Raw genomic sequence first — 55,844 nt, 5'->3', positions numbered from 1 at the left:
GAAGCTCGGCAGCTTGCAGGAAGTGCTGATCGTCGCCAGTGCGATGTCGATCCAGGACCCGCGCGAGCGTCCGCCGGAGCGTCAGCAAGCCGCCGATCAGGCCCACGCACAATGGAAAGACGTGGACTCGGATTTCGCCGGGCTGGTCAACCTGTGGCGTGGTTTTGAAGAGCAGCGCCAGGCCCTGACCGCCAGCCCGCTGCGCAATTGGTGCCGCAAGAATTTCCTGAATTACCTGCGCCTGCGCGAGTGGCGCGACTCCCATCGTCAGTTGAGCCTGATCTGCCGCGACATGCAGCTGAGCCTGAACAAAGAGCCGGCGGACTACCCGAAACTGCACAAAGCGGTGTTGTCTGGTTTGCTCAGCCAGATCGGCCAGAAAACCGAAGACGGCGATTACCTCGGCGCACGTCAGCGGCGCTTCTGGATTCACCCGTCGTCGGGGCTGGGTAAGAAACGTCCGCAATGGCTGATGACTGCCGAACTGGTGGAAACCACCAAGCTCTATGCACGCATGGTGGCGAAGATCGAGCCGGACTGGATCGAGCCGCTGGCCGGGCACCTGATCAAGAAGAACCACTTCGAACCGCATTGGGAGAAGAAGCGCGGACAGGTCGTGGCCTACGAGCAAATCACCCTGTTCGGGTTGATCGTGGTCGGTCGCCGGCCCGTGCATTACGGGCCGATCGATCCTGTCACCTCGCGTGAGCTGTTTATCCGCGAAGCGCTGGTACGCGGTGAGATTCAGTCGAAAGCCAAGTGTCTGTCTGCCAATGAGCAATTGTTGGAACAGCTCGACGAACTGGAGGCCAAGGCCCGTCGTCGCGACATTCTGGCAGACGAGGAAACCCTGTTTGCCTTCTACGACGCGCGCTTGCCGGCAGAGATCCATCAGACCGCGACCTTCGACAGCTGGTATCGGATCAACAGCCAGAAAGACCCGCAATTGCTGATCATGCGCGAAGAAGACGTGCTGGCTCGCGAAGCCAGCGAAGTCACCGCCGCGCATTACCCGGACACCCTGCGCCTGGGTGATCTGACGTTGCCGTTGAGTTACCACTTCGAGCCTAACCATCCCCGCGACGGTGTGACCTTGCGCGTACCTGCACCACTGTTGCCGGCATTGCCGCCGGAACGCCTGGAATGGCTGGTGCCGGGGGTGATCGAAGCCAAGTGCATCGCCCTGGTGCGTAACTTGCCCAAGGCCCTGCGCAAGAACTTTGTGCCGGTGCCGGACTTTGTCAAAGCGGCGTTGCAGCGAGTCACTTTCGCCGAGGGCTCGTTGCCGCATGCGCTGGGTCGTGAACTGCTGCGCATGACCGGTGCGCGGGTCAGCGATGAGGCCTGGACGGAAGCGGCGCAGCAGGTTGAAAGTCATCTGCGGATGAACCTGGAAATCGTCGATGGCCAAGGCAAGTTCCTCGGCGAAGGCCGTGATCTGGCCGAGCTGACCGCACGTTTCGCCGAGGCCAGCCAGGCGGCTTTGGCGGTACCGCAGACAGCGAAAAGCCAACAGCCGGTGGAGGCCAAGGTCTTCGCCGCGGTGGCCGAGAAAACCCAACAGAAGATCGCCGGGCTGTCGATGACGGTCTACCCGGCGCTGGTGGAAGAGGCGGGCACCGTTAAGGAAGGGCGTTTTTCGACCCCGGCCGAGGCCGAGTTCCAGCATCGTCGGGCGTTGCAGCGGTTGCTCATGCAGCAACTGGCCGAGCCGGCGAAGTTCTTGCGCGGGAAGCTGCCGGGGCTCACCGAGCTGGGCCTGATGTACCGCGAGCTGGGGCGTATTGACAGTCTGGTGGAAGACATTCTGCTGGCGAGCCTCGACAGCTGCATTCTCGACGGCGAAGCGAGTTTACCGCGTGACGGCGCGGGTCTGGCCTCGCTGGCCGAGCGCAAGCGCGGTGCGTGGACCGAGCACGCCGAGCGTCTGGCGAAACTGACGCTGGAATCGCTCAAGCTCTGGCACGCTTTGCAGAAGCGCTTCAAAGGCAAGATCGACCTGGCACAAGCGGTGGCCCTGAACGACATCAAGCAGCAGCTCAGTCACCTGGTGTATCCAGGCTTTGTCCGTGAAACCCCGATGCAGTGGCTCAAGGAACTGCCGCGTTACTTGAAAGCCGTCGAGCAGCGTTTCGAGAAACTTGGGGCTCAGGTGCAAAAGGATCGGGTTTGGAGCGGCGAGTTGTCCGGCCTCTGGACCCAATACCAGACCCGCGCCAACAAGCACGCGCAGGAAGGCAAGCGCGATCCGCAGCTTGAGCTCTACCGCTGGTGGCTGGAGGAATACCGGGTTTCGCTGTTCGCCCAGCAATTGGGGACCAAGGTGCCGATCTCCGACAAGCGTTTGAGCAAACAATGGACTCAAGTCGAACCGTAAACCCTGTGTACAAGCTTCAACAGGTATGCCTGCCGTTAGGTATGCCTGCCGTTGCTCTCGCAAAAGGGGCCAAACGCCAATGTTTATGGCAAACTTCGCCGTTATAAACACCGTCCCCGCATATTTGAGTCTCGCAACCCGGGCGGATCGGAAACAAGAGATGCCAGGTTGATGCCCTTCGACGGGATAAACCCTTTATGTGTTGGTACGTCGGTGCCAATACTTTCTGCCTGAACAGATTAGAGAAACGACCATGCATAATGTCGTCATCAGCGGCACCGGCCTGTACACACCGGCCAACAGCATCTCCAACGAAGAGCTGGTGCAGTCTTTCAATACTTACGTCGCTCAGTTCAATGCTGACAATGCTGACGCCATCGAACGTGGCGAAGTGCAGGCACTGACCGAATCCAGCGTCGCGTTTATCGAAAAAGCCTCGGGGATCAAAAGCCGCTTTGTCATGGACAAGGAAGGCATTCTTGATCCTAAGCGCATGGCACCTCGTTTGCCTGAGCGTTCCAATGACGAATGGTCGGTGCTTTGCCAGATGGCCATTGGCGCTGCCGAGCAGGCCCTGCAACGCGCCGGCAAGACGGCGGCGGACATCGACGGGGTGATCGTTGCCTGCTCCAACCTGCAACGCGCCTATCCGGCCATTGCCATCGAAGTCCAGGAAGCGCTGGGTATCGAAGGTTTCGGTTTTGACATGAACGTGGCCTGTTCCTCGGCAACGTTCGGCATTCAGGCTGCCGCCAACAGCGTACAGCTGGGCCAGGCCCGGGCGATCCTGATGGTCAACCCGGAAGTCTGCACCGGTCACCTGAACTTCCGCGACCGCGACAGCCACTTCATCTTCGGCGATGCGGCCACTGCGGTAATCATCGAACGTGCCGACCTGGCCACGTCCAAGTATCAGTTCGACATCGTCAGCACCAAACTGCTGACCAAGTTCTCCAACAACATTCGCAACAACTTCGGCTTCCTCAACCGCGCGGCGGAAGAGGGCATCGGTGCCCGTGACAAACTGTTCGTCCAGGAAGGTCGCAAGGTGTTCCGCGATGTCTGCCCGATGGTCGCGGAGCTGATCGCCACCCACCTGGACGAGAACAAGCTGAACATCAGCGACGTGAAACGCTTCTGGCTGCACCAGGCCAACCTCAGCATGAACCACCTGATCGTCAAGAAGCTGCTCGGCCGCGAAGCCACCGAAGAAGAAGCCCCGGTGATTCTCGACACGTATGCCAACACCAGCTCTGCAGGTTCAGTGATTGCCTTTCACAAGAACCAGGACGATTTGCCAGCCGGTTCGCTGGCGGTACTCAGCTCGTTTGGTGCCGGTTATTCGATTGGCAGCGTGATTCTGCGCAAGCGCTGAGTTGTGAAGGGTAGTGACAAGCTTGAGTCATGCACCCACAGGGAATCAGCACTGATGACTGACGACACGCAACTGCTCGAACGTCTGTTGGCGGGCGAGCAGCAGGCTTTCAAGGAGTTGGTCAGCACCTACCAGAGCGCCATGCGGGCGGTGGCTTATGCCATCGTCGGTAACCGGCATGCCGACGAAGTGGTGCAAGATGCCTGGCTGTCGGTGGTGCGCAACCTGAACCGGTTCGAGGGGCGTTCCAGCCTCAAGACCTGGCTGTTGACCATCACCGCCAACGCGGCAAAAGGCCGATACAAACAAAACCGCCGGGAAGTCTTGCTCGATGACCTGCCGTCACCCCACGGCACCATCGATGATGATCGTTTCTCCGCCGCTGATGGCCACTGGCTGGTGGCGCCGTTCAGCTGGCATCAGGACACCCCGGAAGCGCTGCTCACCGAAAACGAACTGCGTGAATGCCTGGAACATACCTTGCTCAGCCTGTCGGACCTGCAAAGCAGCGTGCTGCTGTTGCGGGAGCGCCAGGGCCTGGAGCTGGAGGAGATTTGTAATCTTCTGGAGATCTCGCTCTCCAATGTTCGTGTGCTGCTGCACCGCGCACGGTTGAAGGTGTTTGCAACTGTGGAGCATTTTGAGGAGACCGGCGAATGTTGACCTGTAAGGAACAAGTAGCGCGGTCCAGCGATTATCTCGATGGCCAGTTGAGCTTTCGTGAGCGGCTGATGGTGCGCCATCATTTGATGTTTTGCCCCAATTGCCGACGGTTCATCCGACAGATGCGCCTGATGCAGGCGACCTTGCGCGCCATGCCCGAAAAACCGGTTCCCGGTGTCGACGAACTCGCCGCGCGGTTGGCCGCCGAACGGCAAAAGGGTAGCAAGTAGTTTTAAGCCACACTTCCTCATATGTCGCTCGCTTTTAGCTTAACGGTGTTTCGTGCAGGTAAAGCCACTGGGCCGAGTGCTCGTCGATGCGAATCACCACCACCGAGAGACGCGATGTTTCCTGCTGGTTCAACCGGTGAGTTTCCTTGTAACGGATAGCCACGCTTTGGCCTTCCTGCCAGACGGTCAACATGTCGCTGATAGCGATCTCCAGGCCTGAGCGCGCGCCGACGGCGCCACGGAACATCTGCTCGACCTGAGCGCGATTGACGATGGCGCCCGAGGTGGTGACCATGCTGAAGTTATCGTCGAAGGCGGGCATCAGCTCGTCGATCCTCGCGGCACCGTCACCCTGGTGATGGGTAAAAATGGCGTGGATCAGGTCGTGGATCGCGTGGATGCTGTGCTGTGCCTGTTCAACTATTTTGTTGTGCATGACGTTCCTTTCGAGTGTTGAGGTTGCTCATCTGCAACAGGGGAAACAATCCGATCAAGGCGGCAATGGCGAAGGTCAGATGGTAGGCCTGGGTCGACTCAAGGTGCTTGAGTAGCAGGTTGTAGATCATCAGAAACAACGCGGCACCGATGCTGAAAGACATCTGCCGGTTGATATTCCAGATCACGCTGCCCTTGTGGGTGGCGTCGCCTTCGAAGTCCATGAGCGAGGTGGTCTGCGCAGTGTTTGCGCCAATGCCGCCGCCGATGCCCATCAGGCAGTAAGCGATGATGATGACCGGAAGGTCCGACGGGCTGTTCACCAGGTACAGCGTGGCGATGCCGGCACTGTGCAGCAACATGCCCAGGGTGAACAGATACCTTGCGCCCAGCCGGTTGTAGACCCGGCCACAGATCAGCATGGCGATGAAGGCGCCGATGGCGTAGAGAAGCATGAACATGCCTGTCAGCTGTGCGCTGAACTCCAGGCTGTTTTGCAGGTAGAAAATGTTGAGCAGGTTGACCCCGGTGAATACCCCGGGAATGGCGTAATAAATGAAAATCGAGGTGCTGAGCTTTTTGCTCTTGAGCAGACTCAGTTCAACGATGGCGTTCTTGCAACGGCGATAATGCAGCAGGTATAGCAGGATAAAGGTCACGCCTGCCGCGAGACAGATCAGCGCCGCCATGGCCGGGTAATCGCCGCCGTACAGTGACATACCCATCAATACACAGCCCAGCGCCGCGCTCACCAGCAACAGCCCCTTGATGTCGGGCCTCGCGAGGTCGGCCGGGCGCTCTTCCCTGATCCACAGCCAGGACAAGCCGGCGGCGATCAACGAAAACGGGATGTTGCAATAGAACACCCAGCGCCAGGAACTGGTGTCGACGATGACACCGCCGATGGTCGGGGAAATGGCCGGTGCGATGAGGGCGACAGCCATCACCAGCGTGGAGATTTTCGCCCGCTGGTCTCCCTTGAACAGGTTGAAGGTCAAGGCCTGGCCCACGGGAATCAGCAAGCCGCCTCCGATGCCCTGGACGAAACGCCAACCGACCAGTTCGTGAAAGCTGCCTGCCATGCCGCACAACCCGGCGGCGATACTGAATACGAGCATTGAGGCGGTGAGAATTTCCCGGCTGCCAAATCGTCCCGCCAGCCAGGTGCTGATCGGAATGATCAACGTCAGACCGAGAATATAGGCATTGGCCACCCAGGCCACGGAGGACGTCGAGACATGCATGTCATCAGCAATACTCGGCAATGCCACTGCCGACATGAATATATTGACGCAGTCGATAAAGAAGCCGATGAGGAATATAAGAGCCACTGTGTAGCGATAAGTCATATGATCTCCCTTTTGCCGGGGATCATAGGAGCGATAGACCGAAAGTGTCGATGCACCTATACTTGAAACATTGTTTGATGGAATTTAACAATGGGTTATAACATGCACACCCATCTTAACCGCGTCCAGACATTCCTCGCGGTTGTCGACTTCGGCTCCTACACCAAGGCTGCCAACTACCTGTGCATCAGCAAAGCCATGGCCAGCCTTCATGTCAAGGCACTGGAGGACGTTCTTTCAGTAACCCTGCTGATCCGTAATACTCGAAATATTGCCCTGACAGAAGTAGGGCAGAACTTTTATGATGAGTTCAAGGGTATTGTCGCTACTATCGATAACGCTTTTGAAAATGTGTTGCAGGGGCATAATCGTATTTCCGGTAAGTTGCGCTTCAGCTCCACGAGTGAGTACGGTGAAAAGTACATTCTTCCGATCCTCTCCAGGTTTGCCGAGTGCTATCCGGAACTACACTTGAGTTACAGTTTTAACGCTTCGCTCAATGATCTTGTTGCCGAAAAACTTGATCTGGTTATTCGTCTGGGCAATCTGGCGGATTCAGCGTTCAAGAGCCGCAAACTGGCGGACTATGAAATCGTGCTGGTGGCGACCGAAACGTTTCTCAAGCGTTGGCCGGTGCTCAACCCCCAGGACCTGAATACAGTGCCCTGGATCGCCAACAGCAATTTGCAAGGTCCGACCCACTGGGTTTTGCGTCATCGGTTCCAGGGTGAGGTTGAGGTCACGGGGCCGAATCACTTCGAGTCCAACTCATCCACCGTCATTCGTGCCATGACCTTGTCGTCTCTCGGCGTTTCGGTGCTTCCCGTTTGGATGGTGGACGACGATATTGCCAACGGCAGTCTGGTCCATCTGCTGCCCGAATACACCCTGCCGTCGCAGTCGGTCAATGTGGTATTCCCCAACAGCCCACACCTGCCGCACAAGTCGCGGGCGTTCATCGATTTCCTGCTATTGCACCTGGGGCAGTGATCGCAACGTGCGGCAGGGCTATTCCGGCTCGTCGAGGGATGGGGGATACTCGGCGGGTCTGTAGGCAATAACCGCTGGGGAACAGGATGCCGTTACATGTTTTGCACAGTCTGTCCGCCATCGCGCCTCAAGAGTGGGACGCGCTGGTGCCCGAGACTCAGCCGTTTCTGCGGCACGCTTTTCTCGGGGCGCTGGAAGACAGTGGCAGCCTGGGGCCGCAGTCCGGCTGGCAGCCGGAGCATCTGCTGCACATCGAAGACGGTCGGCTGCTCGCGGCAATGCCGAGTTACCGCAAATGGCATTCCTACGGCGAATACGTGTTCGACCATGCCTGGGCCGATGCCTGCGAGCGCGCCGGGATCGATTACTACCCCAAACTGTTGACGGCTGTGCCGTTCAGCCCGGTCAGCGGGCCACGGTTGTTGGCGGCGAATGTGCAGGATGGTTTCGAACTGCTCAACAGCGTGCCGGGTTATCTGGAAATTGAAGGGCTCTCCAGCTCCCATATCAACTTTACCGACGCCTTTACCGATGCGGCATTGGCCGAGCAACCGGGCTGGTTGCAACGCATCGGTTGCCAGTACCACTGGCAGAATCGCGGTTATCGGGATTTTCAGGACTTCCTTGATGCGCTGAGTTCTCGCAAGCGCAAACAGATGCGCAAGGAACGTGAACAAGTGGCGGGGCAGGGCATCGAGTTTGAATGGCTTGAGGGGCATCAACTTGACCAGGCACAGTGGGATTTCGTCTATGCCTGCTACGCCAACACCTATGCAGTGCGTCGGCAGTCGCCGTACCTGACGCGGGAGTTTTTCAGCCTGTTGGCCGAACGCATGCCCGAAGCCATCCGGGTGGTGCTGGCCAAACAAGGATCACGGCCGGTGGCCATGGCCTTCAGCCTGGTCGGTGGCGATAGCTTTTATGGACGTTATTGGGGCTGCCTGGCGGAGTTCGATCGCCTGCATTTCGAGACCTGTTTCTATCAAGGCATGGACTACGCCATCGCCAACGGTTTTCAGCGTTTCGATGCCGGTGCACAAGGCGAGCACAAATTGATTCGTGGTTTTGAACCGGTGATCACCCATTCCTGGCACTACTTGCGTCACCCGGGATTGAAGTCGGCGGTGAAGGATTTTCTTGAGCGCGAACGTTTGGGTGTCATGGGCTATGCAGAAGAAGCGAAGAGCGCGTTGCCCTACCGCCAGGGCTGATGTCAGAGCGCTGTGGCGGATTTTTTGAGCTGACGGAGGCACTTTTTTTTTGAGCTGATGGAGGCACTTGTGGCGAGGGAGCTTGCTCCCGCTGGACAGCGAAGCTGTCCCAATGCACGAGACGGCGTTGTGCCAGGTAAACCCGACAACCTGAATCTGCGGCCGCTTCGCGCCCGAGCGGGAGCAAGCTCCCTCGCCACAGACGCAATCCTCAATCGATGCCGACAAACCCACCGGTCTGGTGCTGCCACAGCCGCGCATACAACCCGCCATGGGCCAACAGTTCGGCATGGCTGCCGGTTTCGGCGATGTGGCCTTTTTCCAGCACCACCAGGCGATCCATCCGCGCGATGGTCGAGAGTCGGTGAGCGATGGCAATCACGGTCTTGCCCTGCATCAGGGTTTCCAGGCTTTCCTGAATCGCCGCTTCGACTTCCGAGTCCAGCGCCGAGGTCGCTTCGTCCATGATCAGGATCGGCGCGTCCTTGAGCAGCACTCGGGCGATAGCGATCCGTTGGCGTTGGCCGCCAGAGAGTTTCACCCCACGTTCACCGACATGAGCATCGAAACCGGTGCGGCCTTCGGCATCCGATAGCAACGGGATGAACTCGTCGGCGCGGGCCTTGCGGACTGCTTCCCAGAGTTCTTCGTCGGTGGCGTCGGGTTTGCCGTAAAGCAAATTGTCACGGATCGAACGGTGCAGCAGCGAGGTGTCCTGAGTGATCATGCCGATCCGCTCGCGCAGGCTTTCCTGGGCCACGCTGGCGATGTTCTGCCCATCGACCAGGATCTGCCCGCTCTGCAGGTCGTAGAGGCGCAGCAGGAGATTGACCAGGGTCGATTTGCCAGCACCTGAAGGGCCGATCAAACCGATTTTTTCACCGGGTTTGATGATCAGGTTGAGGTCGTCGATGATTCCGCTTTTTTTGCCATAGTGAAACGTCACGTGTTCGAAACGCACTTCGCCACGGGCCACTTCCAGGCGCGGTGCCGGTACGCGGTCGGTGACGCTGATCGGTTGGGCGATGGTTTGCAGGCCGTCCTGGACCATCCCGATGTTTTCGAAGATGCCGTTGACCACCCACATGATCCAGCCCGACATGTTGACGATGCGGATCACCAGGCCGGTGGCCAGGGCAATGGCACCCACCGAAATCAGCGACTGGGTCCACAGCCACAGCGCAAGGCTTGTGGTGCCGACGATCAGCAGGCCGTTCATGCTGGTGATGACCACGTCCATGCTGGTGACGACGCGGCCGGCCAGTTGGGATTTTTCAGTTTGTTCTGCGATGGCTTCGCGGGCGTATTGCTGTTCGAAGTTGGTGTGGGCGAAGAGCTTCAGCGTGGTGATGTTGGTGTAGCCGTCGACGATCCGGCCCATGAGTTTGGAGCGCGCATCGGAGGACACCACCGAACGTTCCTTGACCCGTGGCACGAAGTAGCACAGTGCGCCGATGTAGCAGGCGATCCAGGTCAGCAGCGGGATCATCAGGCGCCAGTCGGCTTCGGCGAACAGCACCAGCGAGCTGATCGCGTAGATCAGCACATGCCATAACGCGTCGACGGCTTGCACCGCCGAGTCGCGCAGGGAGTTGCCGGTCTGCATGATCCGTTGAGCGATGCGTCCGGCGAAATCGTTCTGGAAAAAATTTAGGCTCTGTTTGAGCACGTAACTGTGGTTTTGCCAGCGAATCATGCTGGTCATGCCGGGGCTCAGGGTTTGATGCACCAGCAGGTCATGCAAGCCGACGAATATCGGCCGCAGAAAAAGTGCGACCACCGCCATCCAGGCCAGCTCGACGCCGTGGATTTTGAAGAAGTCTACGTTTGGCGTGCCTTGGGCCAAATCGATGATTCGACTCAGGTAACTGAACAGCGCCACTTCGATCAGCGCGCCGATCAAACCGACGACCAACAGCGCGGCAAAACTCGGCCAGACCTGACGCAAATAATAGGTATAGAAGGGGAGAACCCGGCTCGGCGGAGCCGCCGTCGGGGCGTCACGGAAAATATCGATCAGTTTTTCGAAACGACGATAGAGCATCAGATAAACGCCCGCGTACGGGCTCTCCTTTTTTCGATGCGAGCGGCGCGGTGATACACCGCTGCCGCTCAGGACGCCTTATGCAGTTTAGTCGATGCGCTTGGCCGACTTGATCAGCACCGGGTCGATGGGCACATTCTGCATGCCTTGTTTGGTGGTGGTTGGCGAGTTGACGATGATGTCGACGACGTCCATGCCTTTCACGACTTTGGCGAACACTGCGTAACCAGCATCGCGGCCCGGGTCGAGGAAGTCGTTGTCCTTGACGTTGATGAAGAACTGGCTGGTGGCCGAATCCGGATCGGAAGTGCGCGCCATCGACAGGGTGCCACGCACGTTATGCAGGCCGTTGCTGGCTTCGTTCTTGATCGGTGCATCGGTAGGCTTCTGTTGCATCGACGTCGTGAAGCCGCCGCCCTGAGCCATGAAACCCGGAATCACGCGGTGGAAAATGGTGTTGTTGTAGAAACCCTTGTCGACGTAAGCGAGAAAGTTTTTGGTACTGATCGGCGCCTTGACCGGGTCCAGTTCGATTTCAATCTGGCCGTTGGTCGTTTCCAGCAGCACGTGCGGTGCCGGGGCGGCCATCAGGTTGGCGGCGAACAATACTACGCCTGTGGCTAGGGCGATTTTTTTCAGCATGGGTCAGTGATCCTGAGTAGTGGTGTCGACTGCGGTTAGAAATTCAAGCAGGGTTTGGTTGAAACGGTGTGGCTGGTCCAATGGCGTTGCGTGGCGTGAATCTTCGATCACCACCAACTGCGCATCGGGCAGCAGTTTTACATAGGCTTCTTTCAGTGCCACCGGCGTGTAGTCGCGGTCGGCGCTGACGATCAGGGTTGGACAGGTGACTTTCGCCAGTCGTTCCTGAACTCCCCAACCAACAATGGCATTGAAGCTGGCGAGATAAGCACGTTTGTCGTTTTTTGCCCAGCGCTCGGCCATTTTATGCCGCAGCTCGGCCTGTTCGGGTTTGGGAAACAGCTTGCCGCCCAGAGCCGTGCCGATGGTGCGCATACTGAGGAGGTGCATCAGGCTCCAGCGCTTGAACCACTGCCAGTAATCATTCGTCGTGCGGACTTTGACCTCGGGGGCGCTGTTGACGATGCACAGGCTTTTAAGCAGCGAGGGTTGGTCCACCGCCAGCTGAAAGCCGATCATCCCGCCCATGGACAACCCGACCAGATGCGCCGGGCCGAGCTTCAGGTGTTCGATCAACGCGACCAGGTCGGCGCTGAAACCGGCAATGCTGTAGCGCTCGTGGGGTTTGTCGGAGCGACCGTGGCCGCGTACATCCGTGACGATCACCCGGTAACGGGTCGAGAGTTCCGGGATCTGTTTTTCCCAGTCCAGCGTGCTCGAGCCCAGCCCGTGAACCAGCAGCAGCGGCGTGCCGTGGCCATATTCCTCGTAGTGCAAGGTGCAACCTTCATGTTCGAAATAGGCCATCGCGCAACTCCTTGTCAGGCTTGTTCCGGGGCCGCGAACGGCGCATCCAGCGGTGCGGTGTCGAAGGTGCGCAGCAACTCGATGAGAATCTGCGTCGCCGGGCCCAAGGGTTTGTCCTTGTTCGAATACAGATAGAAGCTCGGGTTTCGACTGCCGCCCTGATCCAACGGTAGCAGTTTGAGCGTACCTTCCTTCAGTTCCCGCTCAATCATGTGCCGGGGCAACCAGGCGAAGCCCAGGCCGCTGCTGACAAAGGTTGCGGCGGTGGCGAGGCTGCCGACGGTCCAGCGCTGTTCAGCGCCGAGCCAGCCGACATCGCGCGGTTGCTGCCGACCGGAGTCGCGGATCACCACTTGCATCTGGGTTTCCAGATCCTGGAAATTCAGTTCGCGGTTCAGACGATGCAGCGGGTGTTCGGGGTGGGCCACGGCCACAAACTCTACGTCGCTCAATTCCGCGCCCAGGTAACCGGGAATGCTGAGACCGGTGATGGCCAGGTCGGCTACGCCTTCGAGCAAGACTTCCTCGACTCCGGACAATACTTCTTCACGCAGACGCACCCGGCAGCCGCGGCTTTGCGGCATGAACGCGGTCAAGGCGCGGACGAGGCGGGCGCTCGGGTAAGCGGCGTCGACCACCAGCCGCACTTCCGCCTCCCAGCCTTGCTCCATATGGTGCGCCAGATCTTCTAGCTGACTGGCCTGTTTGACCAGTTGTCGCGAGCGGCGCAGCAGCACGCCGCCGGCTTCGGTCAGCACTGCCTTACGGCCGTCGATGCGCAACAGCGGCACACCGAGCTGGTCCTGCATGCGTGCGACGGTATAGCTGACGGAGGACTGCGAACGGTGCAGCACTTCGGCGGCCTGGGCGAAACCACCGTGGTCGACCACGGCCTGTAGTGTTCGCCATTGATCAAGGGTCACGCGGGGCGCTTTCATGATGAGCTCCTCTTGTCCTAAGCTGGCAGCTTCCATTGGAGGCTGCCGAATGAAAAAAATCTGTTGTGTGGTGCTGGCGATGTTGCCGCTGACCGCGTTTGCCTACCCCATTGATGTACAAAAACAACTCAACGGCCTGAAAATCGACTACACCACCCATGACACCGCTCGCGACATGGGCGCCATTACGCTGAACAACTCCAGCGGTAAAGCCGTCGAATGCACGGTGGCATTTCGCAATGGCCCGGAATTACCGCGTACTCGCCGCGTGAGCCTGGAGGCAGGCAAAAGCGCCGACCTCTCGGCCAGGTTCAACCGTGAAATCATCAAGCTGTACATCACCCTGACCTGCAAACCCAAATAGGGTCGTTGCACCAGCGGGGCAGATACGCTCCGCTTATAAACGAATTTATTGATGGTTTATAGCAGTTATTTGTGCTTTTTCATCGATACAACACTGTTTAATCTCCACTCCATCGACTTACAGCATTCACCGATGGAGGCTACATCCCATGTCCCGCGTTCTGATCATCGAAAGCAGTGCCCGCCAGCAAGACTCGGTATCGCGTCAGCTGACCCAAACCTTCATCAGTCAATGGAAAGCCGCACACCCGGCCGACCAGATCACCGTTCGTGACCTGGCGACCCATCCGGTTCCACACCTGGATGCCAACCTGCTGGGCGGCTGGATGAAACCTGCCGAGCAACGCAACGAAACCGAACAGTCGTCGCTGGAGCGCTCCAACCAGTTGACCGACGAATTGCTGGCTGCCGACGTCTTGGTCATGGCCGCACCGATGTACAACTTCGCAATCCCCAGCACCCTCAAAGCCTGGCTCGACCACGTGCTGCGTGCCGGTGTGACCTTCAAGTACACCGAAACCGGCCCGCAAGGTCTGCTCAGCGGCAAGCGTGCTTATGTGTTGACCGCTCGCGGTGGCATCTACGCCGGTAGCACCTCCGATCACCAGGAACCGTACCTGCGTCAGGTCATGGCGTTCATCGGCATCCACGACGTCACCTTTATTCACGCCGAAGGCATGAACCTGGGCGGTGACTTCCACGAAAAAGGTCTGAACCAGGCCAACGCCAAGCTTGCCCAGGTCGCCTGAGCCGTTAATCGCCAGATAATCACCTGATGGTTAAGTAGCTCCCGCACCTCCTTCAAGCCGGTTCGCGCATCGAACCTCCCTTTGCACTTGTTGCTCATGAGTGCTCTAGCCCGATTGAACGCTTTAGCGAGATCGGGCTTTTTTTTGCCTGCGATTTTGTGTAGTGGCTGACTGTTCGCGATAACCGGCAAAACCCGCTATCGTCGCCGCCATTCGAAACGAGGCGAGCATGGGCTATCTACTTTTTGTCACGCTGATCCAGGCGTTTTCCTTCAGTCTGATCGGCGAATACCTGGCCGGTCATGTCGACAGCTATTTCGCGGTGCTGGTGCGGGTGTTGCTGGCCGGGCTGGTGTTCATCCCGCTGACCCGCTGGCGCTCGGTGGAACCGGCGTTCATGCGCGGCATGCTGTTGATCGGCGCGCTGCAGTTCGGCGTGACCTACGTCTGTCTGTACCTGAGCTTCCGCGTACTGACCGTGCCGGAAGTCCTGCTGTTCACCATTCTCACGCCATTGCATGTGACGCTGATTGAAGACGCGCTGAACCGACGCTTCAACCCGTGGGCGCTGATTGCCGCACTGGTGGCGGTCGCAGGCGCGGCGGTGATTCGCTACGACCGGATCAACCCGGACTTCTTCATGGGGTTCCTGCTGCTGCAACTGGCCAACTTCACCTACGCCGCAGGCCAGGTGCTGTACAAACATCTGGTGGCGCGCCATCCGAGCGACCTGCCGCATTATCGGCGCTTCGGTTACTTTTACCTCGGCGCGCTGGCCGTGGCCCTGCCGGCGTTTCTGCTGTTCGGCAAACAGAACTTCCTGCCGGAAGCACCCTTGCAGTGGGGCGTGCTGGTGTTCCTCGGACTGGTGTCCACCGCGTTGGGCCTGTACTGGTGGAACAAAGGGGCGTGTCTGGTCAATGGCGGGACACTGGCAGTGATGAACAACCTGCACGTGCCGGTGGGGCTGCTGATCAACTTGCTGATCTGGAATCAGCATGAAGCGCTGGGGCGGTTGTTCCTGGGCGGCTCGGTGATACTGGCGGCGGTGTGGATTAGTCGGTTGGGTATAAGATCCATTGAGGTCCGCTCTTCGTAGGCGCAAGGCTTGCCCGCGATGCAGGCACCGCGGTCTGTCAAATACACCGCGTTATCGTTCATCGCGAGCAAGCTTTGCTCCTACAACGGCATAGGCAATTACATCGAGCGTTTTTCTGGCTCGGGGATGTGGCTGGCGCCGAGTACTGCCGGGAGTAATCCGGCCCTGAGATCCCCGCCGCTCGGTTGCTGATACAGGCTCAAGCCAAACTCCGGCAGCACCGCCAGCAGATAATCGAAGATATCGCCCTGGATCCGCTCGTAGTCGGCCCACGCCGTGGTGCGGGTGAAGCAATAGATTTCCAGTGGCACGCCCTGAGCAGTGGTTTGCATCTGGCGGACCATGCAGGTCATGTTCGGTTGAATTTCCGGATGGCTCTTCAAATACGCCAACGCATAAGCGCGAAAGGTTCCAATGTTGGTCATCCGTCGACGGTTGGCCGACATCGCCGCGACGTTGCCTTGGGCCTCGTTCCAGCTCTTGAGCTCGGCCTGCTTGCGGCTGATGTAATCGGTGAGCAAGCGCACCTGGGTCAACTTCTGTTCTTCATCGTCATGGATGAAGCGCACGCCACTGGCGTCGATGAACAGGCTGCGCTTGATCCGTCGGCCGCCTGACTGCTGCATGCCGCGCCAGTTCTTGAACGACTCGGACATCAAGCGCCAGGTCGGGATCGAGACGATGGTCTTGTCGAAAGAGGGTAGTAGTGACTTAGATGGACAAATGGACACCTGAAACCCCGTAAACACTGGCCTCCAGCGGTGAATCTCAATGTCCATTTTTTTTACCCCGAATGGACTTCATGCAGTCTCCAGACCCGCGCCGCCGTTCGTACAATCCAGGCTACGCGATCCCGGACGACACGCTGCCCTGACATACTGGCTGCTTGCCAGTCTTTCCGGATATGCTCCGACCACAGCATCACGCCCAATCTCACGTTTACGAGGATGGCACCGGCCTCAGCAAGGCTGCAATTGATGCGTCATTGTCGCCTAGGTTCCTGCCGAGGCGAGTGGTTCCTCTTGCCGTGCAGGAGGGTGCTACTTACATGGAGATCGCATGAGTTTTTTTTCGGACGAAGAGATAGATTCACTCAAGATCACTCGGATGATCCTGCACGTGGTGGGTACCAAGAACTTCGAGGCACTGCCGGAGCGGGCCTTGGAGGAGGAAGCATTCTTTATCGGTAAAATTGTGGACATGGCTACTGCGCCGGTCTTCATGTTCAAGGCTGTCTCTACGACCCGGAATGAAATTGAATCCATTGCCGCCGGGGACACTTCGTTCGTCGATGGTGCACAAAGTCTCGCAGGCAGCTTCAACCGGCAACACGTGGGCGGCAGTGCTGATGGGGTTCTGCTGATGTTCGAATTGGCTGTCAACGACCCCGATGTGAAGATCTATAGCCTGATCAAATACGACTACAAGCTGGCCCTGGAGCAGAACGACGGCGCCCCTGGGAAGAAGCTGCGCCGTATCGTGAATGCCTTGGTTGACGAAAAGAAGGCCATTCAGAAAACGGCCCTCATCCGAGTGATCAGTGGTGTTGCCGACCAGAATATTTCGGCCACTGACCGTACCAAGCAGGGTGTAGATCTTGCAGACTATTTCGCCGACTTCCTGTCGGTGAGCAGGACGGTCTCGGACACGGAACTGAGCGAAATCACCCGCAAAGTGCTCAAGGCCGCGCTCCAGACCTGCATAGAACATCTGCCTGGTCAGGATGTGGCCAAGGCCCTGAAGAAAGCCCAGGCCAACCTCGGCACCCGCAGACGGATCGATGAAGAGGCGATCGTCGAAGCTGTGATGCTCGCTGCTGGTCATCCTGAAGATGAAAAAGTAGCCAATCGCCTAGAGCGTGAGACGCGCAGCCGGGTCAGAAAGAGCAAATTGCACGAGCTCAGCTTCAAGCCTGATCGCCGGATCCTCCGCCAGCCCTACATGCGCAAGATCGTTACGACCGAAGGCGTCACCATCCTGTTCCCCGACAGGACGGAGAACCCCAATGTGAAGGTGGTAGATCTGAAAGGGGACAAGAAGCAAATCATCGTGGATACAGACAGGGTCACGGAGGACAGCGTTGTCACACCAAAGCCTAGCCAGCCTTCTTAACGACCTTGCACGTAAGCGTCAGGCGCTGATCACTGAGGGGAATACCACTCTCATTGTGTCTGACCTACAAGCTGATGCTGCTCGGTCAATCGCTCAGGCTGCCTCCGCTGCTGCCTGGTCGATCACGATGTTTGACAGCGCAGGTGGCGAAACCGAGGTCGAAGAGGGTGACGAGGCTTTCGGGCCGTTTCGCGCTGAGCTCGTGAAGCCACTTCCGGAGGGGCATGATCAGACTGATGCCTTGTATGTGGCTACAGAGGCGGGCTTTAAGGCCTTCCTCGACAACGGCCATGCCGCGCCACGCTGGTATGTGCTAGGTCTGATCAAACCCTTCAATACTCGGGCTAGGGCGTATACCGATTGGGGTCAAGAAGAGCCCTACATCGAGTCGCAGGCGACGAAATCACCCCGCCTTTTAGTGAAAGAGGCAGCTAACGTCCGGACTGTGCCCGAAGACGTTCGCCATTGGTTGCTCGCAGAGGGCCATGGCCTCGATGAGGCTGACCCTTTGCACATGGCCTGGGCAACGCATGCCTTTGACGCCTTGAGTCGTTGTTTTGCGAACGAAATTGACACTACTGGAAGCAAGCTCAGTTTCAAAGGGCCGCCCAAGCTCAATCTGACGCTTACGGAAGCAGTCGACGGTGGCGGCCAGCTAGCGATGAAGGACTTCGAGGTCGTTCAGGACGCCGCAGCTTGGGTGTTCGACAACGCACGGGAAGCCGAGGTGAAGCATATTCTGCTGTCCGCTGAGATTGCTCGATCAGGTAGAGCTGATGGAGAGGCACTGCAGTACTTCAAGGAGAACCTTGCCGCAGCATTGGATTGCGCGAAAATCGCCTATCAAATGGCGGTCTCGGAGATCACCAAGGACACCCTCAAATCCTTAGGAGACCTTCGCAAGGCCGTCACTGAGGAAACCTCGAAGGCGACAGATGCGACCCGCCAGGCGATCGCGGCGATCTCGACTGCACTGACTGTGGGCTTGGGCTTGATCGTTGCGCGGCTCACTCTGCAGATCAACCCGTACCTCATTTCACTCGTGATGGCAGTTGCATTTGGCTACACGACGCTGAACGTCATGTCCGGTCGTAAATTCATAAACATTCAGCGAAAGCTGCGTCAGGACTGGCAGTCGAAGCTTTATCGCTTCCTCTCCGAAGCTGAATTCAAAAAAATGGTAGGTGATCCTATTGAGCAAGCCGAGGGCTTCTTCTATAGGGTCAGTTGCCAAGGTCTGATAATGCTCGGCGCCGCAGCGCTGGGGATTGCAATTTTCGCCTTCGTTTACACCACTTCGACTGCGGCTACACCACCAGTTCCTTCTGCACCTCCAGCTCGATCCCCTGCAAGCCCGCAATCACCCACCAGCGAACCGGCACCACAGCCGAAGCCGCTACCAAAAACTGAGAACATCTAGAAGAGCCGGGGGGCTTGAGTACAAGTCGAGTACCCGTCAGGCATGATAAAGCGGTGGATCTTTGAGCGTTTGCAGGCTGGCATAGTCGGAAGGGCCGCGCAAGCGAAGGGGCGTGCGCGGGAGTGAGCTTCGCTTGATAGGGCAGTACTAGTCACTGATTTTCGTGCAGTTGTAGAACGGGTGATCCAGGTCGTCAAAGTTCGCGTAGTAGGGTACCCCGTCGAAGCTTAGGCTGTTCCGAACGGTGAAGTAAGTGGCATTGACCTCAAATTCAGTGGCTAAACCCAGGGCAACCCTCTCGCAGTAGTGTTCCTCGAAACCTAACGGTAACGAATCAAAGGTGGCGATATCAAGCAGGTAGCGGCCTTCGGTGCTGACGATCAGGCGGCCTGCAGCAAGCAGAGCTCTCACCAGCTCCGAACCGTTATCCGGAATCCAGACCCAGGATTTTCCGTAGCCGTCATCGCGGTCTTTTGGTTCATGACCTCCCGACGCGGTGATCAATCTGATGATGCTATCTACCTCATTATTGATCTCTTCTACTCTCTCCTCAGAGATAGAGAAATAGTCTGCCAAGTCGATAGAGTGCGCATTGATCAGGTCGGATACTCGGGTCGGATCCTGAATGCTTCCATGCTGTTCCACGTCACACAGCGGTATCACAAAGCTGATCATCGACCGATGAATGATCCTGGCGTCCACCAAGGTCAGGATGTCATGAACGATTTTCGGCACATCCTCACGATCCTGAACCAGTACCCCCATTCCACTGATAGCCGAGTTCCCAAGGTTTAATCCCGGCATCTCCGCTAGGGTCTCGACCAAGTCGCCGTCCCCATCTGGTTCGAAATGAGATTCGTCACCTTGGTAGCGCCACCGCCACTCGCGCTCATGCGTCCAGTCAATCGTTCTGACATCGCCGATGCTGTAGGCGACGTAACGATACTGCTCACCGATGGGCAGCACGTCTGTCTCAAGAACCCTGAAGGGATGGGCGTCTCTGCGTTCCCAGGCCTCTTGGCTTAAGCCATAGATCACCGGGCGGGCACCCATGCTGAACATCGCGGTCTTTGGAATCATAAAGGCGTAACGGCCAACATTTTCGCCCCTTTCCAAGCGTTCGCTGCTGGACTGTACGAAGGCCGCCAGTGGCATATCCGTGAAGCAGACTGCTGGCGACCTACCGTAGATGGTTGGCCTGTCGTTTCGGAATGACCAGGTTGCAAAAATTTTGTTGTGCCGCAGCGCACAGCGCATCAAGAACAACGAATCCAGCACGCTGGACTCTGCAACGTTGTTGAAGCGGACATGCTCCGGGAAGAGGATGCCTTCAGTGCTGCTCTGATCGACGTCCCGGAAAAAATGGATGAGGTAGTCGGAGAGATCAAATCGGATGTTGTTCAGCATGGTACTTCCCTGTCTGATGCTATGGTCGAAGCCAGCGTAGCAGAGTGCCATTATTGATGGTATGACAGTTACTTCGATGCTCATCCATCAAGATCAAAATCCGTGCGCCCTAAGGGGAATCCCAAGGGCATGGCAGTGGTTTACATATCAAAAAGCTATTGTGCGCTGGCAAACCAGCTACGCTTTAGCGTGATATTGAATCTCATAGACAGGGATTGTCCTCACGGTGAAGCGACTACTTCTTTTGAGTGGCCCGATGGCCAGCGGCAAGACCTCCGTTTCTGAACTCTTGAAAGAACGCCATGGGTTCGAGGCAATAAGCAGCGGTAGCTTTCTTCGCGAGCAACTGGTTGTCCGAAACGAGCCGATTGACCGCCTTCACCTTCAAGAGCTCGGGGACGCGCTGGATAGGGCTACCGATTTTTCCTGGCTGATCGAATCGGTAGCCAAGCCAACGATCGATGCTCGGCCACACACTCATAGTTGGTTATTGGATGCGGTGCGTAAGCCCCGTCAGGTAGAGCTGTTCAGGCTCCATTTCGCAGATTCTGTCAGGCACGTGCACATAGTCGCCCCTGAGTCCGTACTTCAGTGCAGATACGCTGAACGCGGGGCCGATCACCTTGCGCAGTACCAAGCCAGCGTTTCGCACCCCAACGAGCAGAGCGCGCGTTCGCTCGCAAGTCTTGCTGACAAGGTTGTGAACACTGAGGAACTCACTCTTTTCGATATCGCAAATCAGATAGTGAAGCTCTGGGAGAATTAGCGCATGGAAAGTCGGCAGATCGTAGTGATCAGTGGCAAGGCGTGTAGCGGCAAAAGTGGGTTAGCCCGCTTGCTCGAAAAGGAGTTTGGCTTCGCGGTGGTTCGCGATCGTCGCGTTTCGCAGGAGACCGAGTGGAATCTCAGCATGCCTCAGTCAACGTTAATTGATCGGAGGCGAGAGTTGAAAGACGCCGAGCATGCACAGTGGATGTTGCTCGCAACAAAGGCGATTTGTGAGGATGGGGATGATGATCGACCGTTGGTCGTTGATCATCTGGACTCGCTAGATCAGGTACTGCAGTTTCGCCAGACCTTCGGTGGAAACCTAGTACATGTCCATCTCTATGCAAGTGAGCCCACTCTTCGAGAGCGTTACGCAGCGCGCGTTGAGGGTGAAGCCTTTACTTTGTCGTACGATGAGGTCAATAAGCTCAAGGATCAGTCGGAAATCAGCGCGCTCAAGGCCGATGCGGATGTACGTATCTACACCGAGCGCTCCGACTCCAAGGACACGCTCGTACGAGTTGCCGCTCGTTTGCACCTGTACACGCCACCCGAAATCAGATGTGTAGATGTGCTCATTGGTGGGCAGTATGGGAGTGAGGGGAAAGGCAATATCGTTTCCTACCTGGCTCGCGAGTACGACGTGATGGTTCGTGTTGGTGGGCCCAATGCTGGTCATACCGTGGCCAGTATTGACGGCCCGTATACCTACCACCATTTGCCCTCTGGGTCGCGTGACGTGACCGCGCGGTTGCTTCTTGGGCCAGGCATGACCATCCACCTGCCTGGACTTCTGAAGGAAATCGAACAGTGCAATATCGGTGAAGACCGGCTCTTCATCGATCATCAAGCCATCATCATCGAGGACGAGGACATCGATACGGAGAAGAAAGGACACTTGGTGTCGACCATAGCCTCCACTGGAAGTGGAAGCGGGGCTGCGGCAGCGCGGCGTATTTTGAATAGAGGTAAAGGGATCAGGCTCGCACGGGATGTGGATGAGCTCCGTCCTTATGTAGGTGTCCCAGGAAACTATCACGGATGCACATCTGACCGCTTGGAGGAGGCTTATCGATGCGGTCACTCCATTCTGCTGGAAGGTACCCAAGGCAGCGGCTTGAGCATTTTTCACGGTGATTACCCGCATGTTACCTCTAGAGATACGAACGTCGCGGGGTGTCTAGCGGAGGCGGGTATATCACCCAGCAGGATCCGGAAAATCCTTATGGTTATTCGACCGATGCCTATCCGTGTTGGCGATCCGGATGGAGACGCAGGCCACACCTCCGGGACGCTCAAGCATGCGACGACTTTTGATGAAATCGCAAACCTAGCGGGCCTCGATGCCCAGGCCTTGAACACAGCGGAGAAGACATCAACTACTCGTCGTCACCGGCGGGTCGGATGGTTCGAATGGGATCAATTTCGAAAAGCATGCGCGCTCAATACGCCCACCGACATCGTCCTTACCTTTGCGGATTACCTTAAGGCGACTAATCGCAATGCGAGGCGATTCGAGCAGCTTGATCCTGATACGATTAAATTTGTGGAGGAGCTTGAGAGGGTTTCGCAGGCGCCTGTATCGCTGATAAACACTAGGTTTACCCGAGAGCCAGATCCCAGCGATTTACGATCTTTGATCGACCGGCGCAACTGGACTGCCCGTTCAGGGAGGAGATGACGCATGGATCTAGAAATGCTGATCGAGCTTTATCCTCGGGTCTATCATATGGCAGAGCGCGGAGCCTGGGACAGTATTCGTACGCGCGGATTGATGAGCGCGACGGCAGTCCTTGACCATCTCGCAGTCGAAGGTGGTGAGCGCGCCCAATTCGAAAGCGAACACCGCAGTCAAAAGATGAGTGTAAGGGCGGGTGACCCTTCCGATATTGTGCTTCGTGATCAGAAACCCATGCCTGAGGGGCGGTTGCTGCAGGCTCTCACGGATGGGACGACACCACGCCAATGGTATGAACTGATCAACAACAAGGTTTTCTTCTGGGCTGAAGAAAAAAGGCTGCATCGTCTGCTCGGCGCACGCGATTACCGCAAGCTCGAACACGATGTCCTGACGTTGGATTCGGCGGCATTCATCCCGGCTTACGCGGAGAGTATTTGGCTGTGCCACATGAATTCGGGCAATACTTGGCCCATGCCACATCGTCGCGGTAGGGATGACTTTCGTAGAGTTCCAGATTACCCCGTGAAGCGTTCAGGAAAACCGGTGAAAAATGTCGTGGAGTTGGTAGTCGATTATGCCGTCCCCAACATCGTTGACTTTGTAGTAGAAGTCCGGCGGATGAGGGGCAGTGAAGTCTTAAGCGTAATCACATAGGGGCTGGGGAAGGATGCAGCGACGCCGTTTAGCTTCCCGTATATTGCTGATCAGTGACTCACAACGGCTACTGCTCTTCAACATTCGTTACGGCAGTGGTGTCTTGGCGGGAAGGTGCTATTGGGCCACCCCTGGCGGAAAGCTGCGAGACAATGAGTCCTTCGAGGCAGCGGCCATTCGTGAACTTTACGAGGAAGCTGGCGTCGAGATTCAGTCCGTCGGACACTGCGTTGCACGTAGGGAGTTCCCTTGGCAGATGCCCGATGGTGAGCAAGTACTCGCAGTTGAAAACTACTACGTCGTTCGAGTGAAGGAAGAGCTGTGTTCTCGGGCGCGATGGAGCAACCAGGAGCGCGAAGCTGTTTGTGACGTGAAGTGGTGGTCAGAAAGTGAATTAACAGCTTGCCTAGACGAGATCTTTCCGCAGGATTTGCGGAGCCTATTTGTCCAAGTCCAATGAAGGCTTATCCCTCATATATGGCATTTGGGGGTAAGAGGATTCTTCCCTTGCCCCCTGGCCGCATATTCAATTGTAGTGTCACATCAGGCTTTTCTCCGGCTCAGGCAAATGACTCGCCCCCAACACCGCCGGCAACATCCCCGCCCGTAAATCATTCCCACTAGGCTGCTGATACAAACTCAATCCAAACTCAGGCATCACCGCCAACAGATAATTAAAAATATCCCCCTGAAGGGGATCCAACGCTATCAGCATGGCTGAGTCAGCTGGCTGCGTTATTCGAAGGCTTTGGGATCGCTCAAGAACTCTTCTGCGATGTGAAGTGCGCTGATGTGCTGGGCGTGAACGATTGGGTTGCCGCAAGAGCAATCTGAGGCTTGCGCTTCCCGTGCCCAGATACCGCTTGGGTGCCTTCGATATGTCCAGCCTCTTATGAAGCCAGCGCCTGTCAGCTGGAGCCCGGGGTGCTTGACGGTGAGCTCGCAGACTTCAAACAGGTCAGGCCCGCGAGGCATTACGCCAACGCCTTTCTGATAAAGCGTCAGATGTCCGAGGCTCGCATGCTTTATCAACGCGTCGGCCTCGAATGCTACCGTGCCATTCTTCTCAATGAGTTTTTCGATCTCAGGGAAGCGGAGGGGCTTATTAGCGTCGGCTGTGCCGTAGAGCACCATGTCTGGGATCTCAACGAATATCCCGCCACGAGAGTCACCATCAATGGAGAGCTGGGTATCTAGGATCCTGGCGCCTCGGTAAAACGCCGTTTGCGCAGGCGCGATTTTCACAAAGCTTGGGTGGTACTCCGGAAGCTCTAGTGCCCGTTTGAATACAGGCAAGTCTTTGAGTGTTGATGCCGTCTTGATCTCCTCCCATGGTAACTCCAGCAGCGCTTTCAAGATTGGATCGTCAGCAGTTGAAGGGAAGAGTGTACTCGTGTCGGTCAATCCACGGCTTGCTGCATATGTCTGGAGAACCTCGCTCGGGACGGTAATTTGTGCGAGGTAGCAGTTCTGAGGTATAGGGTTATGTATCGGGCCGAGAAGCCAGGCTGACTGAGCCACGGTTCGTGGTCTGAAACCTTGAACGGTCACTGTTGCCAGATCGACCAAGCCCACCTGATTCGCGTCTTGCTTGCTGAGCACATACACATGGCCGACCCCAGCCTCGGGGGTGTACTGGGCCATGCGCTTTTTGAGCATTACTGAACGTTCATCACAGTCTTCGCTCAGTTCTGGCTGTATCTTTTCTGAATACTTGTGGCTCGCAAACCACGCTGCCACAGCAGGGTTGGAAGTGCAGTCAACATAAAACGAACGCCACCCATAATGCTGGAGGAGGGCTTGCTGGTAGGCAAAGTCCGCTCTGTGTTTTGCGATGAACGTATCCAGTACGCCTTGGGAGTAGCGGCACCACTTGAGCATTTCGCTTGGTATACATCCCTTTCTGTCGAAGGACGTGCCAATGGACGGCGCTCCCGGCTCGCCATAATGGGAGGTCTGGCCTCGGAACAACACGTCGTCACCGAAGCTCGCTATGAGCTCTACCAGGTTCTCGACGGTTCTGGCTTCACATATCTTCATGCAGCGTCCCTCGCGTGATTGGCCTGAAGCATTCGTTTTTATTCGGGCCCAATAACTACGCTGCAACGCTGAGCAGTCCCTGGGGTGTCCGGCATTTTTGCACAGACTTGAGTAGATTTTCGGTGAGCCCTCCCGGTGATCAAACTGAGCAACATAAAGTTACGCCTGCGAGTGCCTTCCTAACCGTCAATTTGATAGCGTGCTAGCGGTTCGGCAGCAGGCAAACCGATGCAGAAGGAATGAGTCATGTTGATGATCAGAAAGTACAACCCAAGGTTTGCTACCCAAGGTGAAATTGAAGCACAGCGCTATGCAAAAAAACTCGTTTGGCCAGGCCGGGTTGTTTCCTTGTTGCTCGCGTTCCCGATGACGCAATGGGTAGCAATGATCGTCGGGATTGTTCTCGGTCTGGTCGTATATGCGGTTGGGGGAAATTTTCGACAGCATGAAAGAGCACTTGCTGCTGACGCCTCTATCTGGCGGCGGCTGTGGCTGATGAAACGCGGTGCAACGTTTTTAGCTGTCTCCGTAATCGCGGTTGGTGTTGGGCTAGGCCAGACCGTTTGGTTGGGCAAGACCCATGCGTTTCATGAAGTCGTTCAATCAGCCACAACACTCATGGCGATGACCCAAGAGTTGCTGAGGTAAACGGATGGCTTGAGGTATGTGCATCCGGCCTCTCATTTTTCGTTAGTCACGACGAGTTTGATCCTTCTACCATGCACATCAACGAGCTCGTAAAAGCGGTTCATGGACTGCTGGTTGGCAAGATATTTTTGGTGGCGTGCCGGAGCGTCACCTCATACTACTAACCGATGGATATTCGCGTTCATATGCCACTCATGCTTGTCATGCCGTGCCTATCAATCACGGCGCCAACGGCCATTTTCATCGTCGCTTTGAGCAAAGGGCGGCCATACGGACGCATTACGCGGCAGGCACAGCAGAGTCATCGTATATTCGTATTTTTCGGACTGGATCTTCATCTCGCGCACGCTGGCGCTTCGATCAGCGTGTGGAAACCATAGCGATGCTGGAAGCTCAATTCCTTGGCGCTCCTGCGCAACGTTAGGGGACGCGGCCAGTGAACCTGCAGGAATTTCCACAGCTCCTTGGCGTGTCCGAAAAAAGGCCCCGTTCTTGCGTGCAGTAGCACTGGGGAATGCCCACTTCATGAATCCATCGCAAGAAAGGATGAGTATTGCGCTCTCTTCGGTGCACTGAATCCATTTCAATGCTGCAGCCGTCAGTGAAACGCCATAGCGCATCGCACAGTGACGCAGCACCTCGAAGTCGACGCTCGTGGTGAGCTGGTTACGGAAGTCATTAAGCGGCATCAGCAGGAAAGAAGCGAATAGATCAGCTTCGGCTTCAATATTCTTGTCCTCCCATGACAGCATGTCATCACTGCTGCATTTGAACTCGTCGCGCTTGAGGCGGTGCAGAATGTAATGACCAAGCTCATGGGCCTGGGTAAAGCGGATTCGACCGGGTGACTCCAACCCACTGTTGTAAAGCAGCATCCAGCGGCTTCTTGCTTCGTTGGCAAATAGCGCCCCATCAAATCCCTTGATATCGACCGCATCCACCTTGGCAATGGGATCAGGCCAGTTAAAGACCTCCGCTGTATCCAGAGCCAGTTTTGGTACATCTACGGGAAAGCGCGGAACCCCATGAACCTGACTGAAAAAATCACAAATCTTGGTCAGTCGAATTGCAGCTTTCTGCGGTGTCCATACCTCAGGCTCAGGCATTTTCAAAAATCCTTTTTGAATGTATCCAGAATCTTTCTCAGCTGCGCCTTGGCATCTGGTTCAAGATTCTTGTATCCACGAAAGAAAGCCTCGTCGAGATGTTTCTCTTCAGGCTCCCTCAGATCATCCTCGAAAAAGTAAGCAGTTCCTACTCCCAAAACATCTGCCAACGCGGTGAGCTTTTCAGCAGAAGGGCGTTGAGATTCCCGATTTTCAAGCTCCCATAGGTAGCTCTTGCTCAACCCCGCCATGTCCGCGAGCTTTTCCAAGGTCAATCCGCGTTGCTTGCGCAGGTCGCGGAGCTTCTCGCCGAGATGGGTAGCCATGTCCTATCTCCTCCAGTAGTGGTGAAAAATATACCACGATTCCGAACAAATCGTTTGACAAAGACGCTAAGCGGGGGCAGTTTGTCACAAGGTTCGCTACTCCGAACTTTTTGTTTGGCTCGACGACATGCCTTCTGAGCTCCTCGCCCGGCCTTAGTACCTACAGATCTCCAAGGGGGGATGAGATGTCGAAAGAGCACGTTGATCACAAGGATATAGCCCGATTTGCGGAAGAGCGGGTGAACCTGCCCAAAGAAAAGGCGAAGGAGTACCGGGAACAGGCAGGACGCCTGCAGGACAAGCTGGAGGGCTATCTGTCGGATCATCCTGATTTTTCGCTCAAGCGCATGATGGTATCGGGCAGCTTGGCCAAGGGTACGGCTCTGCGTTCGCTGAATGATATTGACGTTGCGGTTTACATCAGTGGCTCAGATGCACCACGCGACACCCGCGCTCTTCTGGATTACCTGGCGGAACGACTGCGTAAGGCGTTCCCGAATTTCAGCGCGGATCAAGTCCAGCCTCAGACGTACTCGGTAACCGTGTCGTTCAAAGGGTCTGGCCTGGATGTCGATCTCGTACCGGTCTTGTACTCCGGTCTACCGCAGTGGCGGGGCAACCTGGTTAGTCAGGAGGATGGGTCTTTCCTGGAAACCAGTATTCCGTTGCACCTTGAGTTCGCGAAAGCGAGAAAACGCGCGTCCCCGACGCATTTCGCTCAGGTTGTTCGACTCGCCAAATACTGGGCACGCCTGATGAAGCAGGAGCGTCAGGACTTCAGGTTCAAATCCTTCATGATCGAGTTGATCCTTGCCAAGCTGAGCGACAACGGCGTGAATTTCTCCAATTACCCTGAAGCCTTGCAGGCGTTCTTTACCTATCTGGTCACCAGCGAGCTCCGCGAGCGAATCGTCTTTGAGGATAACTACTCTGCCTCCAAGGTGGGCCCTTTGACTGATCTGGTTCAGATCATCGACCCGGTTAACTCCGATAACAACGTGGCCCGTTTGTACAACCAGCGCAATGTCGACGCGATCATCGACGCGGCAATGGACGCAGGTGACGCTATCGACGCCGCATTCTACGCGCCGACTAAACAGCTGACGGTGGGCTATTGGCAGAAGGTCTTTGGCTCTTCTTTTCAGGGGTGATCACACTATGTCTTCCTACAGTTTTACGGTTGCTGAGTCGCAGACTTTTACCGTCACCCATGCCCGCCACATGGCAGCCAAGGTTGCAACGGATTTGCGCCGTATGCAGCGCTTCTATGGCAAACCCAGCGATGTCTCGATCGAGCAATACGAGGCGGAGCTGATTGTGCTGCTCAAGGCAGGGTATCTAGGTGAGGTTACGTACGGCTTTAAACGTGGCGACGATTGGATCGAGCCGACGTTGAGATACACCGCGGGCGACCTGATTGGATCGGGCTCTGATGATGACCCTGGGCGTGTTCGGCAGGGGCGGGACGTTTCCGGCGCGTCTTTCTATAGCTACCTGACTTACAGCTCGAAATACCATAACGCTTCGTCTGCAGATACGGAGAGCGCCCTGAAAGACTTGCCATTTGCGCGCGGCAGCGCATCGGAACCCGGCATCAGTGGTTATCTCGACAACGACAAAACCTACTCAGCGGGCGGTCGCGCCCTCAATCGCGCAAGCGTAAGGAGCTACTGATGAACGTGAAACCGTCTCTGGACGAACTGTTTGAGCGGCGTGTGTCTTTCCCTGACTTTGAACCACAGGAGCGTCTGGCGCGGCTTGTGGGTCTTGATGATCAGAAGGATCGGCTCGCCAAGGTATTGGGCTTGCTGGTCAACCCTTTTGGCTTGCAGGAGTGGGCGGAGAAGTATCACCCGCAAGCTCGGGCTGCAGTCGATACCGTAATGCGCCGACCACCTCTTGCTGTACTGGCTGGGGATGTCGGATCTGGGAAGACTGAATTGGCGGAGACGATCGGGGACGCTGTCGCTCGGCAAGAAGGCATTGATATCACACTCTATCCATTGAGTCTCGCGACCCGGGGTCAGGGGCGGGTGGGCGAAATGACTCAACTGGTTTCGGCTGCCTTCGACTACACAATCGAGGCTGCTGAAAAGCTCAAGAATCGCAGTGGTAAGGCTCGGGGTGCGGTGCTGCTGCTCATTGACGAAGCTGACGCCCTGGCTCAATCCCGAGAAAACGCTCAAATGCACCATGAGGATCGAGCGGGGGTAAACGCCTTAATTCGCGGCATCGATCGTATTGCAAATCAGAAGCTGCCGGCAGCTGTGCTGATGTGCACCAACCGTCTAAAAGCTCTCGACCCTGCAGTCCAACGGCGTGCGGCGGAAGTTTTGACATTTGGCCGTCCAGACGAGACCCAGAGGCGGTATCTGCTGACGACCAAGTTGCAAGGCATCGGGTTGGGCGTTCAGGCGATTGATGAGCTCGTTAAGCTGACCGGCCCGCGAGCAGTTGATGCGCCAGGTTTTACATTCTCCGACATCAACCAGCGACTGATCCCTGCCATTGTGCTTTCGGCCTACCCGCGCTCAGCAGTGGACGCCAGAACAGCACTACTGGCAGCCAAAGCAATGCTACCTACACCCGCTTTCCAGGATCGTTAACCAGTTGGGGCGAGCAGGTGCTAGGCATGATGCTCGACCCATATCCGTTTTTTCGGAGGCTATATGTCAACATGGTCACTTTCTACATTGCTTGCATCTCTGCATGACGATATCCAGCTCCGTTTAGGAACAGCGCGCAAAGCGTTTGCACATCCCGGCGCAAAGGGTGACGCGAGCGAGGGTGTGTGGATCGAGATGCTTAATACGTATCTTCCCAAGCGTTATCAGGCCGCTAATGCGTTTGTAGTAGACAGCCTGGGCAACTTCAGCGACCAGATCGACGTAGTGGTCTTTGATCGGCAGTATTCCCCATTCATCTTCAAATTTGATGAGCACATCATCGTGCCAGCAGAAAGCGTTTATGCTGTTTTTGAAGCGAAGCAGACAGCTTCGGCGGATCTTGTCGCCTATGCCCAGCGAAAGGTCGCCAGCGTTCGCAAGCTTCACCGTACTAGCCTGCCAATACCTCACGCAGGCGGTGTATACCCAGCTAAACCATTGATTCCAATCCTGGGCGGTCTGTTGACCTTCGAGAGTGATTGGAGCCCGGCATTGGGGCCGTCGTTCGATAAAGCTCTCAAAGTGGATACGGCTGAAGGAAGACTAGACCTCGGTTGCGTGGCTTCCCATGGTCATTTTTTCTACGATGTCGGCGGCAATACTTTTAATTTTGAAAGTGAAAATAAGCCAGCGACGGCGTTCCTATTCAAGCTCATAGCGCAGCTCCAATTCAGCGGTACGGTGCCCATGATTGACATCGATGCCTATGGAAAGTGGTTGGCCAAATAGTTGTTTACCAATTTGCGTAGCCGCCAAGTAGGGAAATCCATATGAATAAAAAAACCGCACTTACTGAACCGCCCCGGGTTTACTAGACACCTCCGAGGCGTTTCGGCACTCCCCCCTAAATCAATCGTTTTCTCGCTCGCGTACATGCTTGCTGACGGTTTGCCTTGATACGCCAAGCCGACGGGCAACCTCGGCCTGTGAATGTCCTTCATCCATCAACTCGAAGATGTCGCTCTTCAGTTTGGTCGCTTTCGCGGTGACAGGGTGTGCGGTTTTGTCCAGTTCGTTGGAAACCGAGACGTCCAGCAAGTTCGATGAATCGAGGTCGTCATGGAGGCGACGGAGAGTCTCGCGTGGTGATTGCCCACGATGTGCCGCGTAAACGACTGTCAGCAGAGACAGCGGATCAAGTTGAAAGGACTCAGCAAGCTGCTCACTTACCTCCAGTGACACCGATCTCTCAGCTGCCTCCAAGCGGCTGATTTGAGATTGGTTGATCTGCTTTGCAATTTTCTGCTGCGAGAGCTTTTTGTGGGCTCGCAGAAATTGCAGTGTTGCGGCATAGGCGGTGCGAAGCGACATTCAAACGTTCCCGTCAAATAGAACGATATGTCGAATTTGTGTTGTCAGACGCAAATGCGTATTGGCATAATGGTCTGACAAGGTCGCTATGTCTGAGACAGACGAGTGGGATAGGCCTTTGGGCAAGCTCCCTATTGCGGTGCTCGCAGGCGTCAGCATCGAAACGTTCCTTTCGAGAGAAATGCACCTTTCAATATAGAGCTAAATCGAGTCAGGGCCTTGGTTGTATCTCCCTGATTTGTGGCGCCGATAATGGATGGCGCTTTCCAGTTGTCGACCTACTTTTTGGAAATGGGCGAAACATGAAAATCCAGATTTTCTCGGATCTGCACAACGAGTTCGCCCCGTTTGAACCGCCCACAACGGATGCTGACATCGTTGTGTTGGCCGGCGACATCGACACCCAAGCGAGAGGCGTCAGTTGGGCAAACGAGGTGTTCAGCCAGCCCGTCATTTATTGCAGCGGCAACCACGAGTTTTACAAAGGCCACATCGACCACACGTTGCGCAAAATGCGAGACGCTGCTGCACCCCACGTTCATGTCTTGGAAAACTAAGTTTGGACTCACAACGGAATACGTTTTCTGGTCACAACCGGCTGGACGGATTTCTCATCGACCGGCGACGTCGTGGCTGCGTCGACGATGTGCGGGCAGTGGATGAATGACTTCCAGGTGATCAGGGCTGAGGAGAGATTCCGCCGTCTGCGACCAGCAGACGTGATTGAGCGAAACCACGATACCTTCGACTTTCTGGTCGGTGAACTCGCCAAGCCGTTCGAAGGGAAAACAATCGCTGTCACGCACCATTGCCCAATCGCAGAAGTGGCAGGCGATAAGCATGACGGCCATCTATGTGCTGCTTATACAAACCGGTGGAACTCACTTCTTGCGATGGTGGACGTTTGGATTTTTGGACATACACACAGGGCTATTGATATCGAGCTGGGCGGATGCCGACTCATCTCTAATCCGCGTGGTTATCCCCAAGAATTCACAGGCTTCATCTCGGATTTCACGATTGAAATCTGAGCGGTGATGGAGGAGGGGGTGGATGTACTGGATCAAAACTTACGGAGCGAGATTGTCCGACTTCAGGTTTCACAGGTATCCAGCGGTCATTGAGAGAGCGCGAGCTGCCATTGCTGATCCAGACGTCGTTGGGTACCTGTTGTGTGCTCTGGAGCTCCCTCCAAAAATCACAGGGCTGCTGTTTTGCGACCCTGCGCAAAGGTACCCCGAAGGCTTACCCATACATGCACTACCCGTTGTAGATCGAAGCCAGCGTGCAGGCTACGACGTTTTCACGACTATTGATGGCTGTGTGTACGTCGTTGCCCACTGGCTTTTTGAAAATGGTGCTTTAGATCGGTTCGACCGAGTTCATTGATGTGTTTGGTAGGTCGCTAGTGGTGATAAACGAGGCTTAGGAAAGAAAAAATGGGGCTCCCAACATGCGTTTTGGACGCCAAGAAAATTGATTTCGGCGTCCAAGTGACAGGCTACCTGTGCTGCGCCGAATTCCAGCCTCCCTGCATGAACGGAGTGGTTTTTTCTGAAGCACGCGGGCGGTTTTCGGATGGAAAAACGATCCGTACTTCGAGGCTCGAAAGGGTGTTCGAACTGATGGGATATCAGCTTTGTGAAACGCACAATGGAAGTCGGTACGTGATTTGTCACTGGTGGCATGAGAACGGCGCCATGCCCGATTTCAATTTGATCCATTAGTGAATGACAGGCTTTTCAATCGGCATCCAAGGTTGCCCAACTCCCACGATGCACGACCCCAAATGTCTGGATCCGTGTGGCTTTATAAGTCTTTAGAAAACTAGGCAGCAGTGTGCAAGCAGATTTGATTGAAGATGTGCTGTATGGCCCCGCCCAGATGCTCGGAGGCTCTCAGCTTGAAGACGGTGAGCTCATTCAACTGGCGCGTGAGGAGTTCGAGGATCAGCCATTTTGTATTGTTCGCAATTGGATGTTGCTCGACCTCCTGCTATCCGAGGCCCAGGCGCGTGAAGTTGGGAAGCGGGGACTTCAGCCCACTGTCCTTTTCATAAGCAAAGCTGTGTTTGACAGCGAAGCGTGCCCCCCTACTGGCGATGGCTACATTACCGGCTATCAAAAAGATTTCTACGGGTGCTTTTTTGAGAGCAAAGACAAGCTGTACATCCTGGCTGGCCGTGGTGCAAGAAAGCACGTGAGTGTGCCTGCAATCTCAGCGCTGAATGAAAATTTGTCTGGGCTCATCAGATAGTTGCGAGATTGGCAAAAGTTCCATAGTTGGGCGCAGTGCCTTGATCGCGATTGGAGTGATTCAGAAAAGCTGATCGAGAAACTATTCCCCGCTGTCCAGGGGTACCCACTGCACCCCAAAAGCTCGGCGGACTCATATTGATCAAGGCACAGTGAGGCTTCGGCAATTTGCCAAGATGATGTATGGAATCCATCACGCTCCAGGTTCACTCGGAAGACCATTGGCATGATGCAATGGTAATCAGCTTCGATTCATCAAGAGATAGCCTGCGGAGCCGGTGCATCATCCACTATCAACCCGAATATCTTGTGGATCAGTTCGTTCAACTGGGTACGGTTAAAGCGCCTGCCGTCAGTGCGAACCTCCCTCTGGAGTGGGATATTCGGCGTGAGCCTGCCCCCGCTTTTCTGCACGATATCATCCCAGCCGGTGCTGGACGTCGGCACCTCTTGTCGAGAATGGCAGTACCGCCAGGGATGTCGATTGATCTCTTTTTGCTGCAGCAATTCGCTGCTGCTCCCATTGGGCACCTGCGTATAAAAGGTGCGACCGGAATGCTGCATCCCGCTGAAAAAGTGACGGGTGGGTTTACCCGAGAAGAGGTTATTCAGGAAGGTATCAGCTTTCTCGACCAGGCCAGGGAATCGGGAATGGCTATAAGCGGTGCTCTTGGGGCCGGCGGTGAAGCACCAAAGATGCTGCTGGTGGAGGATGCGTCGGGTCAGCTTTATCCAGAGGGGGCGCTAGATGACGCAGATGTACGCCGCCATTGGTTTGTTAAATTCCCGCGTCACACCGCCACTCGGTTAGACCGCGCCATCCTGCATTCCGAATACTGTTTTTACCGCGCGCTGGGCAAGCTGGGGATCGACACGATCGCCGCCGATGGTCTGACCCACGAAGCAGCGAAGATACCTAGCATTTGGATGCAAAGATTCGATCGGAAGGTCTCTTTGGGGGGAGTGGAGCGCATCGCAGTAGAGTCAATGTATTCATTGTGTGGCGTCAGCAATCGAGGTAGTTGTTTAAATCATTTCGATGTCGTGGATCGGCTAGCGGAAACATGGATTGCTGCCGGCCAAGAATCTGAAATACCGGATATGCTTAGCGAATACTTGCGACGGGATTTGATCAACCAGGTTCTCGGGAACACCGACAACCATGGCGGAAATCTCTCGATCCTTCGGGGCAAGGAGCGAGTGAGCTTTGCACCCATCTACGACGCTGCGCCTATGGTGATGGATATCGAGGGCGTTGTGCGGATCACTCGGTGGTCAACAAAGATTGAACGACTAGGTTCGGTCGATTGGGGGGCAGTGTGTGCTCGCTTCGCGCATAGGGCAGATCCGGAATGGTTGTTCGATCGCTTAAAGGTGGATGCTCGGTTGCTGCTGGCGTTGCCGGATTTGCTACAGGATCTAGGACTGCCCCAGGAAGCCTGGCGCTCGCCGATGATTCCGCTCAGGTGTCTCGAAGATACGTTTCGCAGGTGGAAGTTGATGTGAGGCCTTTATGTTCAAATCCAACTCAATCGACCTCGCACCACTCGCTGTGCGCAGCAACGTGCTGCATATCTTGCACCCAGCATCGTAGAAACCGGCGCCAGTCGCGCGCATAACTGCCTTGCGGCAACCGTGAAGACAGCGCGCTTGCTGCTTCGAATCGCGCACGCCAGGGCAGGGGTATGTGTTGGTCAAGCACGATAACGAAAAGGTGGCCATCGCTCCCTAGGAATTCTGTTTCTGGAACACGCTCGCGCAGCTCATCGACCGACATCAAATAGGCGTCACCAATTGGGTTTTCGAGATCCTGGCGCTCTATGCTTCTGAGCTCTTCGAACAACGGTTTTGCCTCCTCAGCACCGGGGCGTATTCGTTCGAGCGTCCAAAGCAGTCTGCGCCGTTGGTTCTCGCGCAGCCATAAAGACTTCAGGTCGGTTTCCATCAATGTTTCCTTGTCACGGTAGTACGTAGATCAGATCGCAAGTCACGTGCCTAACTAGGTATGGTGAGGTCTGTGGGAGGGCCTGGTTACGTTGCTGTATCTTCTCAACGTCCGGTAACACCTCTTTCGAAGTAAATAGCAGTACCGGTCATTTGCCGTTGTAGGTTGGGCCTCCCAAAATCGCTCACCTTCATGGCTGAAAGCCAGTGCTTTATAAGGTGAATCTAAGAATCTGCACGGTTTAAAAAATCTGCGTAAGACGAACATTTCGTGAGATATAGCAATCTGCAGGGAATTGGTCTTGCATTGATCCTCCCGATGCCGGCGTAGCCCGTCACAACCCGTGCGCTGACACACCTCGAAGCATAGGTGCAAGGGATAGGAAATCCACTATCTACCGCGTTGATTGGTCTGAATGCCTCACCGGTAAAGAGCAGCCTCATGGGGGGAAGGATTACGATGAAGCTTACACAACTGCGACTTTCGAATTTTCAGTCGTTTGGGCCTGTTCCATCGACGATTCAGTTTGAGGACTTAACGTATCTCCTCGGGCCGAATGGATCGGGTAAAACGGCTGTGCTGCAGGCGCTGGCAAGGATGTTTGCTACCGACCCACAGCTAAGAAGAGTACAGCGATCAGACTTTCACAGCCAAAAAACTGCGATTGATGGGGCAGCAACTTTTTCCACCACGCTATGGGTCGAAGCTCAGTTTGAATTTCCGGAATTGCGTGAGCCCGGGACAGAGCCGCGACCTACGATTGCATCCAATTACTCTCATCTGACGCTTGTCACGGCAGACGCCGTACCCCGAGTTCGGTTTCGCCTCACGGCTAACCTTGATGAAGATGGTGATGTCGAGGAGTTGTTTCAGTACGTGATCGCGGTTGACAGTGCTGACGAGCCGTCGCGCGTGATGCCCGTAAACAAGCATGATCGCAATGAAATCCAAGTCCACTACCTGCCCGCTCGGCGTGATCCAGCCGACCATATTTCGTACGCAGCCAACTCTTTGCTTGGGCGGCTTTTACGCTCGGCTGATTGGCAGACTGAGCAGGGTGGGTTAGCCGAACTGACGGGGCAGATTAGTCAGCTATTGGCTGGAAACGCAGCCATAGGTGGTATCGATAAGGTTCTGGCTTCAACCTGGAATGGCCTGCATAAAGGTACGTTTTACGCGAAGCCCTCAATCTCGTTCGATCGAAATGAAATGGACAGCTTGTTACGCCATTTGACCGTAGGGTTTACGCCTGGACATGACGCTGCAAAAGTCGACTTTTCAAGGCTGAGCGATGGTCAGCAATCACTTCTGTACATCACCCTCGTGCTGACGTCTCAGGCCATTGCCAGTCAAGTGCTTAAGGGCAGCCTGAAAGCTTTTGATGTTTTGAAACTGCGTCCAGCTCTGTTCACATTGATTGCGATGGAGGAGCCGGAGAACAGCTTGTCACCGCATTACCTGGGGCGCGTCATCAAGTCGTTGAAGGCGTTTTCTGCGGGCGATGACGGACAAGCCATCATCGCCACTCACGCTCCGGCATTGCTGCGTCGGGTAGATCCAGAGCACATACGTTATCTGCGGTTAACCCCTGCTCGTCATACCCAAGTGACGCAAATCGTCATGCCGGATAAAGCGGATGTGGCCCATAAATTCGTGCAAGAGGCAGTTAAGGCATTTCCTGAGCTCTACTTTTCCCGCTTGGTCATCCTGGGTGAAGGAGACAGCGAGGAGATTGTGATTCCACGTCTATTGCAGGCGGCGGGTGTTGCTGAAGACGATTCTTCTGTCGTTGTCGCACCGCTGGGAGGGCGGCATGTCAATCACTTCTGGCGGCTGCTAAACGGCCTTCAAATTCCCTATGTCACCTTGCTTGACCTAGATCTTGGTCGGCACCAAGCGGGCTGGGGGCGATTGAAGTACGCCGTCGACCAACTAGGTGCGATAAACGTCATCGATGCAAAAGAAAAGCAGGGTGAGAAGCTGCCGAAATGGAATGGTGCAGATCATGTTTTAACATCGATGGGTGGTGTCGCGTGGGTGAACTGGCTGGAGGGGCATGGAGTTTTCTATTCGTCTCCACTCGATCTAGATTTCTCCATGATGACGCAGTTTTCGATTGCTTACGGAGTCACGCCTGAGGAGCTTGTCGCTCCAGCTTTGCCGGTCGTTCTGTCAGTCCTTGGCAAAGCCCCGGTTGCGTTGGATCAGTACAGTGATCTGCAGAAAAGCTATTTCGGTGCGTACCATGCTCGATTCAAATTAGGTAGCAAACCTGCGGAGCATATTGCCGCTTTGGCCACGCTATCGGATGAGCAATTACTGCAATGGATGCCGCCGTCCATCAGCCGACTCATAGCCATGGTCAAGAGCAAGTTAGAGAGCCTGCCTGAATGATCGCCCTAAATGCCTGGCGACCAGAGAACGGAATGAAGTTTGAGCGCAATGCGCTTGCCGCGATCTCGGAGAACGCTCACTCAATCGCATTATCAGCTGGGCCTGGAGCAGGAAAAACCGAGGTGCTGGCTCAGCGAGCTCATTATTTATTGAGTACCGGTCAGTGTTGGTATCCGCAACGTATTCTTGCGATTTCATTCAAGACAGATGCTGCGCGAAATCTCAGGCAGAGGGTTTTTGATCGGTGCGGCCAGATCGACGGCAGGCGTGTCGACAGCCACACCTTTCATGCCTTCGCCAAAAGCCTGATTGATAAATTCAGACCTCTGCTCACAGGCCGAGATGCACTGGATGCGGAGTACAGCGTTGGTGTGACTCGCAAGCCCGGCACCCAGATCCATTTTGATGACTTGGTGCCCTTGGCTATCAAGATTCTCAGATCAAGCGAAATGGCAAGAAGCGCCGTACGGCTTACGTATACCCACGTGTTCTTGGACGAATTTCAAGACTGCACCGCCCAGCAATACAGCTTGATTCAAGAAGCGTTCATGGGATCAGGCGCTTTGCTCACTGCTGTCGGTGACGACAAGCAAAGGATCATGGGTTGGGCGGGAGCGTTAAAGGGAGTGTTCAAACGATTCATTGAAGACTTTCAGGCCCAACCGCTGACTCTTTTTTACAACTTCAGGTCGGCACCGCGTCTTCGAAGAATGCAAAACGCTATGGTGCGAATCATGGAGCCAGCTTCGGCATTAGATGATCAGGAACTCCTAGGGGAAGAGGGCCAGATCGCAATTCATCGATATGCAACGTGCTTGGATGAGGCCGAAAAGATTGGTGCTTTAGTACAGCAATGGATACAGGAAGAGGGGGTGGAGCCGTCGTCAATTGGCATCCTGGTCTCAAAGCAACTGGATCTCTATGGGCATCCCTTGATGGAGCGGTTGCGGTTGTTGCAAGTGCCGTTTCGCAATGAACAGTTGTTGCAGGATTTCGCTAGCGAACCGATTGTTCGCCTAATCCTCGACTTCCTCTTGGTGGTAGTCGGTGATGGGCAGGCGGAGGCCCAAGCTCGGATCGCTTCTGTACTGAACGTTACAGGGATGGATGATGAGTCCGCTTACAGGGTGCAACAGCGCCTGCGTAATCATGTGTCCAACATTCGCGAGGAGGCTCGACGGATTGGGGATGCGTGTACCTTTGAGCAGATGCGGCGTTGGGCGAATGATTTTTTAACGCTGATTGGGCGGGATACAGTCTGCATGCTCTCTCACGAATACAGGCAAGGGGGCAGATTGCGAGAGCTGGTTAAACAAGCCTATGAGCGACTGCAGATACTCTTTTTTGAATCACGAACGCCAGCACAGGTGTTGGCTCATTTCGTGGACGATGACTCCATCAAGATGATGACAATCCATAAGTCGAAGGGATTGGAGTTCGACAACGTGATTGTCCTCGGCGTAGAGAATGAGGCTTTCTTTGGTGATATAGCAGATGAGCGTTCCGTTTTTTTTGTTGCGATCTCTAGAGCTAAGCACCGGCTGATTCTCACCGTCGCAGACTATCGTTCTCCTCCTCCAGCCCTGGCAAAACGCTGGGACACAAACAGGTCTGCGCAGCAGGAATTCTTGAGCTATGCGGCGCCTTATCTTTGAGCCAGCGCGTTCGAACGAAGTAGAGAACGGCCCTGAGTAGGCGCTTGGATGCAGCATCTTTTTGCCTTTTGAACTTGGTCGAGGATGCGCTCGTGCGCAGGCAATAAATCGTGTGTGGGTAGATCTAGATTCTTTGAAAGATCTCAGGTTGCAGTTCACACGCATCGCTGAACCGATGCGCTTTGCTGTGCAGTCGTGTCAACCGAAATATTTTTTCAGAAGGCCCCTTGAAAAAATTTTTGCGCGACGGATCTTTATATTTGAGAGCAACAGAAAAGCAGCGATCTCGGCGCTCCTCCTTACGCCGTTCCTTCTGGGAAAAACGGTGTTGGTTTTTGCTTTTGCAGTGCTTCTGTTTTTGTCCTTTTTCTTGCGGTGTACCTGCTGACGCTGACGTATGGCCTGCCCCATGGCATAGCAAAATCGGCCCTGTGCGGCGTAAGCCGCTGCTTTCAGGTTCGATTTCAAAAAACGAGCGTTTTTTTTGAAAAAAATACCCGTGTCGGACAACATCTGGGTGGGAGCTCCTAGTGGGTGAGGAGTGGAGCGTGAATGCACAGTGAACTCGAATCTCAAGTGTGGCTCTCGGTGCAGCAAACATGTGACGCCACAGCGTTTGAAGCATTAATTCGGCGGGCCGTGGATAGTTTCAAGAGGCACCCGGGATTTGATCCTTTAGTGCGATTGCATGCTTCCGACATTGGCCCGCAAGGTGTTCAGGTACTGCGTGCAGTACTGCGGCAACGAGGGCTTCATCCTGAATCCTGTGTTGATGTTCCTGGTTACCTTGAGCTGAGGTCTCGACTCAAAGACCACCTACGTTGTCAGCTTCAGTGGTATCTGGTGAAGGCTGGGCACGCAACTGAAGAGATCCAAGAAGACCAACTCCACAGAGATTTGGGGCTGTAAAACGATCTATTATGTGTCCACACTACGTGTTATCAAAAAATAAGGAACTTGCCCATGTCTCGTTTGGCTGAATTTCGTAAACTCGAACAACAATTGGCCGCCCAGCTCGCAGAGCTCGAATCAATGAAAAGCGATTCCGGCCTTAAGAAGGAAATGGAGTTTGAGGGCAAACTGCGCGCTTTGCTTGGTGAGTACGGCTACAGCTTGAAAAACGTGATCAGCCTGCTTGATCCACAGGCCAGCCGTCGCGCACCAGCAACCGAATCGAAAGTCGGCAGCCGCAAACCGCGCCAATTGAAGGTCTACAAAAATCCTCACAGCGGTGAAGTCGTCGAAACCAAAGGCGGCAATCACAAAACGCTGAAGGAATGGAAGGCTCAGTACGGCTCTGACGCCGTCGAGTCCTGGCTGACCAAGTGAGTTTGGTTTGAGTACAAAAGGGCCTTTGATAGCCCTTTTTTTGGTCATATGAAGAGAAAAGATAGTGCGCCTAGAAGCCAATGCCCCCGGTCGGTGGCGATTGGGATTCGTGAGATCAGTTAGTGGCATTTGCTAAGCGCTTGTCGCTGAGCACCAACCCAATTCCTCCTAACACTGCTAGCGATGTCAGTGCTAAACGAACAGTGAGGTGCTCACCCAGGATGAGTACCCCAGCGAGAGACGCTAAGACGGGAACACTCAATTGGATGGTTGCTGCTCGGAACGATGAAAGCGAACGTATCGCCGCGTACCAGATTGCATAACCAGCACCTGAGGCAATCGTCCCAGAAGCAATGGCGCAAAGAACGCCCAATAAATCGATTGAAAAGTCATGTACGAAAGGGATCGATGCCAAAAACATCATAGGGACGGCTCGCAAGAAATTCCCTGTAGTCGATGCGAGTGGGTCGTTCGATTGCTTGCCGATCAAGGAGTATCCGGCCCATGCAATGCCTGATAACAGCATAATCCCAGCGCTACCAAGCGCAGGCGCACTTGTCCCGGGTAATAACAAGGCCACAAGACCTCCAATAGCAAGAAGTAGCCCTACAATTGCGACTCCTTGCATCCTCTCACCTTTACAGTACCCGTAACCAAGCATGGTGAGTTGTACTGCGCCGAACAACAATAAAGCGCCAGTTCCAGTTTCCAAATTCAAATATGCGTATGAAAAAGCAAATGCGTAGGCGAACAGGGTGAAAGCACCAAGCCAGGTTCCTGATGGACGGGAAGTAGCACCTTTGATCGCTAGGAGCACCCAAAGCATGATAGCTCCGCTCACCAGGCGTATAAGTGTGAAGGACGTAGGATCAATTTCTGTATGGCGAAGTGCGAGCCGGCAAAGCACCGAATTAGCTGCGAATGCCAGCATTGCTAAAGTAGTGAGAAGGACTACTTTTCGAGCGCCGTTGAATAACGGTATATTAAGTATATGCTGTGACACTAACTGTTCCCCGCAGTACCGGTGTAATATTTACCAGGCGGCAAGCACAGCCTATAAAGGGCTGTGCCTTACGCAGTTTTATGAATATTTGGCGATGTGTTGGCCGCGTAACATATTAAATCTCGTAAAGCCTTCTTCGAGATCGGCGATAAGATCAGATGGATCTTCAAGACCAATATGCAGCCGCACAAGGTGCCCATCAACTTCCCAGGACGTCGCACTTCTAACGGGTTTGGGATCTGCGATCATCGCCAAGCTTTCAAAACCGCCCCAAGAGTAGCCAATTGAAAACAACGATAGGCTATCCAAGAGTGCATCTGCCGCTGCTTGTGTGGAAGGTTTGGTCACAAAGGACAGTAAACCTGATGCTCCTTTAAAATCCCTCTTCCATAACTGGTGCTGAGGGTGAGACTCTAATGCAGGATAATAAACTGCTTCCACTTCCTCGCGTGTCTCCAGCCACTTAGCCACCATCGTCGCGTTTTTGTAATGACGTTCCAGTCGCACATCTAGCGTCCTCATCCCTCGGAGCGCCAGCGTCACGTCATCCGGACTAGCAAACAAGCCCATGTTGAAATGGAATCGCTTGAGGCTTTCCCACGCACGCTTGGAGGCTGATACGGTGCCAAGAACGGCATCTGAGTGACCGACGATATATTTCGTGGCGGCCATGATGGATAGATCGACACCAAGCTCCAGTGAAGGAAAGTAAAGCGGGGTGCCCCAAGTGTTGTCTGCAATAACCAGGATGTCATGTTCATGGGCAACCTTGGCTATAGCAGGGATGTCTTGTATTTCCAGAGTCAAGGAGCCAGGGGATTCGGTATAGATGGCTTTAGTGTTTGGCTTGAGAAAATCTACGATTCCGGCACCTATTGTCGGATCGTAAAACGAGACCTCGATTCCAAGGCGGTGACCCACCTGCTCACAAAAAGCCCTTATCGGCGAATACACGTTGTCGGCAATTAGCAGGTGATCCCCAGCTCCCACCACAGACAGTATGGCAGTCGTACATGCGGAGAGCCCTGAAGGGCAAAGAATCGTGCCTTCCGCACCCTCCAGCTGCTGGAGGGCCTGAGTCAATGCCTCCGTTGAAGGGTTGTTCCACCGGCCATACGTATATTTTTGGCGTCCCTCACGCATCGATTCACACGTAGGGAAAGCCACAGTGGAACCTCGGTAAACCGGTGTGTTCACGAAGCCATGATGCTGCTCAGGCTCGATAGAAGCGTGGGCGAGTAGGGTTTGTACGTTTTTATATTTTTTCATACCGGCTTCCATTTCTTGTGCTAGTGAGGTTTGGGTTTCGCGCTAGCTAACGCAGATTCAGATTAAAATGCCATTCGTGTTAAATGTCTACCATAAGGTTGGCATGTAAACAAAATACGTTTAAAAACAATGAATTGAAAATATTTAAAAATATTATTTGCATGGCTACCATGTGAATGGTAGGTTTTTTGTGTCTCAGAATTTCGCTACCTGGTCGACCGAAAAGCGATGATCTGAGCGTGCTATGGCATTGAGTGGGAGTGGTTTAGTGTCTTTGATGACATTGGGAGCTCAAGGCCTCTCTCACACTTCTCGTTTGGAATGGGAAGAAGAAAGTTAAGTTTGCAATGGATAAGAAAAAAAACTGCAAATTAATCGCTTGGGTGAAACATGAAAAAACAAAAAATAAAACCCCTCTCAGCAGTTCAGTGCAGCAATGAACTAAAAGATAGGTCGAACTGGCTTGATTCCCATGAAAGCGGATACTCAAAGCATTTAAAGAAACGTCACGTGCAAATGATGGCGCTAGGTGGAGCCATCGGCACAGGACTGTTCTTGGGTGCTGGGGCTAGACTGCAAATTGCGGGGCCTGCACTTGCGGTCGTCTATTTAATCTGTGGCATATTCGCTTTTTTCATCTTAAGGGCGCTTGGTGAGCTAGTAATGCACCGTCCAAGCAGCGGAAGTTTTGTCTCCTATACCAGAGAGTTTATGGGGGAGCGTGCTTCTTTCGTCGCTGGTTGGATGTATTTTCTGGTTTGGGCGTTAACAGGCGTCGTTGATATAACAGCGATCGCTATTTATATGAAGTATTGGAGTATTTTCTCGGACGTTCCGCAGTGGGTTTTCGCATTAAGCGCCTTGGGTGTAGTTACATTAATGAACATGGTTGGTGTTAAATGGTTTGGTGAAATGGAATTTTGGTTTGCCGTGATTAAGGTCGCCGCTATCAGTGTGTTCTTGGTGATTGGATCTTTCTTTTTTGCTACGGGCCATGAGGTTGCGGGGCATATTCCAGGCTTGCACTTGATCACAGATAACGGGGGAATATTTCCGCATGGGCTTCTGCCTGCAATAATCATTGTGCAAGGCGTGATTTTTGCTTATGCGAGCATAGAGTTGGTGGGGACTGCCGCCGGCGAGACGGCGGATGCTAAAAATGTTATCCCTAAAGCAATCAATGGTGTGATCTGGAGAATAGGTCTGTTTTACGTAGGATCAGTATTTTTACTTGTTACTGTTCTGCCTTGGACAGCTTATAGCGCTAACGTCAGTCCTTTCGTAACGTTTTTTGAGGCACTGGGGATTCCTGGCATTGGCTCCGTTATGAACATCGTTGTAATGACGGCGGCGCTCTCAAGCCTTAACTCTGGTTTATACGCAACCGGGCGCGTCTTGAGATCACTTGCCATGGGTGGGTCGGCGCCCAAAATGTTTAAACGCATGAGTACCCAAGGAGTGCCCTATATGGGAATCCTGGTCACCATGGGGATTAACGTGCTTGGTGTTGTACTAAATTTCTTGATTCCATCTCAATTATTTGAGCTCTTGCTGAACCTGGTGTCGCTGGGGATTCTTTCGACTTGGGCATTCATTGTGTTGTCTCAAATAAATTACCGTCGTGCTGTGAAAAGAGGTGATGTCGAAATGGTCTCATTCAGGATGCCTGGCGCTCCGTTTACTTCTTGGCTAACTCTTGTTTTCTTGCTCGTGGTATTGGTTCTTTTGGGCTTCGATTATCCCAACGGAACTTACACCGTCCTTTCTATACCGTTAGTCGCTGGAGCACTGATGCTGGGTTGGTCGAAGGCCGTCCGTTCCAAAGCAAAGGGCTCGGAAGAGATTGGGGGCAATTCCAGTCACGTAGGGGCCTAGCTTAATAGCGATGAGAGCACGTTTTATGACGTTCTCTCATCGCTATGAGTTGAACCATTGCTCTAAGACAGTTAATATGTTTGCATCAAAAACTCAAGGTAGGCTTTATGAGTACGCGTTCCGACCTTTTAACCACCGCCGAGTTATTGCTGCGTACCAAAGGCTACGCGGCATTTAGCTATGCCGATTTGGCTGACGAAATTGGCATTAAAAAGGCGAGCATTCATCATCACTTCCCTACAAAAGAAGGGCTCGGAATCGCCGTTATTGAGAGTTATCTATTTAGATTTAATAAAAATCTGGAATCAATAAACGAAGAGAGTCCTAATGTAGTTGTTCGATTAAAAGCATTTGCTGAGCTTTTCGTTGATAGCTTGGAAAACGGCATGCTGCCCCTTTGCGGTGCGCTTGCTGCTGAGCTATCAGCTCTACCGGACAGCCTTAAAGAGCTGACCAGAAAATTCTTCGAAATACATATTGCCTGGTTGGAAAGTAATCTCGTAATAGGTCAATCCGAGAAGGTTATAAAAGCAGATCTCAATCCTAAAGAGGTTTCACGAGCTATTTTGAGCTTGCTTGAAGGTAGCAGTTTTGTTTCTTGGGCGCTCAACGACAATGCAGTTGATCAGTCTGGGTTTGATTTGATTTTGCAAAATATTATCGTGTCGTAATTTGCTCTTAGAACATCTCGTTGCCATTTAGCTAGCAAATCTCTTTGCAAGTTATTGTTTCTGCCCATCTTTATAGGTGGGCTCCCCCTCGTTATTCCTCCGATCCTCTGTAGATTTCTCCACTAAGCGGTATTACTCCGCTCAGACCAAAATTTTAGGTGCGCTTTCCTGTTCATATGCTGCCTCCGTCTGTCCGTTCGGACAAGCGGTGCTTTGCTATGCGGTACGTTTAATAGGGCTTGAGAGCCGGATCCTTCATTTGCAGCTTGGGTGTCTCATCCGATTTAACAAAAATCCTATTGCAAGCCATCCTACCAGTTGGTAGAGTTCTTTCGTCGAACATCAACCCATGCGAAAAAATGCATTCCACAGAGGACTTACCAAATGACGAATAACCTGAATGGTATTGACGTAGCCGCCCTGCAGCAGTTTGCCCAAGGTGTTGCTGAGGATGCGACCAAGCGTCACGCGAGCTTTAACGTCAAGACCGAGTGGAAAGGCCAGACTCGCTCTGTGGCGAAAGTCAACCGCTACAGCTTGGCCGGTGAAACCTACTCGCGAGATTTCGAAATCGTCGCCGATGAGCCAAATGAGTTGCTAGGCCAGAACACCGCGCCTAACCCTCAAGAACTGTTGATGGCCGCTCTCAACGCTTGCATGTCGGTGGGCTATGCGGCCAACGCCGCCATGATGGGTATTAAGATCCACAGTCTCGAAATTGAGACGGACGGTACCCTCGACCTGCGTGGTTTCTTGGGCCTCGACGAGAGCGTCAACCCAGGGTACGACGAAGTGAGCGTCGTGATTCGTCTGCACACCGACGCACCTCGTGAGCGCGTGGAAGAATTGCATAAAAATGTACTCAAGACGTCGGTGAACTACGCCAACTTCTCGAAAGCCATCCGCATGGTGCCGACCCTCGAGGTTCGTGAGGACTGATTTCATCTGGTTTGACTCTCTGAACCCAAGGAGCGCCAGCAGGCGAATGACCTCTGGCGCTGCAATTTTCGGAAACTTAGTTAACTGGAGTACGAAATGAACGATTTTTTCAAAGGTAAGAAACTGCTTGTTGTAGGTGGTACCAGTGGTATGGGTCTGGAAACTGCCCGAATGGTGCTGAAAGCTGGCGGTAGTGTGGTATTGACAGGCAGTAAACAAGACAAGGCAGAGGCCGTCCGTAGTGAGTTGAGCGCGCTCGGCCCGGTTTCTGTGATAGTTGCAAACCTCATGACTGAAGAGGGCATGAATTTCGTTCGCAATGAAATCAATGCCAACCATAGCGATATCAGCCTGATGGTGAACTCCGCCGGCATATTCATTCCCAAAGCCTTCACCGAGCACGACGAAGCTGAGTACGACATGTACCTGTCTCTCAACCGTGCGACGTTCTTCATCACCCAAGCAGTGGTCAAGAACATGCTCGCCGCCAAGCGCGAAGGGTCAATCGTCAACGTCGGCTCCATCGGTGCACAGGCCGCATTGGCAGGTTCGCCGGCCTCTGCCTACTCCATGGCGAAGGCAGGTCTGCACGCGCTGACACGTAACCTGGCAATTGAATTGGCTCACTCGGGTATCCGCGTCAACGCCGTCTCGCCAGGGATCGTTCACACCTCGATCTATGAAGGGTTCATGGACAAAGAGGCAATTCCAGCAGCCATGGAATCGCTTAACGCGTTCCATCCGCTGGGGCGTGTGGGTGTTCCGGAAGATGTCGCCAACACCATCCTGTTCCTGCTGTCGGACAAGACGTCCTGGGTGACCGGCGCTATCTGGGACGTGGATGCTGGAATCATGGCCGTTCGTGCCTGATTTCAGCTAACGCAATCTGATGGAAGTCGTCATAGCGCGACTTCCATTCCATCACCAAGAGTGCTGGGAGGTGCAATGGCTCGAACGTTTATCCAAGGCCATTTATCTGGCCCAGCTGGCGGCAGCTAGCCAGCTTCTGGTGTAGGGCGGCTGAAGTCTGGCCGCAGGAGATTTCAATGTCGATTTCTACAAGAGCAGCGCTGTTAAAAGTCGCAGAAGACCAGATGAGGTCTAGGGGCTACTCAGCATTTAGTTATGCTGATCTGGCCGCGAAGATTGGTATAAGAAAAGCCAGTATTCATCATCACTTCCCGACCAAAGAGTGCCTCGGTCAAGAGTTGATCAAGGACTCTATCAGTCGCTTCCAATCAACCTTGAGGTCAATCGAAGACGCTGATCAGGATCCGCTGATGCGACTTCGAGCGTTTTCCTGCCTGTTCAGCATCAGTGCGAATGAAGGGCTTCTACCTTTGTGTGGCGCACTGGCGGCAGAAATGGCTGCGCTACCATTATCGCTTCAAGGGCTTACTAGGGGCTTTTTCGAGGCACAACTTGACTGGCTGGAGAAAGCCATCAGTGAGGCCGCCATGAAAAACGCGCGGTTGCTGCCTATGCCTGCTGAAGCCTACGCGTTCATGCTGCTGAGCACGCTAGAAGGTGCAAGTCTCATTGAGTGGACAATAGGCAGATCAGTGGATCCCTTGGCGGGATTTAACTATTTGCTTCAACCGCTAGAGCGTTCAGCCCTCTCGTAGTGTCATGAACTCAAACATGCCGGTAGCCATCATAAGGGCTGTTTTTAAACAGTCTTTTGGTCTTTGCCCAATAAGTGGCTGCGTCTTTCATTTCCTTCAGTGTAGAGTTATTTATGAACGGTGTTTCGAAAAAGTTTGTAGTGGATATTTGGTCTGATTTTGTCTGTCCTTGGTGTTGGGTCGCTAAGCGTCGTTTCGAAAATGCGCTTGAAAGTTTCCCGTACAAAGACAGTGTTCAAGTCAAAGTAAGAGCGTACCGTCTTGCCCCGAATCATGCTGCTGAGCCTATGGTAGGAGCCCTCAAACGTAAATTGGGTAGTCCAGCCGCCGCTGTAACCATGATGAGTACGGTGAAGCAATATGGCCAATCTTCGGGGCTTGATTACCGTTTCGAAACCATGCTGTTTGGTGATACTGCGGATGCGCACGTATTAGTCAAAGCAGTCGAAGATGAAGCCGTGAAGAAAAACCTGGTGGAAGCGCTCTATGAGCAAAGTACCACCCAGGGTAAATCGCTCTTTGACAGAAAAAGTTTAGAGGCGATAGCAAAGTCTGTAGGGGTATCTGATGAGTCGATTCGACTCGCGTGGTCATCCCCGGATCTGCGCCTTCAGATGCAGGAAGACGAGCACGTGGCGGCCCAATTCGGCTCAGGCGTTCCGTTTTTTGTGTTCAATAGTGCATTTTCCATGTCGGGTGCTCAGCGTCCAGAAGACTTTCTCCAAGCATTCAATCAAATGTATTTGGAAGCAAAGGGCGAGGAGGAGTCGTTCAGCGGTCAAGTCTGCGGTATTGATGGATGTAATTGATGCTAGAGGCTTTGCGGCACCTGTTGGTGCTGCAATCTCTAGATTTGAAGTGGCGTTGTGGGTGAGGTGCAAATGAACCGTATCGTAGACTTGAAAGCCGAACAGTTCGCCAGATTCGTTGCAAAAGGCAGCAGCGTCGTGCTGTTTTCGGCGTCTTGGTGCAAGCCTTGCCAGGAAATGAAGCCGGTCTTTAATGACCTGGCAGACAAGCTGCATTCTCGCGCCGCATTCGGAAAGATTGATGTGGCTGTTTCGCCGACGATTTCCCAGATGTACGGCATACGATCAGTGCCATCCTTGGCGATTTTTCACGAAGGGCGGTTACGTTTGGTTCTGGCCGGCTCTCGATCGGTTGCCGCGTTGAAGAAAGCAATCTTGGCTGACTTGAAGGACGTCTTGTAGACCGGTTTCAAAATGGCATTAAATCTTTCGATCTTCGTTAGCTATCTTTCTCCTCCGCCTTGGCTCGACTTTGCTCCGGCCAGGTATTGATCGGATGAGCTCTATCTTCATTGAAGATTTCCGTTAGCAGGGCGTTGGCCCGCTTGTATGCGTCGTACTTGAACTCAGTGTCGTCCTCGGGCTGCGCGGCCATTTCTTCAAGCATTTCCTGGTTCAGGCGGCGGAATCGATCCGCGCGTTCACGGGCCTCGTAGCGCCCGACGCCCAGTTGTTCCAGCGCTCTGCGTCCAAGGGACAAAGCGCTCTCAAAAGTCTCCCGCTCAACTGCTTCTATGCCCATCTGGCGTAGGGTAATGATGTGCCCCATATCCCGAGCGCGCACCACCAGCTTCAGAGAGGGAAAATGCTCTTGGGCCAGCCGGGTTAGTGCCAGGTTATCGTCCTGATTGTCGATGGCGTTTATCAGCACCACTGCTTGAGCAGCACCGGCGGAGTGCAGCAAATCGAGGCGGGTCGCGTCGCCGTAGAACACCTTGACCCCGAACTTGCGCAACGTCTCGATATGATCGGGATCGTGATCCAGCACTACTACTTCAAAACCACAGGACATTAATAGACGGCCCGCGATTTGGCCGAATCGACCAAAGCCGGCGATGATTACCCGAGGATTGCGCTGGTCGATGGTGTCAGCTTTCTGATTGTCCTGTTTACTTGCGGACTCCAGGCGATTGAGCACAAGGATCAGCAGAGGTGTGACGCACATGGACAGTGCGACCGCCAAGGTCAGGCTTTTACCCCAAGGGTCGACTAGGATGCCGGCAACCGTTGCTGCGCCAAACACGACGAAGGCGAACTCACTGCCTTGACCCAGAAATACCGCCTGCCAAGAGCGTTGTTCAGTCGGGACACTCAAGAAGCGCCCAAGGAGCTTGATCACCAGCAGCTTGATCAGGATAAAACCCAAGGTCAGCGTCAAGACTTTCAGTGGTGCATCAATCAACGTACCGAAGTCGATCGACATTCCGACGCCAATAAAGAACAAACCGAGCAGCAGTCCCTTGAATGGCTCGATGTCACTTTCCAGCGCGTGCCGGTATTCCGAGCTGGCTAACAGGACGCCGGCGAGAAATGCTCCCATAGCCATGGACAATCCTGCCTCTTCCAGCAACAACCCAAATCCAAACACCAGAAACAGCGCAACGGCACTGAAGATTTCGCGCAAGCCTGAGCGCGCGACAAAGCGCAGAACGGGCCGGGAGACGTACTGACCCAAGAGCACCACCGCGACGATCGCGCCGACGATTTTTGCGATGGACACCGCGAGTTCCGCGCCGGAAGGCGTACCACCATTTACTGCTAACAATGGAATCATCGCGACCAGCGGAATCGCCGCGATGTCCTGGAACAACAGCACGGCAAAGCTGCTGCGACCCACGGCGGTCGGGATCATGTTTCGCTCGTTCATGGCCTGCATGGCGATGGCGGTCGACGACAGACTCAGCGTCAACCCAACCAACAGTGCTGCTGTCCAGTTCAAGCCAAGTGCGGCGCAAAACACGGCAATTGCAACACCGCAGGCAAGCATCTGCAATGCGCCGCCACCGAAGACCATTCGGCGCATGGCCCAAAGACGTTTGGGATCAAGTTCGAGACCAATGATAAACAACATCAAAACTACGCCGATTTCAGCAAAGTGCAGGATGGATTCCACATCCGTTACCAGCTTCAGGCCCCACGGGCCGATCAGACAACCGGCAAGCAAATAGCCCAATACCGGGCCCAGCCCCAACCGAACGGCGATGGGGACTATCAAGGCAGCTGAGCCCAAGTAAATGAGCATTTCAATCAGACTGTGAGTCTCCATATCAATCTTCCTTCCAGGAGGCCAAGCGCGCGTAATAGTGCTCGATTTGTGAGTGTAGGGAGTCGGGTGCAGCTGCATACGCGCCGTGCACCACCACCGGGTTCAGCCAGCGCATGTTGCAATAGATTGCCGTTGCGTGGAGGGGTTGAGCCAACACCGAGAAACCTGGGTGGTCGCCTATTTGGAAATGATCGTGCTCGCCACCCGTCGTGACGGCCCACATCAGACTCTTATCTTTGAGGGCGACAGAGCCTTTGCCGTATGCCCAACCGTGAGTGAATACTTTATCGATCCATAATTTCAAAAGAGGCGGGGAGCTGTACCAATACATCGGATGTTGCAATACGAGCATCTGTGCTTGTTCGACCGCTCTCTGTTCAGTCTCAACGTCGATGTTGAAGTCCGGATAAAGGTCATATAGGGAGCGTATGGCGATGTTCGGATTGCTGGATGCGCGTTCGAGCATTGCTTTATTGACGAGTGATTTTTCGGGGTATGGATGAGCGTAAATGATAAGAATCAAGATGACCTCCAGGATGTCCGTTAGGTCGATGAGTGATAGAGCCCACCCCCACGTAAAGGATGGTTTTCATTCAAGCACTTTGAGGTCAATTAATGTCTTTTGAATGAAAAAGCCCCCCCTGGAGAAGATGCCAAATCCCAAGGAACGAGATGCATCAAATCCAGAAAAGGCTTGATTAGCAGGGCAGCGCCTTATTCGCCAGCTTGCAGCTTAAGCACCTTTTCTGCGGTGATCGGCTCTCCTGCAATACCCCAACTGCCGCTTTTAACTTCCTCGAAAAGAACCCAAGTGAGGGCGCGCATGTTTTCGCCCTCAACTGAGACCATGGCCTCGGTAACTTTATGAATCGCCTCGGCTTTTTGCTCTTCCGTGAAAACGCCTTCGATACCTTTAATAATTACTAACGGCATAGTGTGCTCCATTTCAATGAGGGCTTAAGGTCAGTGTCGAAGGCGCCCATATCTTCGTGACGTTAGGAAAGCGGGTTGCAATACACTCTTTGCACATACGCGTGAGAGGCAAAGCCCGCGTTATGACAGGCCGGCCCACGCACGACTGAACGTAGGCTTTGTCTTAAGGCAATTACGCTTCAGCCAGAACAGCGCTGGTCAGCGTTGACATGGTTTGGGTAGACAAACTATCTAAATGAAGCCACTGCATCGGAGCCAATACCACCGATCCGAATTCTAGTTTCATTGGAAGCAACTTGATTTTTACCCACGCGATCCGAACCATCAGCGGCCAGGCGGTTTGCCCCGACATGATCGGCGCCATCAGCGGCGAGACCTTTTGCCCCGACATGATCGGCGCCATCAGCGGCGAGACCTTTTGCCCCGACGTGATCGGCGCCATCAGCGGCCAGACGGTTTGCCCCGACGTGATCGGCGCCATCAGCGGCCTGGCGGTTTGCCCCGACATGATCGGCGCCATCAGCGGTGATACCTTTTGCGCCGACATGATCGGCGCCATCAGCGGCGACACCTTTTGCCCCGACATGATCAGCACCGTCGGCGGCCACCTGGCCTTTGTCACGCTCAGCACCGCTTCGAGCCAATGCGCCTGCACCGGCATGATCCGAACCATCAGATGCGACTGCGGTAGGTGTGGCTTGGCTATCAACAAACAATACAGAGCTTGCGGAGGACGCTTGCGCTTCGGCACGTATCGGAGATTGAGGCCCCAAGATGTATATTCCAATGGCTGATAAAAATAACCCGGAAACAATCTTACGGTTCATAACTTCTCTCCCTAACACTTTTCAAATTAATATTTAAAACCTAGTTAAGGTGCAGAGCAGGCCAGCCCACGCATAACTGAACGTAGGCTGTGCCTTAACGTAATTACGCTTCAGCCGGAACAGCCTGATGTGCGTTAACGTAATTCGGGTAATCGGTATACCCCTTATCAATCGAGTCGCTGACGCCGTAGTAGGTCGCGCGGTCGCCCTCTGCCAATGGCCAGCCGTTCTGCATACGCTCTACCAAATCAGGGTTGGCAATGTAGGCGGTGCCGAAAGCGATCAGGTCGAGTTCACCTTTGGCCAGTTCAGACTCTGCGATCTCTTTGGTGAAGCCGCCGGCAGCCATCAAGGTGCCTTTGTAGGCTTCGCGGAATGCAGCGCCGAAACCCGGAGGCGTTTGGGCGGCGACGATGGTCGGTTGGTAATTCAGGTGAACGAACGCCAGTTCGCGGTCATTGAGCGCAGCTGCCATGCTCATCCAGGTTTCTTCTTCGCCTTCGTACACGCCAAAGTCATACAGGCGGCCAAACGGCGAGAAACGCACGCCAATCTTCGAGCCGCCGATTTCGGCAGCGATTGCGTCAATGGTCTCCAGCAGGAAGCGCTGACGGTTGGCAATGGAGCCACCGTATTGGTCGGTTCGAGTGTTCAGGGCGCTGCTCAGGAACTGATCGAACAGAAAGCCGTTCGCAGCCATGATTTCGATACCATCAAAACCTGCGTCCATTGCCATCCGCGCAGATTTCACAAACTCGGCGATGACGCGTTTTACTTCCTCAGTTTCCAGAGCTCGTGGTGCGCTGGGTTGAACCGGGCCTGATTTGCTAGGATCGATCCACGCATACACCGTGGTATCAACCGCAGGCACCGTACCCGAGGAGACCGGTACCATGCCATGCACCGAGACATGAGACATACGGCCAACGTGCCAGAGCTGCGCAAAAATCTTCCCACCTTTGGCATGCACGGCTTCAGTGACTTTGCGCCAGCCTGGCAAGTGCTCATCTTCGTAAATGCCCGGGGTGTACAGATAGCCGCGAGCCTCGTCGGAGATAGGCAGGCCTTCGGTGATCAGCAAGCCGGCAGAAGCACGTTGCGCGTAATACAGTGCGTTGGATTCATTTGGAATGTTGTTCAGGGTTCGGGTGCGGGTCATCGGCGCCATAACAACACGGTTTTTCAGCGCAATGCCTGACAGATCGTAAGGGGTGAACAGCTTATTCATGACTAATCTCGACGTCGTTAAAGAGTTGAAGGCCGGATTTTGATTTATGGCTTGTCGAAGGCGTCGAGCACGTGAGTGCTGTAGACCAGCGCAGCCCCTGCGTTCATGTTGATTGCTACACCCAAAGCTTCTGCAACCTCTTCAGTTGTTACGCCGAGCTTTTTGGCCTCTGCAGCGTGGAAAGCGATGCAGCCATCACAGCGGGTGGTCACCGCTACAGCGAGCGAAATCAGTTCCCGAGTTTTAGCGTCGAGGTGGTTTGTTTTCGCGCCAGCACCTCCTAGCGAAGCCATGCCTTTCAAGGTCTCAGGGGACAAGCTATTCAGCTGTACCAGGCGAGCATTGATGTCTTGACGAGTTTGCTTCCAATCTTGCATAGGGTTCTCACGTGGGCGTTAACGCCCTGTAGGTTTTCGGGATAATTTTGAATCTGTATATACGCTACCATCTAGTTGGTAGGCATGCAACGAGGAATGCGACAATCGGCGTCATCATGTCATTCTGAAGGTGGCTGCGGGCGACACGTAGCTGGAGGGCTAGGGTGGCTGGGCGGCTTTAAATCTGGTATTGATGACCTACCTAGTGAATGGTAGTGTTTCTGTTGATGGGTAATTTCGGACAGGCGGAGCCCAGCACTATCAATCCTACGGATGACCATTCAGAGAGCCCTATAGCTAGTAGGAATCGCTGATGAACTACCTTGCACATCTTCACTTAGGTGGTCAGTAGCCGCAGCAGTTGCTGGGGAGTCTTTATGGGGATTTTGTAAAGGGGACGTTTTTAGGACATTTCTCTGCACAGACTGCAGAGGCAATCGTGCTACATCGCCGAATTGATGCTTTACGGATTCCCATCCACTGGTTAGAAGGGCGCTTGGGCGATTCCCCGTAGCAGACGTCGCTATGCGGGAATCGCGCTCGACATGTTTTTCGATCACTGCCTGGCGCGGGACTGGAAGCACTACGCAGACGTGCCCCCCCTGGATGTTCTCTCAAGAAATCTACAAGCTTTAGAGGGCGACCCTCGCTGCCGGAACGCTTGGCTCAGGTCGCACCGTTGATCATTAGGGAATATTGGCATGGGGCGTATAGCCCCAGACGCATCAGCACCACAGAAGGACGATTAACCCGCGACCGGCGTGCGCATGGTGACGAACTCCTCGGCGGACGTGGGATGCACGGCGATGGTTTCGTCGAAATCGCGCTTGGTCGCGCCCGCCTTCAAGGCAATCGCCAGCCCCTGGACGATTTCGCCGGCATCTGGGCCAACCATGTGACAACCTAGAACCTTGTCGGTCTTGGCATCCACCACGAGCTTCATCAGCGTGCGTTCCTGGCATTCAGTCAGGGTCAGCTTCATTGGGCGGAAACGGCTTTCGAAGATCACCACATCGTGACCGGTTTCGCGAAC

General features: G+C 54.4%; 54 protein-coding genes and 4 pseudogenes (2 of these 58 cut by a window edge). 34 read left to right on the top strand and 24 right to left on the bottom strand.

Annotated elements, in window-relative coordinates:
• From hrpA to AC1RJ3_RS03225, 4 genes are all read left to right on the top strand, one after another.
• Positions 1-2,377: the 3' portion of an ATP-dependent RNA helicase HrpA gene (gene hrpA, locus AC1RJ3_RS03240; RefSeq protein WP_493077462.1), read on the top strand. It extends 1,535 nt beyond the left edge of the window; the window shows 2,377 of its 3,912 coding nt (coding positions 1,536-3,912); the start codon falls outside the window, past its left edge; its stop codon occupies positions 2,375-2,377.
• Between the two features lie 253 nt (positions 2,378-2,630).
• Positions 2,631-3,752 (top strand): beta-ketoacyl-ACP synthase III, encoded by a 1,122-nt coding sequence (locus tag AC1RJ3_RS03235; protein ID WP_103316255.1) that lies wholly within the window; start codon positions 2,631-2,633, stop codon positions 3,750-3,752.
• Between the two features lie 54 nt (positions 3,753-3,806).
• Complete coding sequence (locus AC1RJ3_RS03230; RefSeq protein ID WP_493077460.1) at positions 3,807-4,415, top strand: RNA polymerase sigma factor; 609 nt, start codon at positions 3,807-3,809, stop codon at positions 4,413-4,415.
• Positions 4,409-4,645 carry an anti-sigma factor family protein gene (locus AC1RJ3_RS03225; protein WP_493077458.1) on the top strand — a complete coding sequence of 79 codons (237 nt, stop codon included), beginning with the start codon at positions 4,409-4,411 and terminating at the stop codon, positions 4,643-4,645. The genes AC1RJ3_RS03230 and AC1RJ3_RS03225 overlap by 7 nt, the downstream gene beginning before the upstream one ends.
• 34 nt (positions 4,646-4,679) lie before the next feature.
• Here AC1RJ3_RS03225 and AC1RJ3_RS03220 read toward each other — a convergent pair whose 3' ends face one another.
• Positions 4,680-5,081 (bottom strand): DUF4440 domain-containing protein, encoded by a 402-nt coding sequence (locus AC1RJ3_RS03220; RefSeq protein WP_493077456.1) that lies wholly within the window; start codon positions 5,079-5,081, stop codon positions 4,680-4,682.
• Entirely contained in the window at positions 5,062-6,429 is a 1,368-nt protein-coding gene (locus AC1RJ3_RS03215) for an MFS transporter (protein WP_493077454.1), read from the bottom strand. The genes AC1RJ3_RS03220 and AC1RJ3_RS03215 overlap by 20 nt, the downstream gene beginning before the upstream one ends.
• 102 nt (positions 6,430-6,531) lie before the next feature.
• Between AC1RJ3_RS03215 and AC1RJ3_RS03210 the strand changes: the two genes are divergently transcribed.
• On the top strand, positions 6,532-7,419 hold the full coding sequence (locus tag AC1RJ3_RS03210; protein WP_493077452.1) for a LysR family transcriptional regulator: 888 nt from the start codon (positions 6,532-6,534) through the stop codon (positions 7,417-7,419).
• An 86-nt stretch (positions 7,420-7,505) separates the two neighbouring features.
• Entirely contained in the window at positions 7,506-8,630 is a 1,125-nt protein-coding gene (locus tag AC1RJ3_RS03205) for a GNAT family N-acetyltransferase (RefSeq protein ID WP_493077450.1), read from the top strand.
• Between the two features lie 211 nt (positions 8,631-8,841).
• On the opposite strand, the gene AC1RJ3_RS03200 is transcribed toward AC1RJ3_RS03205, so the two are convergent.
• The 4 genes from AC1RJ3_RS03200 to AC1RJ3_RS03185 all read right to left on the bottom strand — a co-directional run bounded on the left by AC1RJ3_RS03200 (position 8,842) and on the right by AC1RJ3_RS03185 (position 13,061).
• Complete coding sequence (locus AC1RJ3_RS03200) at positions 8,842-10,674, bottom strand: ABC transporter ATP-binding protein (protein WP_347929273.1); 1,833 nt, start codon at positions 10,672-10,674, stop codon at positions 8,842-8,844.
• Positions 10,675-10,761: 87 nt separating this feature from the next.
• A complete protein-coding gene (locus AC1RJ3_RS03195) occupies positions 10,762-11,316 on the bottom strand; it encodes a peptidylprolyl isomerase (RefSeq protein ID WP_054596214.1) in 555 nt (184 codons plus the stop codon).
• A gap of 3 nt (positions 11,317-11,319) precedes the next feature.
• On the bottom strand, positions 11,320-12,123 hold the full coding sequence (locus AC1RJ3_RS03190; protein ID WP_347929275.1) for an alpha/beta fold hydrolase: 804 nt from the start codon (positions 12,121-12,123) through the stop codon (positions 11,320-11,322).
• A gap of 14 nt (positions 12,124-12,137) precedes the next feature.
• Positions 12,138-13,061 carry a PA3225 family LysR-type transcriptional regulator gene (locus tag AC1RJ3_RS03185; protein WP_019648027.1) on the bottom strand — a complete coding sequence of 308 codons (924 nt, stop codon included), beginning with the start codon at positions 13,059-13,061 and terminating at the stop codon, positions 12,138-12,140.
• A gap of 49 nt (positions 13,062-13,110) precedes the next feature.
• On the opposite strand from AC1RJ3_RS03185, the gene AC1RJ3_RS03180 reads away from it, so the two are divergent.
• The 3 genes from AC1RJ3_RS03180 (at position 13,111) to AC1RJ3_RS03170 (ending at position 15,272) form a co-directional block, all read left to right on the top strand.
• On the top strand, positions 13,111-13,425 hold the full coding sequence (locus AC1RJ3_RS03180) for a hypothetical protein (RefSeq protein WP_054596216.1): 315 nt from the start codon (positions 13,111-13,113) through the stop codon (positions 13,423-13,425).
• A gap of 148 nt (positions 13,426-13,573) precedes the next feature.
• A complete protein-coding gene (locus tag AC1RJ3_RS03175) occupies positions 13,574-14,173 on the top strand; it encodes an FMN-dependent NADH-azoreductase (RefSeq protein ID WP_054596217.1) in 600 nt (199 codons plus the stop codon).
• A 229-nt stretch (positions 14,174-14,402) separates the two neighbouring features.
• Positions 14,403-15,272, top strand: a complete 870-nt coding sequence (locus tag AC1RJ3_RS03170) for a carboxylate/amino acid/amine transporter (RefSeq protein ID WP_054596218.1) — start codon at positions 14,403-14,405, stop codon at positions 15,270-15,272.
• 98 nt (positions 15,273-15,370) lie between these two features.
• Here the strand turns inward: AC1RJ3_RS03170 and AC1RJ3_RS03165 are convergent.
• Positions 15,371-15,970 (bottom strand): annotated as a pseudogene (locus AC1RJ3_RS03165) (mechanosensitive ion channel family protein); the annotation flags it as partial.
• Between the two features lie 361 nt (positions 15,971-16,331).
• Between AC1RJ3_RS03165 and AC1RJ3_RS03160 the strand changes: the two are divergent.
• Positions 16,332-17,384, top strand: a complete 1,053-nt coding sequence (locus AC1RJ3_RS03160) for a hypothetical protein (RefSeq protein ID WP_493077446.1) — start codon at positions 16,332-16,334, stop codon at positions 17,382-17,384.
• On the top strand, positions 17,353-18,804 hold the full coding sequence (locus AC1RJ3_RS03155) for a hypothetical protein (protein ID WP_493077444.1): 1,452 nt from the start codon (positions 17,353-17,355) through the stop codon (positions 18,802-18,804). Before AC1RJ3_RS03160 ends, AC1RJ3_RS03155 begins: the two co-directional genes overlap by 32 nt.
• 147 nt (positions 18,805-18,951) lie before the next feature.
• Here the strand turns inward: AC1RJ3_RS03155 and AC1RJ3_RS03150 are convergent, their stop codons facing one another.
• Positions 18,952-20,211 carry a DUF4427 domain-containing protein gene (locus AC1RJ3_RS03150; protein ID WP_493077442.1) on the bottom strand — a complete coding sequence of 420 codons (1,260 nt, stop codon included), beginning with the start codon at positions 20,209-20,211 and terminating at the stop codon, positions 18,952-18,954.
• A gap of 226 nt (positions 20,212-20,437) precedes the next feature.
• Here AC1RJ3_RS03150 and AC1RJ3_RS03145 point away from each other — a divergent pair, with 226 nt between their 5' ends.
• The 4 genes from AC1RJ3_RS03145 to AC1RJ3_RS03130 are packed head-to-tail and all read left to right on the top strand — an operon-like array spanning position 20,438 to position 23,774.
• Positions 20,438-20,977, top strand: a complete 540-nt coding sequence (locus AC1RJ3_RS03145; protein WP_493077440.1) for an AAA family ATPase — start codon at positions 20,438-20,440, stop codon at positions 20,975-20,977.
• A gap of 3 nt (positions 20,978-20,980) precedes the next feature.
• Positions 20,981-22,660, top strand: a complete 1,680-nt coding sequence (locus AC1RJ3_RS03140) for an adenylosuccinate synthetase (RefSeq protein WP_493077438.1) — start codon at positions 20,981-20,983, stop codon at positions 22,658-22,660.
• A gap of 3 nt (positions 22,661-22,663) precedes the next feature.
• A complete protein-coding gene (locus AC1RJ3_RS03135; RefSeq protein WP_493077436.1) occupies positions 22,664-23,314 on the top strand; it encodes a DUF7002 family protein in 651 nt (216 codons plus the stop codon).
• Between the two features lie 13 nt (positions 23,315-23,327).
• Positions 23,328-23,774, top strand: coding sequence for an NUDIX hydrolase (locus tag AC1RJ3_RS03130; protein ID WP_493077434.1), 447 nt, complete (start codon positions 23,328-23,330; stop codon positions 23,772-23,774).
• Positions 23,775-23,852: 78 nt separating this feature from the next.
• Here AC1RJ3_RS03130 and AC1RJ3_RS03125 read toward each other — a convergent pair.
• Positions 23,853-24,008, bottom strand: a pseudogene (locus AC1RJ3_RS03125) (mechanosensitive ion channel family protein); the annotation flags it as partial.
• 41 nt (positions 24,009-24,049) lie between these two features.
• Entirely contained in the window at positions 24,050-25,354 is a 1,305-nt protein-coding gene (locus tag AC1RJ3_RS03120; protein ID WP_493077432.1) for an FRG domain-containing protein, read from the bottom strand.
• A gap of 246 nt (positions 25,355-25,600) precedes the next feature.
• On the opposite strand from AC1RJ3_RS03120, the gene AC1RJ3_RS03115 reads away from it, so the two are divergent.
• Positions 25,601-26,002, top strand: coding sequence for a hypothetical protein (locus AC1RJ3_RS03115; protein WP_493077430.1), 402 nt, complete (start codon positions 25,601-25,603; stop codon positions 26,000-26,002).
• Positions 26,003-26,217: 215 nt separating this feature from the next.
• Here the strand turns inward: AC1RJ3_RS03115 and AC1RJ3_RS03110 are convergent, their stop codons facing one another.
• Both AC1RJ3_RS03110 and AC1RJ3_RS03105 read right to left on the bottom strand, forming a co-directional pair.
• Positions 26,218-27,108: an ImmA/IrrE family metallo-endopeptidase gene (locus tag AC1RJ3_RS03110; protein WP_493077428.1), complete on the bottom strand. Its 891-nt coding sequence runs from the start codon at positions 27,106-27,108 to the stop codon at positions 26,218-26,220.
• Between the two features lie 2 nt (positions 27,109-27,110).
• Complete coding sequence (locus AC1RJ3_RS03105) at positions 27,111-27,434, bottom strand: helix-turn-helix domain-containing protein (RefSeq protein WP_099775649.1); 324 nt, start codon at positions 27,432-27,434, stop codon at positions 27,111-27,113.
• Between the two features lie 185 nt (positions 27,435-27,619).
• Between AC1RJ3_RS03105 and AC1RJ3_RS03100 the strand changes: the two genes are divergently transcribed.
• The 4 genes from AC1RJ3_RS03100 to nucC all read left to right on the top strand — a co-directional run bounded on the left by AC1RJ3_RS03100 (position 27,620) and on the right by nucC (position 30,829).
• Complete coding sequence (locus AC1RJ3_RS03100; RefSeq protein WP_493077425.1) at positions 27,620-28,585, top strand: CBASS oligonucleotide cyclase; 966 nt, start codon at positions 27,620-27,622, stop codon at positions 28,583-28,585.
• 7 nt (positions 28,586-28,592) lie between these two features.
• Positions 28,593-29,108, top strand: coding sequence for an HORMA-1 domain-containing protein (locus tag AC1RJ3_RS03095; protein ID WP_310659704.1), 516 nt, complete (start codon positions 28,593-28,595; stop codon positions 29,106-29,108).
• The gene (locus AC1RJ3_RS03090) at positions 29,108-30,040 is read left to right on the top strand and encodes an AAA family ATPase (RefSeq protein WP_310659703.1); all 933 of its coding nucleotides are present in this window, start codon (positions 29,108-29,110) and stop codon (positions 30,038-30,040) included. Before AC1RJ3_RS03095 ends, AC1RJ3_RS03090 begins: the two co-directional genes overlap by 1 nt.
• 63 nt (positions 30,041-30,103) lie before the next feature.
• A complete protein-coding gene (gene nucC, locus AC1RJ3_RS03085; RefSeq protein WP_310659702.1) occupies positions 30,104-30,829 on the top strand; it encodes a CBASS effector endonuclease NucC in 726 nt (241 codons plus the stop codon).
• 120 nt (positions 30,830-30,949) lie between these two features.
• On the opposite strand, the gene AC1RJ3_RS03080 is transcribed toward nucC, so the two are convergent.
• Positions 30,950-31,411 carry a helix-turn-helix domain-containing protein gene (locus AC1RJ3_RS03080; RefSeq protein WP_493077422.1) on the bottom strand — a complete coding sequence of 154 codons (462 nt, stop codon included), beginning with the start codon at positions 31,409-31,411 and terminating at the stop codon, positions 30,950-30,952.
• 302 nt (positions 31,412-31,713) lie between these two features.
• Here AC1RJ3_RS03080 and AC1RJ3_RS03075 point away from each other — a divergent pair.
• From AC1RJ3_RS03075 to AC1RJ3_RS03065, 3 genes and pseudogenes are all read left to right on the top strand, one after another.
• Positions 31,714-32,442 (top strand): annotated as a pseudogene (locus AC1RJ3_RS03075) (metallophosphoesterase family protein).
• 808 nt (positions 32,443-33,250) lie between these two features.
• Positions 33,251-33,667: a DUF6957 family protein gene (locus AC1RJ3_RS03070; RefSeq protein ID WP_493077420.1), complete on the top strand. Its 417-nt coding sequence runs from the start codon at positions 33,251-33,253 to the stop codon at positions 33,665-33,667.
• 182 nt (positions 33,668-33,849) lie between these two features.
• The gene (locus AC1RJ3_RS03065; protein WP_493077418.1) at positions 33,850-35,172 is read left to right on the top strand and encodes a type II toxin-antitoxin system HipA family toxin; all 1,323 of its coding nucleotides are present in this window, start codon (positions 33,850-33,852) and stop codon (positions 35,170-35,172) included.
• Positions 35,173-35,194: 22 nt separating this feature from the next.
• Here the strand turns inward: AC1RJ3_RS03065 and AC1RJ3_RS03060 are convergent, their stop codons facing one another.
• On the bottom strand, positions 35,195-35,611 hold the full coding sequence (locus AC1RJ3_RS03060; protein WP_493077416.1) for a hypothetical protein: 417 nt from the start codon (positions 35,609-35,611) through the stop codon (positions 35,195-35,197).
• Between the two features lie 459 nt (positions 35,612-36,070).
• Between AC1RJ3_RS03060 and AC1RJ3_RS03055 the strand changes: the two genes are divergently transcribed.
• Together AC1RJ3_RS03055 and AC1RJ3_RS03050 are read left to right on the top strand one after the other, a co-directional pair.
• Positions 36,071-38,005: an ATP-dependent nuclease gene (locus tag AC1RJ3_RS03055; RefSeq protein ID WP_493077414.1), complete on the top strand. Its 1,935-nt coding sequence runs from the start codon at positions 36,071-36,073 to the stop codon at positions 38,003-38,005.
• Complete coding sequence (locus AC1RJ3_RS03050) at positions 38,002-39,660, top strand: UvrD-helicase domain-containing protein (RefSeq protein WP_493077412.1); 1,659 nt, start codon at positions 38,002-38,004, stop codon at positions 39,658-39,660. Before AC1RJ3_RS03055 ends, AC1RJ3_RS03050 begins: the two co-directional genes overlap by 4 nt.
• A 198-nt stretch (positions 39,661-39,858) precedes the next feature.
• Here the strand turns inward: AC1RJ3_RS03050 and AC1RJ3_RS03045 are convergent, their stop codons facing one another.
• A complete protein-coding gene (locus tag AC1RJ3_RS03045; protein ID WP_493077410.1) occupies positions 39,859-40,173 on the bottom strand; it encodes a hypothetical protein in 315 nt (104 codons plus the stop codon).
• A gap of 450 nt (positions 40,174-40,623) precedes the next feature.
• Between AC1RJ3_RS03045 and AC1RJ3_RS03040 the strand changes: the two genes are divergently transcribed.
• Positions 40,624-40,989, top strand: a complete 366-nt coding sequence (locus tag AC1RJ3_RS03040) for a histone-like nucleoid-structuring protein, MvaT/MvaU family (protein ID WP_493077408.1) — start codon at positions 40,624-40,626, stop codon at positions 40,987-40,989.
• A 115-nt stretch (positions 40,990-41,104) separates the two neighbouring features.
• On the opposite strand, the gene AC1RJ3_RS03035 is transcribed toward AC1RJ3_RS03040, so the two are convergent.
• A complete protein-coding gene (locus tag AC1RJ3_RS03035) occupies positions 41,105-41,971 on the bottom strand; it encodes a DMT family transporter (RefSeq protein WP_493077844.1) in 867 nt (288 codons plus the stop codon).
• Positions 41,972-42,070: 99 nt separating this feature from the next.
• Positions 42,071-43,261, bottom strand: coding sequence for a cystathionine beta-lyase (gene metC / locus AC1RJ3_RS03030; RefSeq protein WP_493077406.1), 1,191 nt, complete (start codon positions 43,259-43,261; stop codon positions 42,071-42,073).
• A gap of 390 nt (positions 43,262-43,651) precedes the next feature.
• Between metC and AC1RJ3_RS03025 the strand changes: the two genes are divergently transcribed.
• From AC1RJ3_RS03025 to AC1RJ3_RS02995, 7 genes are all read left to right on the top strand, one after another.
• Positions 43,652-45,136 (top strand): amino acid permease, encoded by a 1,485-nt coding sequence (locus AC1RJ3_RS03025; protein WP_493077404.1) that lies wholly within the window; start codon positions 43,652-43,654, stop codon positions 45,134-45,136.
• A gap of 107 nt (positions 45,137-45,243) precedes the next feature.
• The gene (locus tag AC1RJ3_RS03020) at positions 45,244-45,807 is read left to right on the top strand and encodes a TetR/AcrR family transcriptional regulator (protein WP_493077402.1); all 564 of its coding nucleotides are present in this window, start codon (positions 45,244-45,246) and stop codon (positions 45,805-45,807) included.
• 384 nt (positions 45,808-46,191) lie between these two features.
• Positions 46,192-46,746, top strand: coding sequence for an OsmC family protein (locus tag AC1RJ3_RS03015; protein WP_493077400.1), 555 nt, complete (start codon positions 46,192-46,194; stop codon positions 46,744-46,746).
• A gap of 96 nt (positions 46,747-46,842) precedes the next feature.
• Positions 46,843-47,616, top strand: coding sequence for an SDR family NAD(P)-dependent oxidoreductase (locus AC1RJ3_RS03010; protein WP_493077398.1), 774 nt, complete (start codon positions 46,843-46,845; stop codon positions 47,614-47,616).
• Positions 47,617-47,792: 176 nt separating this feature from the next.
• Positions 47,793-48,371: a TetR/AcrR family transcriptional regulator gene (locus tag AC1RJ3_RS03005; RefSeq protein WP_493077396.1), complete on the top strand. Its 579-nt coding sequence runs from the start codon at positions 47,793-47,795 to the stop codon at positions 48,369-48,371.
• 113 nt (positions 48,372-48,484) lie between these two features.
• Positions 48,485-49,180 (top strand): DsbA family oxidoreductase, encoded by a 696-nt coding sequence (locus AC1RJ3_RS03000; RefSeq protein WP_493077394.1) that lies wholly within the window; start codon positions 48,485-48,487, stop codon positions 49,178-49,180.
• Between the two features lie 72 nt (positions 49,181-49,252).
• The gene (locus tag AC1RJ3_RS02995; RefSeq protein WP_493077392.1) at positions 49,253-49,582 is read left to right on the top strand and encodes a thioredoxin family protein; all 330 of its coding nucleotides are present in this window, start codon (positions 49,253-49,255) and stop codon (positions 49,580-49,582) included.
• Positions 49,583-49,619: 37 nt separating this feature from the next.
• Here the strand turns inward: AC1RJ3_RS02995 and kefC are convergent, their stop codons facing one another.
• The 6 genes from kefC to AC1RJ3_RS02965 form a co-directional block, all read right to left on the bottom strand.
• Entirely contained in the window at positions 49,620-51,446 is a 1,827-nt protein-coding gene (gene kefC / locus AC1RJ3_RS02990; RefSeq protein ID WP_493077390.1) for a glutathione-regulated potassium-efflux system protein KefC, read from the bottom strand.
• 1 nt (position 51,447) lies between these two features.
• Entirely contained in the window at positions 51,448-51,969 is a 522-nt protein-coding gene (gene kefF, locus AC1RJ3_RS02985; RefSeq protein ID WP_493077388.1) for a glutathione-regulated potassium-efflux system oxidoreductase KefF, read from the bottom strand.
• A 191-nt stretch (positions 51,970-52,160) separates the two neighbouring features.
• Entirely contained in the window at positions 52,161-52,379 is a 219-nt protein-coding gene (locus AC1RJ3_RS02980; protein WP_019579167.1) for a tautomerase family protein, read from the bottom strand.
• A 172-nt stretch (positions 52,380-52,551) separates the two neighbouring features.
• Positions 52,552-53,040, bottom strand: a complete 489-nt coding sequence (locus AC1RJ3_RS02975; protein ID WP_493077385.1) for a hypothetical protein — start codon at positions 53,038-53,040, stop codon at positions 52,552-52,554.
• 269 nt (positions 53,041-53,309) lie between these two features.
• Positions 53,310-54,434, bottom strand: coding sequence for an alkene reductase (locus AC1RJ3_RS02970; RefSeq protein WP_493077383.1), 1,125 nt, complete (start codon positions 54,432-54,434; stop codon positions 53,310-53,312).
• A gap of 44 nt (positions 54,435-54,478) precedes the next feature.
• Complete coding sequence (locus AC1RJ3_RS02965; RefSeq protein WP_493077381.1) at positions 54,479-54,811, bottom strand: carboxymuconolactone decarboxylase family protein; 333 nt, start codon at positions 54,809-54,811, stop codon at positions 54,479-54,481.
• A 361-nt stretch (positions 54,812-55,172) separates the two neighbouring features.
• Between AC1RJ3_RS02965 and AC1RJ3_RS02960 the strand changes: the two are divergent.
• A pseudogene (locus AC1RJ3_RS02960) lies at positions 55,173-55,523 on the top strand (ACP phosphodiesterase); the annotation flags it as partial.
• A 33-nt stretch (positions 55,524-55,556) separates the two neighbouring features.
• Here AC1RJ3_RS02960 and gorA read toward each other — a convergent pair.
• Positions 55,557-55,844: the end of a glutathione-disulfide reductase gene (gorA, locus tag AC1RJ3_RS02955; RefSeq protein ID WP_493077379.1), read on the bottom strand. Its footprint extends 1,071 nt past the window's final position; only the last 288 of its 1,359 coding nucleotides appear in the window; its start codon lies off the right edge, out of view; the stop codon is at positions 55,557-55,559.

This window comes from Pseudomonas sp. GW822-FHT04C11, assembly GCF_058800905.1.
The sequence above is the reverse complement of the archived record's forward strand: the minus strand, read 5'-3'. Positions and strand labels throughout refer to the sequence as shown.

What these genes read in the sequence shown, in the direction of transcription:
- AC1RJ3_RS03050 (WP_493077412.1), top strand. Translation starts at nt 38,002, where the DNA reads ATGATCGCCCTAAATGCCTGGCGACCAGAGAACGGAATGAAGTTTGAG.
- AC1RJ3_RS03140 (WP_493077438.1), top strand. Translation starts at nt 20,981, where the DNA reads ATGGAAAGTCGGCAGATCGTAGTGATCAGTGGCAAGGCGTGTAGCGGC.
- AC1RJ3_RS03210 (WP_493077452.1), top strand. Translation starts at nt 6,532, where the DNA reads ATGCACACCCATCTTAACCGCGTCCAGACATTCCTCGCGGTTGTCGAC.
- AC1RJ3_RS02965 (WP_493077381.1), bottom strand. Translation starts at nt 54,811, where the DNA reads ATGCAAGATTGGAAGCAAACTCGTCAAGACATCAATGCTCGCCTGGTA.
- AC1RJ3_RS03020 (WP_493077402.1), top strand. Translation starts at nt 45,244, where the DNA reads ATGAGTACGCGTTCCGACCTTTTAACCACCGCCGAGTTATTGCTGCGT.
- AC1RJ3_RS03185 (WP_019648027.1), bottom strand. Translation starts at nt 13,061, where the DNA reads ATGAAAGCGCCCCGCGTGACCCTTGATCAATGGCGAACACTACAGGCC.
- AC1RJ3_RS03195 (WP_054596214.1), bottom strand. Translation starts at nt 11,316, where the DNA reads ATGCTGAAAAAAATCGCCCTAGCCACAGGCGTAGTATTGTTCGCCGCC.
- AC1RJ3_RS03135 (WP_493077436.1), top strand. Translation starts at nt 22,664, where the DNA reads ATGGATCTAGAAATGCTGATCGAGCTTTATCCTCGGGTCTATCATATG.
- AC1RJ3_RS03110 (WP_493077428.1), bottom strand. Translation starts at nt 27,108, where the DNA reads ATGCCTGAGCCTGAGGTATGGACACCGCAGAAAGCTGCAATTCGACTG.
- AC1RJ3_RS02970 (WP_493077383.1), bottom strand. Translation starts at nt 54,434, where the DNA reads ATGAATAAGCTGTTCACCCCTTACGATCTGTCAGGCATTGCGCTGAAA.
- AC1RJ3_RS03170 (WP_054596218.1), top strand. Translation starts at nt 14,403, where the DNA reads ATGGGCTATCTACTTTTTGTCACGCTGATCCAGGCGTTTTCCTTCAGT.
- AC1RJ3_RS03160 (WP_493077446.1), top strand. Translation starts at nt 16,332, where the DNA reads ATGAGTTTTTTTTCGGACGAAGAGATAGATTCACTCAAGATCACTCGG.
- AC1RJ3_RS03060 (WP_493077416.1), bottom strand. Translation starts at nt 35,611, where the DNA reads ATGGAAACCGACCTGAAGTCTTTATGGCTGCGCGAGAACCAACGGCGC.
- AC1RJ3_RS03150 (WP_493077442.1), bottom strand. Translation starts at nt 20,211, where the DNA reads ATGCTGAACAACATCCGATTTGATCTCTCCGACTACCTCATCCATTTT.
- AC1RJ3_RS02980 (WP_019579167.1), bottom strand. Translation starts at nt 52,379, where the DNA reads ATGCCGTTAGTAATTATTAAAGGTATCGAAGGCGTTTTCACGGAAGAG.
- AC1RJ3_RS03200 (WP_347929273.1), bottom strand. Translation starts at nt 10,674, where the DNA reads ATGCTCTATCGTCGTTTCGAAAAACTGATCGATATTTTCCGTGACGCC.
- AC1RJ3_RS03015 (WP_493077400.1), top strand. Translation starts at nt 46,192, where the DNA reads ATGACGAATAACCTGAATGGTATTGACGTAGCCGCCCTGCAGCAGTTT.
- AC1RJ3_RS03040 (WP_493077408.1), top strand. Translation starts at nt 40,624, where the DNA reads ATGTCTCGTTTGGCTGAATTTCGTAAACTCGAACAACAATTGGCCGCC.
- AC1RJ3_RS03120 (WP_493077432.1), bottom strand. Translation starts at nt 25,354, where the DNA reads ATGAAGATATGTGAAGCCAGAACCGTCGAGAACCTGGTAGAGCTCATA.
- AC1RJ3_RS03225 (WP_493077458.1), top strand. Translation starts at nt 4,409, where the DNA reads ATGTTGACCTGTAAGGAACAAGTAGCGCGGTCCAGCGATTATCTCGAT.
- AC1RJ3_RS03180 (WP_054596216.1), top strand. Translation starts at nt 13,111, where the DNA reads ATGAAAAAAATCTGTTGTGTGGTGCTGGCGATGTTGCCGCTGACCGCG.
- AC1RJ3_RS03130 (WP_493077434.1), top strand. Translation starts at nt 23,328, where the DNA reads ATGCAGCGACGCCGTTTAGCTTCCCGTATATTGCTGATCAGTGACTCA.
- AC1RJ3_RS03000 (WP_493077394.1), top strand. Translation starts at nt 48,485, where the DNA reads ATGAACGGTGTTTCGAAAAAGTTTGTAGTGGATATTTGGTCTGATTTT.
- AC1RJ3_RS03090 (WP_310659703.1), top strand. Translation starts at nt 29,108, where the DNA reads ATGAACGTGAAACCGTCTCTGGACGAACTGTTTGAGCGGCGTGTGTCT.
- AC1RJ3_RS03095 (WP_310659704.1), top strand. Translation starts at nt 28,593, where the DNA reads ATGTCTTCCTACAGTTTTACGGTTGCTGAGTCGCAGACTTTTACCGTC.
- AC1RJ3_RS03215 (WP_493077454.1), bottom strand. Translation starts at nt 6,429, where the DNA reads ATGACTTATCGCTACACAGTGGCTCTTATATTCCTCATCGGCTTCTTT.
- AC1RJ3_RS03115 (WP_493077430.1), top strand. Translation starts at nt 25,601, where the DNA reads ATGTTGATGATCAGAAAGTACAACCCAAGGTTTGCTACCCAAGGTGAA.
- kefC (WP_493077390.1), bottom strand. Translation starts at nt 51,446, where the DNA reads ATGGAGACTCACAGTCTGATTGAAATGCTCATTTACTTGGGCTCAGCT.
- AC1RJ3_RS03080 (WP_493077422.1), bottom strand. Translation starts at nt 31,411, where the DNA reads ATGTCGCTTCGCACCGCCTATGCCGCAACACTGCAATTTCTGCGAGCC.
- AC1RJ3_RS03105 (WP_099775649.1), bottom strand. Translation starts at nt 27,434, where the DNA reads ATGGCTACCCATCTCGGCGAGAAGCTCCGCGACCTGCGCAAGCAACGC.
- AC1RJ3_RS03100 (WP_493077425.1), top strand. Translation starts at nt 27,620, where the DNA reads ATGTCGAAAGAGCACGTTGATCACAAGGATATAGCCCGATTTGCGGAA.
- nucC (WP_310659702.1), top strand. Translation starts at nt 30,104, where the DNA reads ATGTCAACATGGTCACTTTCTACATTGCTTGCATCTCTGCATGACGAT.
- AC1RJ3_RS03205 (WP_493077450.1), top strand. Translation starts at nt 7,506, where the DNA reads ATGCCGTTACATGTTTTGCACAGTCTGTCCGCCATCGCGCCTCAAGAG.
- AC1RJ3_RS02975 (WP_493077385.1), bottom strand. Translation starts at nt 53,040, where the DNA reads ATGCCGGTGCAGGCGCATTGGCTCGAAGCGGTGCTGAGCGTGACAAAG.
- AC1RJ3_RS02995 (WP_493077392.1), top strand. Translation starts at nt 49,253, where the DNA reads ATGAACCGTATCGTAGACTTGAAAGCCGAACAGTTCGCCAGATTCGTT.
- AC1RJ3_RS03025 (WP_493077404.1), top strand. Translation starts at nt 43,652, where the DNA reads ATGAAAAAACAAAAAATAAAACCCCTCTCAGCAGTTCAGTGCAGCAAT.
- AC1RJ3_RS03190 (WP_347929275.1), bottom strand. Translation starts at nt 12,123, where the DNA reads ATGGCCTATTTCGAACATGAAGGTTGCACCTTGCACTACGAGGAATAT.
- metC (WP_493077406.1), bottom strand. Translation starts at nt 43,261, where the DNA reads ATGAAAAAATATAAAAACGTACAAACCCTACTCGCCCACGCTTCTATC.
- AC1RJ3_RS03055 (WP_493077414.1), top strand. Translation starts at nt 36,071, where the DNA reads ATGAAGCTTACACAACTGCGACTTTCGAATTTTCAGTCGTTTGGGCCT.
- AC1RJ3_RS03005 (WP_493077396.1), top strand. Translation starts at nt 47,793, where the DNA reads ATGTCGATTTCTACAAGAGCAGCGCTGTTAAAAGTCGCAGAAGACCAG.
- AC1RJ3_RS03045 (WP_493077410.1), bottom strand. Translation starts at nt 40,173, where the DNA reads ATGTTGTCCGACACGGGTATTTTTTTCAAAAAAAACGCTCGTTTTTTG.
- AC1RJ3_RS03220 (WP_493077456.1), bottom strand. Translation starts at nt 5,081, where the DNA reads ATGCACAACAAAATAGTTGAACAGGCACAGCACAGCATCCACGCGATC.
- AC1RJ3_RS03065 (WP_493077418.1), top strand. Translation starts at nt 33,850, where the DNA reads ATGGAATCCATCACGCTCCAGGTTCACTCGGAAGACCATTGGCATGAT.
- AC1RJ3_RS03175 (WP_054596217.1), top strand. Translation starts at nt 13,574, where the DNA reads ATGTCCCGCGTTCTGATCATCGAAAGCAGTGCCCGCCAGCAAGACTCG.
- AC1RJ3_RS03010 (WP_493077398.1), top strand. Translation starts at nt 46,843, where the DNA reads ATGAACGATTTTTTCAAAGGTAAGAAACTGCTTGTTGTAGGTGGTACC.
- AC1RJ3_RS03235 (WP_103316255.1), top strand. Translation starts at nt 2,631, where the DNA reads ATGCATAATGTCGTCATCAGCGGCACCGGCCTGTACACACCGGCCAAC.
- AC1RJ3_RS03230 (WP_493077460.1), top strand. Translation starts at nt 3,807, where the DNA reads ATGACTGACGACACGCAACTGCTCGAACGTCTGTTGGCGGGCGAGCAG.